This window comes from Rathayibacter tritici, assembly GCF_001641005.1.
In the GTDB taxonomy this organism is placed as follows: domain Bacteria; phylum Actinomycetota; class Actinomycetes; order Actinomycetales; family Microbacteriaceae; genus Rathayibacter; species Rathayibacter tritici.
Genome location: NZ_CP015515.1, coordinates 2971561 through 3026009, shown reverse-complemented (window position 1 = coordinate 3026009; position 54449 = coordinate 2971561). Strand labels below are relative to the sequence as shown.

Below are 54449 nucleotides of genomic sequence, written 5' to 3'. Positions count from 1 at the left end.
GCGCCGCCGACGATCCACTGCACGACGACATCGTCGGAGTCGCCGATACCGCCGGCGAGGCGACCGGACATCCGCGAGGTGCGCAGGGTCATCCCGCCGTCGCCGATGGCGGCGTAGCGGTAGCTGAAATCGGAGTCGGTGGTGGCGGCGCGCCACTCGTCTCCGTTGTAGAGCCGGGCGAGACTGTGGCGGGCCTCGTCCGGATCCTGGCCGCCGGCTTCGAGCCGCACGGGACGGGGGTGATCCTCCACAGGTCTCGGTGCCTCAGCGCGTCAGGCGCTCGATGAGTTCGCGATAGCGCGCGGCCGTGCGCTCGACGATCTCGGACGGAAGGGTCGGCGCAAGGCCCTGGCCGTTCCACTGGTCGGCGAGCCAGTCGCGCACGATCTGCTTATCGAACGAGCGCCCGCGGATTCCGGCGTCATAGTCGTCGGCGTCCCAGTAGCGGGAGGAGTCGCTGGTGAGTACCTCGTCGCCGAGGGTGACCACTCCGCTCTCGCGGTCGATCCCGAACTCGAACTTGGTGTCGGCCAGCAGCACACCGCGGGCCAGGGCGATGGCGGAGGCCTCGCGGAACACCGCGAGCGAGAGGGTGCGCAGCGCCTCCGCCGCCTCCTCCCCGACGATCTCGACCGTGCGCTCGAAGGTGATGTTCTCGTCGTGCTCGCCCTGCGGGGCCTTCCAGGCGGGGGTGTAGATGGGCTCGGGGAGCGGATCGCCGTCCTGCAGGCCCTCGGGGAGCGGGATGCCGCAGACGGAGCCGCTCGCCTGGTACTCCTTCCAACCGCTTCCCGAGAGGTAGCCGCGGACGACGCACTCGATCGGGACCATGTCGAGGGTCTTCACCAGCATCGACCGGCCGCGCACCTCCTCCGGGACCTCGCCCGGGATCAGATGGTTCGGGACGTCGGCGAGCTGCGCGAACCACCAGAGGGAGAGCGTGGTCAGCAGCTCGCCCTTGCCCGGGATGCCGGGCTCGAGGACGGCGTCGTAGGCGCTGACCCGGTCGCTGGCGACCACGAGCATCCGGTCGGCGCCGAGCACGGGGTCGGCGTTGTCGGGGGTGTAGAGGTCGCGGACCTTGCCGGAGTAGGCGTGCTGCCAGCCGGGCAGCGGCGTCGTGGTGTCGAAGGACAGGGAGTCGTCGCGGGTCACCGCACCATTCTCGCCGATCCCGCGGCGCCTGACGGCCCGCTGTGTCCTTCGGGATCGGGGCTGTCAAGCACGCGCGGCGTCCGATCGCCCGCGCCTAGCGTCGACGACATGACCTCGCAGAACGACCAGACCTCGCAGAACGACCAGTACACGTTCCAGGACCCCACCGCGATGTTCGCCGACATCGACACGGAGGCCCAGTATCAGGAGGGCTCCGGCCTCGACTCGAAGATGGACGACCCCGCCGACCGCGGCGAGTCGACCTACCGCGGCTCCGGCCGCCTCACCGGCCGCAAGGCGCTCGTCACCGGAGGCGACTCGGGCATCGGCGCGGCCGTCGCCATCGCCTACGCCCGCGAGGGTGCTGACGTCGCGATCGTCTACCTCCCCGAGGAGGAGTCGGACGCGAAGAAGGTCGTCGCGCTGATCGAGGAGGCCGGCCGCACCGCCGTCGCCATCCCCGGGGACATCACCGACCACGACTTTGCCGTCGGCGCGGTCGCGACGGCCGTCGAGGGCCTGGGCGGGCTCGACATCCTCGTGAACAACGCGGGTAAGCAGCAGCACGTCGAGGACTTCCTCGAGCTCTCGGACGAGCAGTTCGACGAGACCTTCAAGACCAACGTCTACGCGATGTTCTGGATGACGAAGGCGGCCGTGCCGCACCTGGCCCCCGGCTCCGCGATCATCAGCACCTCGTCGATCCAGGCCTACCAGCCCTCGCCGATGCTGGTCGACTACGCCAGCACGAAGGCCACGATCAACACGTTCTCGAAGGCGCTCGCGCAGCAGCTCGCGCCGAAGGGCATCCGCGTGAACGTGGTCGCCCCCGGCCCGATCTGGACGCCGTTGCAGACCGCGGGTGGCCAGCCCTCGGACAAGCTGCCCGAGGTCGGCTCGCAGACACCGCTCGGACGCTGGGGCCAGCCGGCGGAACTCGCTCCCGCCTACGTGTTTCTCGCCTCCCCCGAGTCGAGCTACGTCGTCGGCGAGACGCTGCACGTCAACGGCGGCATGCCCACGCCGTAACACTCGGCGCTCACGGCGGGCCCGGTCACGGCGCGGAGGAGTCTTTTCCGCGCGGTAACGGGGCCCGCCATTTTAGTTGTCGTAACAATCGACTGCTCCGCCGGTTCGTTTGCCAGGCTCAGTACATGACCGCTTCCCTGCCGATCCTCGACCTGTCCCGCCTCGACCAGGGGGAGGCGGCGGCCGCCGCGTTCCGCCGCGACCTCCGAGAGACCACCCACGACGTGGGCTTCTTCTCCCTCGTCGGCCACGGTGTACCCCAGGACCTCCTCGACGACGTCGTCGCCGTTTCCCGCCGCTTCTTCGAGCTGCCGGAGGAGGAGAAGCTCGCGATCGAGAACACCCTCAGCCCGCAATTCCGCGGCTACACCCGCTTCGGCGCCGAGCTGACCAACGGCGATGTGGACTACCGCGAGCAGGTCGACATCGGCATCGACCGCCCGGCTGTCGAGCGCGGAGCCGGCGTCGCCGACTACGAGCGCCTCGAGGGGCCGAATCTCTGGCCCGAGGCGCTGCCGGAGTTCCGGGAGGTTTTTGAACGCTGGCATGCCGAGCTGGCCGCGGTCGCGATTCGGCTGCTGCGTACCTGGGCGCTCGCCCTCGATGCTCCGGAGGACGTCTTCGACGAGGCGTTCGCCGAGCGTCCGTTCTCGCTGGTGAAGGTCGTGCGCTACCCCGGCACCTCCGACCAGGAGCCGAAGCAGGGCGTCGGCGCGCACCGGGACGGCGGCGTGCTGACACTGCTGCTGGTCGAGCCCGGCAAGGGCGGCCTGCAGGTCGAGCACGGCGGCTCGTGGATCGAGGCGCCCGCACTGGAGGGAGCGTTCATCGTCAACATCGGCGAGATGCTGGAGCTCGCCACGGGCGGATACCTCAAGGCAACGCTGCACCGGGTGATCTCGCCGCTGATCGGGACGGACCGGATCTCGATCCCGTTCTTCTTCAATCCCGCGCTGTCGGCGACGATGCCGTCCCTCCCGCTGCCCGAGGAGCTGAAGTCCGGCCTCTCGGTGGACCCGACGAACGCGCCGATCCTCGAGACCTACGGCGAGAACGCGCTGCGCTACCGCCTCCGCGCTCACCCGAACGTGGCCGCCATCCACCACGCCGACCTGCTCGCCCCCACCGCCTGACCCTTTCCGCGAGATGCCACTTGGGTAGGCCGCCGTCGGCGTGTCGTGTACCCAAGTGGCATCTCGCGGAGGGGAGGACTGCGTCAGCAGCGCGCGGCGGACACGGGGACTGTCGCGGTGAAGGGCGGTTGGCCGGTTGCGGATCCGGTCACCGTCACTGTGCCGATGGGCATCGAGGCCTGGCGGGTAGTGAAGGCGGCGGAGGCGGACGAGCCGGGAGCGACCGCGGTGAACGACTTCGAGCCGTAGGCCGAGCCGATCGTGATGTCTGCGGCCGCCGTGTCGGCGTTCGCGACGGCTACCGTCAGCACGATCTTCCCGGCGACGCAACGCGTCGTGACGGCGGGAGCGAGCTCGAGGGTGTCGAGCGTGACCGCGGCCGAGGTCGAGGTGCGCACGAGCTTGTCGGAGTAGCCGGTGTAGGACGCGGTGACGCTGGTCACGTCCGCGGGGACGGAGACGCTCGCCGAGCCACCCGAGAGCGGGACGGTCGAGGTCCACGAGCCACCCCTGAAGGTCACCGAGCCGACGACGTCACCCGTGTCGGCCGCCGCGACCGTCGCCCTGACCGTGCGGCCGTCGGTGGCGAGGGTCGTGGTGGAGTCGACAGCGGTGACGCCCGTCCAGTTCTTCATGGCAGTGAGAACCGTCTGCGGGACACTCACGAACGCTCCGTGCCGTGGGCTGGCGGGGAGGCCGGCGCGGCTCTGAGGCGAGACGGTCCAGTCGGCCGACTGCGAGAGGCGTGCCGCCTGCGAGCTGCCGGCAATCGCCGCTCCCGAGGTGAGGAAGGCCTTGTAGCCGCCGTCGCCGTAGTTGTCGACGAGGAAGGCATAGCCGTCGCCCGTGCCGGTGGTGTCGTTCGGGTCGCCCGCGTTCAGCTTGATGATCTCGGGTCCCTCACCGGCCTGGCCGGTCTCGAGCGAGGTCATCCGGGTGTCGGTCAGCTGCCAGGTGGTGCTCGGATCGGCGTTCCAGTTCGAGGCGGTCGTCCCGGCGGTCAGGACCTTCGACTTCTCGAGGAAGATATCCTTTCCCGCCTCGAGGGTGCCGGCGGCGCCGCTCTCCTCGTTCTTGGTGAAGCGGTAGTAGTAGTCGCCGATCTTGGTGATCGTCGAGTCGATCCGCGCGTAGCCCGTGTCCTGCCAAGGAGCAGGAGGGGCGGTGAAGGTGCGGAAGTCGCGGGTGATCACCGAGAAGACACGGGAGTAGAGCTTGTCACTGTTGGTCTTCGTCGCGTCCGAGTACAGGCGCGAGGAGAAGAACACGACGTAGGACTCCAGCGCGTCGTCCCAGTACGCCTCGGGCGCCCAGGTCATGCCGGCGGCGGGCTGGTTGACCGTGATGCCGGTGTCGATGCCGTTGGTCCGCGTCCACTGCACCAGGTCGGTCGACTCCCAGACCTCGATCTTCAGGCTGCCCTTGGACTGGGCGTCGCCCCAGCTCGTGCCGCAGGAGATGCAGAGGTCGGTAGCGACCAGGTAGTACGTGTCGCCGTTGTGCGAGCGGAGGATGAACGGGTCGCGCAGGCCCTTCGTGTCGGTCGTCGAGGTGATGACCGCCTTGCCGCCGTTGACCGGCTGGAAGGAGAAGAAGTCGTTGCCCTGCGTGGCCGCCTGGTAGATCTTCTCGTCGCCATCGGACCTGAAGTACGCCGAGGCGTAGCCCGCGTCGGGGGCGGTGCGGCCGAGTTCAGCGACCGTCAGCGTGAAGGCGCGCTTCTCGGTGACTCCGTTCAGTGTCGCCGTCGCGGTGAGGGTGACCGGCTTGTCACCCGAACCGTAGGCCGGCCGGGTGACGATGCCGCCGCCGCGGTACGGGTCGGCCGCGCCGACCGCCGGAGCGGCGGAGGAGGTGTTCGTCGGAGTGACGAGAGCCGGGTCGGAGGAGGTCCAGGTGATCTCGGTGCCGTTCGTGGCGCCCTTCACCGCGAGGGGGAGGTTCTCGGTGGTGCGCAGGGCGAGCGTCAGCGCGTCGAGGTCGTCGTTGATTCTCGGTGCGAGCACGACGATGTCGAACGCGATCGTCGCGCCCTGGGCCGTCGTGGCCGTCAGCGTGACGGGGGTGTTCTGCACGAGGGAGCGCGAGACGGCGCCGGTGGTCGAGACGACCGCGCTGTTCGAGGACGTCCAGGTGAGCGGCACGCCGCTGGTGGAGGCGGGCAGCGTCAGAGTCGAGGTGACCTGGGTCAGCGAGGGGTTGCCGGCCAGGAGGACGGGCTGGATGTCCGAGCGCAGCAGGGCCGACGTCGCGGACGCCTTCGCGGTGGCCGTCGGCATGGCCGCCGACACCTGCTCGGCGGTGAGGGAGGTGTCCCAGAACTTCACGTCAGTGACGTCGGCGGTCACCAGCGCGTCGCCGGTGTAGAGCGAGCGGCCGAGGTAGCCGAGCGTGGCGCCGGTCGGCACGATGCTCGCCATCGACGTGGCCGCGGTCGCCGTCGAGATCTGCGTGCCGTCGCGGTAGAGGGTGAGCGTCGTGCTTGAGGCCGTGCCGGTGCCGACGAGGGTGAGCGTCGTGAATCCGGGGTTCAGGGTGCCACCGAACGGCAGGCGGGTCTCGCCGTTGCCGCTGTCCTTGACGCGGATGCCCGCGAGGACCTGCCCGCTGGGCGAGCCGTCCGGGTTGCGCGGGTTCACGAAGACGTGGTTGCCGAGCTGCGTGGTGTTCCAGGGTCCGACGCCGTCGCCGATGACCCAGCCGAACTGGTTGGCGGTGGTCTGCGTCTTCACCGTGTACTCGACGGCGAACGCGTTGTCGGAGCCGGTGACGAGGCCCTGGGGCAGACTCGCGTAGCCGTTGTTCCGGAATCGCGCGACGTGGTCGCCGCCGGCATCCGCGAAGGAGGCGTCGGTGAGGCCGGTCAGCGTTGCGTTGCGCCCATTGCCCGAGAGGTCGAGCAGAGCGCTCCCCGCGTGCGACATGTCGTAGTGCGCGGTGGGAGCCGGGACATCGACGGCCTGGGCCGAGACGGGAATGAGCGCGCCGGTGAGGGCGACGCTCGTGCAGGCGAGAGCAGAGAGGAGGAGGGATCGCGCGCGGCGTCGAGGCGCGGCGGCAGGGGGCTCCGGGGAGCGTCGTCTCATCGTCGAGACCTTTCCTTCAGGGGAGGGATGCGTCGGGCCAGGGGGACCGGCAGCTCTGTTCACGCTAACATGCGGGCCGGTTCAGGGCTACGACGGAAACCTCCCAGTGAGAGGAGGCGAACCATGCGCCCGAAGCGCGTTCCAGGGCAAGACCTGCACCGCAGGGCCCCCAGGGCTTAGCGTGACACCACCGCATCCTGGCCCCCGGTGACGGAACCACGCCTATCCGCCTGCCCACGCGAGGACCTGATCATGAAGACCCTTCTCCACACCGGTGGCTCCCTGTCCCTCGACGACGCGACCGCCGACGCCGTCGTCCGCTACTCGCTCGCCCTTGCGCAGCAGTGGCGGATGAGCGCGGTCAGTGTCGCGGACGACGCCACCCCCTCCTCCGTCATCACCCTCACCGTCGGCTTCGGCGTGCCCCTCGTCGTGACGGGCGGCGGAGGTGAAGCCGCGGAGTCGAGCGAGGACATCCTCGGCCGCCTCGGCGAGCTCACCGGCGCCGTGGGCGCGGTGCCCACCTCGGACATCGACCCCCGCGCGACCTGGGAGTTCGAGAACGAGTACTGAGCCCCGGTGCTGAGCCCGGTGAGCGCACGGAGCCCGGTAAGCGCACAGCCCCGGCGCGCGCTCTCCCCGGCCCCGTCACTCCGACAGCGGAGCGTCAGCGCCGAGAGTCGTTGATGATCTCCTGCGCGAGCGTCGTGATCGGAGTCGACGTGGCGCGGGAGCGGACTCGCAGCACCTCGAAGGCCTGCTCGACCGTGGTGCGATGCGCGTACGCGAGGATCCCCTTGGCCTGCTCGATCAACACCCTGCTGTCGAGAGCCCGCTGGAGCTGCTCCTGCGTGACCGTGCTCTGCTGGAGCGCGCGCTGGTGCAGGATCCCGATCGTCGCGACGTCGGCGAAGGCCTGCACGACGGCGATATCGTCCCGATCGAGGCGGCCCGGCCTGGACTGGAAAAGGCTGAGCGAACCGATCGTCGTGCCGCCCGAGCGCATCGGGACGCAGTGCGCCGCAAGCACGTCGAGCTCGATCGCCCGCTCGCGGAACTCGGCCCACTCGGCGCCGACGGCGCGGACGTCCTCGACGATCACCGGTTGCCCGGTCTCGAAGCACTGGATGCACGGGCCTGACCCCCTGTCGAGCTGGAGCAGCTCGATCAGCCGCGCGTCCTCGTCGGTGGAGGCGAGCACCTCAAGGGAGCCGGCGGGGTCGGCGAGGACGAGTCCCGCGGAGACCGCGTCGAACAGTGTCGCGCTGCTCTCGACCAGGGTCTGGGTGAAGTCGACGACGTCGTAGTCGTCGACCAGCGTGTCGGAGAGAGCGACGAACGTCTTGATGACGCTGTGCTCGCGGGAGTTCGTCACCATGTGTCGTCCTGGGCGGTGGAGGGGCGGCCGGGGAACCCATCTTGCCGGGACACGATGTCCATCGCGACATCGAGGACGGGACGCCGCTGGGCGAAAGCGTGCGCGCGCAGCAGCAGCAGTGCCTCGTCGGCCGTGCTGCCGTAGCGCGCAATGATCATGCCGGTCGCCTGGTGCACCACTCGGCGCGAGCGCGGATTCATGGTCTCTTCGGCCTCGTTGTCGCGCAAGACGGAGGCGAGCACCAGGAGAGCCGTCGCCGTGGTCGAGGCGTTGATCTCGCCCATCAGGGAGTCACTGAGTGACGCGGGATGGCGGGAGTAGAGGTCGATGGCGCCGATGGAGAGTCCGGCGATCGAGAGCGGGAAGGCGAAGATCGCGCGTGCTGCGGTGGAGCCGATCGCCTCGGTGAACAGTGGCCAGCGCTCCTCCTCGCGGGTGTCCGGCACCGACACCGGGCCGGCCGCGCGGATCGCCTCCCAGCAGGGGCCTTCGCCGAGGTCGATCTGGATCTCGTCGAGCCGACTCGCAGTGCCATCGCTCGCCGCGACGGTCTCGCCGCCGAACGTCCCGCCGAGGGTCGAGATGGCGACGCCGTCGATCGGGTACCCCCGAAGATACGGGTCGCAGAGTGCGTCGGGGTTGCTCACCGCCCCCATTCTAGCCGCCGGTTCCGCTCGGGGCGGCGCTCCACGAGGCCCGCCCGGACGAGGATGCGGTGCCGGGCGAGAGCTGGTCGCGCGGCGTCGCCGGGGCGCACCAGGCGGCGGCCGGGGAAGCGACTCGAGAGGAGCGGACGGTCCGCGGCGCGCGCGGGCCGGAGCCGGAGTGCGGCGGCCTGCGCGACTACGGCGCGGCTGAGGCCGGGGTCGATCGCCCCGGGGCGGTTGAGGGCAGCGATCAGGTCGTCGAGGACGGCGAGGGCGGGATCTGTCATCACGGCTCCTGGCCGGAGGTGCGCGGCCGTACTCGTGCGCCGAGGCGCGGGCGGTGCCGATCAGGAATCGTCGAGCGGAAGGAGCACTCGATATCGGCGACGTTCCCTTGGACGGTACGGGTCGCAGATCGACAGGACGACGTGGTTGACGTCTGGGGCGTTCTCCGCTAATCCGTCTCGGTGTTCGCGTCGTCGACGTCGTTCGTGATGATCGACAGCGGGGTGTACGGCGTGATCAGGATCAGCGCCGTATTCGCGCGGCCCTCGCCAGCGTTGACGATGACCCACTGCGGCGTCGCGGCGGCGAGCGCAGCGTCGACCTCCGCGCGGAACTCGGCGAGGCTGCGGTTGGTGACCGTGTAGGCGGTCCCGTCGTAGATCACGTCGATGCGCTTCATGGCTGCTCCCCCTTGACGGGGGGACGTACGGGCTCGGTGGGCTCCGAGATGACGTAGAGCCCGCCGGCCGAATTGGCGAGGTCGGTGAGCGCGGCGATCCAGGCGGGATTGATCCGGGGCATGCGCCCGCCGAAGTACTTGTAGCGGAGCGCGTGCGAGGGGTGCAGCCAGATCGCGCTGCGACCGTCGCCCATACTGTGGTCGTCGCGCCAGCTGAGCAGGAACGACTCGTTGCGACGCAGCTTCGCGGTGATGACGATCTGGAGGTGAGCGAGCACTCGATCCTCGAAATCGATCTCGACCGTTCCGTCGTAGTGCAGCTTCCCCATCGGCGTCTCCAGCCCCTGATCACCGGCCGGCAGGCACCCGCCGTCGCTCCACTGTTCCGCAACGGGGTCGATCCGACAACTCGGGGACCGACGTCCCCTGCTCGATCCGTCCGCCTCCTCCGCGACCGGCGCGTCCGTGTCAACCTCCTCCCTCCGCCCGGCGAGCGCTGCCGAGCATGGACGGCATGAAGCACATCCTCTTCGCAGACAAGACGATCCTGGTGGGCGACGAGGCGGCCGATGCGCTCGTCGAGTACGCCGTCGCCCTCGCCGTGAAGGGTGCAGCCGACTCCGTGGAGTACAGCGGCATCGGAGCGGACGGGGCGAGCGTGGAAGCCACCTTCCTCGTGAACGCCGCAGCCGCCCTGGTCGTTGAGACGACACCCTCCGACCTGCCCGAGCCGGACAATGCGCGCGAGGTGGCGCGACTGCGCCAGCGCATTGACGCCCTCACGGGGGAGCACCCGGTGCAGCCCGGAGACCGCGAGTTCACCGCTGAGTACGACGACCTGCACGAGCACTGAGCGCTGCCCCGAGGGGAGACGCAGCTGGTGCTACCACTGCGGAGTTGCGCCGTGAACCCCCTGACCGGCCGCGGGTGGGCAGACGTACGGTAGGCCCCGCGGTCCGCCGCCGACACCATCAGCGCGGGCCGCTACGGGTACGGCCGCAGGTTGGCCGGGGGAGGACGGGCACGATGGCCGCAGACCATCCCTTCTGGATTCGCCTCGCGCGCAAGGAGCCGCAGTGCGCGACCGTGCGCGGCAGGGTTTTCGAGATCGGCGCCCCCGATGAGCGCGACGGCGCCTTCCTGCTCACGGTTTGGGAGAAGGGCCGGCCCGTCGGCCACGTCCTGAACGTCGATCCGCCCGCCTACAAGCCGTGCGCCCCCCACCACCCCGCCGAGCCGCACCCCGTGAACGGAGTCGAGGCACTCCTCGACCTGCTCGTCCCCCAGCGCACCCCTCTCCTTCCTCCCTCCTCGCCGTCGCGTTGAAGTGCCCGAGAAGGCTCGTTCTCGGGGGAGAGAACGAGCCTTCTCGGGCGATTCAGTGGCGCGGGCAGGAGGATGGAGGAGTGCGCGTGCGAAGGTTGGCGACTCCGGCCCTGCTCGCGCACGCCGTGCTCATCCAGGCCGTGGCGTTCCTGCTCCGGCCCGCCGCCGTCTACCAGGCGATCCAGCTCGGCGTCCCGGCCTGGGCGCTCGGGGCGCTCGGCGCCTCCTTCGCCCTGGTTCCGCTGCTGATCGCACTGCCGACGGGAGGGCTGGTCGACCGAGTCGGGGCGCGCGCGGTGATGGCCGTCGGCTCGCTCGTCGCGGTGGGCGCTGCGGCTGTTCTGCTGCTCGCCGGCGGGAGCGTCGCGGGGCTGCTCGTCGGCATCGCGCTGCTCGGGGCGGGGCATGTGGGCTGCGTCGTGGGGCAGCAGACGGTCGTCGCCGGCGGCAGCGGAGGCACGCGGCTCGACAGCCGCTTCGGCTACTACACGTTCGCCGCGTCGCTCGGGCAGGCGATCGGGCCCGCCTTCATCCCGGTGTTCGCGGGCGGATCGGTGCGGCCGGACCCGGCGCCCCTGTTCCTCGTCGGCGGGGTCCTCGCGGTGCTGCTGCTCGCCGTCACCGCGGGGATCCGCGGCCCGGCCCCGCACGGCCGCACGCCGGAGGAGGCGTCGCCCGGATCGACGCTCGGGCTCCTGCGGGTGCCGGGTCTGGCGCGGGCGCTGCTGACCAGTGCCACGGTCGTCGCCGCCGTCGACCTGACCGTCGTGTACCTCCCGGCCCTCGGCGCCGAGCGCGGGCTGCCGGCCGGTGTCGTCGGCGCGCTGCTCACCGTGCGGGCGCTCGCCTCGATGGCCTCGCGCCTGCTCCTCGGCGCCGCCACTGCGCGGCTCGGACGCACCCGCGTCATGGTCGGCGGCATCGTGATCTCGGCGCTCTGTCTGGTGCTGGTCGCGCTACCCGCGCCGCCCGTGCTCCTCTTCGTCGCGGTCGCCGCGCTCGGCCTGGGCCTCGGGATCGGTCAGCCCATCACCATGTCGTGGCTGATCGAGCGCACCCCCGCCGACCGCCACGGCCGCGCCCTCGCGCTGCGCCTCGCCGGCAACCGCCTCGGACTGATCGCCCTGCCCAGCCTCCTCGGCGCCCTCGCCGCCGCGGCCGGAGCGGGCGGCGTGCTCATCGGCACCGGCGCGGCAGTCGGCGCGACCCTCCTCCTGCTGCGCGGGGTGCGGCTCGACTGAGGCACCCGGGAACGCAGCCGTGAGCGAGCCACTCGTCGCCCGTCAGGCACCCTCCCGGTCCGCTCCGATCCGGAGCATCCGCAGTGGCGGCACGACGATAGCCCTCAGCCCTCCGGCTCCTCCACGCGCACCTCCGCCGCGGCCTTGTCGGCGCGCCAGCCGCGCCAGACCGGCTGCCGCAGCGTCCCGGAGGCGGTGCGCTCGCGGTAGCGGACCTCGCCGACCAGCACGGGCGACACCCAGTGCACGCCGCGCGACTCGAGCGGAGGGACGGAGACGGCAGGCTCGTCGGTGGCGTGCTCGGCCAGCCGGTCGATGAGGCCGCGGCGCTCGCGGTCGCTGAAGCCGGTGCCGACGCGGCCGGAGTAAGCGAGGCCGTCGTCGCCGGGGATCGCGGTGAGCAGCGCGCCGACCGAGCCCTGCAGGCCGCCCTCGCCCTCGCGCCAGCCCACGATCACGACCTCCTGCAGCCGGTGGTGGGTGAGCTTGATCCAGTCGCGCGAGCGCCTGCCCTCCTGGTAGCGCGAGTCGCGGCGCTTGGCGACCACCCCCTCCAGGCCCAGGGTGCGGCTGGTCGCCATCGCCTCCGCCAGGTCGCCGTCGAAGACGGACGGCACGTGCACGCGCTCGTTCTCGGCGACGAGGTCGACCAGGGTCGCGCGGCGGGTGTCGTAGTCGCGGCCGGTCAGGTCCACGCTGTCGCGTTCCAGGAGATCGAACAGCATCAGGTGCACCGGAGTGTCCCTGGCGGCGGCCTCGATCTCGCGCGGCTTCGTCAGCCCGCCGCGGGTCTGCAGGGCACCGAAGTCGGGGCGCCCGCGGGAGTCGAGGGCGACGATTTCGCCGTCGAGCACGGCGTCGGCAGCGGCGTCGGCGAGCGGTCCGAGCAGATCCGGGAACGCGGCGGTGAGGTCGTTGCCGTTGCGGCTGGTCAGGATCGCCGTGCCGCCCTGCACCCGCACGAGGGCGCGATAGCCGTCCCACTTCATCTCGATCGCGGCCCCGGGATCCACGTCGCTCCTGCGTCCGGCGGTGGCGAGCATGGGGCGGTGGTGGCGCGCAGGTGCGGCCTCGCTTGGGCGGTTCGCGGAGGGTGCGGGGCGGGGTGCGGGCGACGCGGCGGGCGCGCCCGGCCGGCCCCGTCGCTGCGCCCCGTGGGCAGCGCCCGGCGCCATCAGGTGCAGCAGCCAGTTCTTCTCAGCGCCCGCCGTCGACCCGGTGTGCAGCAGCGCGTAGCGGCGGGGCTCGCCGCCGAGACCGCCGTCGGGGCGGCCGGTCAGCACCGCGATCACCTCCTTCCCCTCGCGCCACTTCTCCAGGGCGTAGCTGCCCTCGTCCCAGATGCGCACGTCCCCGCCGCCGTACTCGCCGGCCGGGATGGTGCCCTCGAAGGTCGCGTACTCCAGCGGATGGTCCTCGGTCTGCACCGCGAGCCGATTCGCATCGCCCTCCAGCGGCGGACCCTTCGGCACGGCCCAGCTGACCAGAACGCCGTCGTGCTCCAGCCGGAAGTCGTAGTGCAGGCGCCGCGCGTGGTGCTCCTGGATGACGAACGTGTCGCCGGAGGAGGAGCCCACCACTCCCGCCTCGGGCACCGGCTCCGGCGTCTTCGACGCGTCGCGCATGCTGCGGTAGGTCGCGAGCCGGTCCGAGGAGGCGTCCGTCGCGGCGAAGCCCGCCATCCGCTCCGGGGTGGGCTCGAGCCCGGCACCGCGGGCGGCGAGCAGCGGCCGGAGGAGGTCGCCGTCACTCCGCAGGCGCTCCACCACCTCGTCGGGCGCGAGGTGGCGCAGGCCCTCGGCGCCCAGCTCCTCCCAGGTGCGGGGCGCGGCGGCGGCGGGACGGACGCGGCCGCGGAGGGAGTACGGCGCGATGGTCGTCTTCGCCGCGCTGTTCTGGCTCCAGTCGACGAGGACCTTGCCCTCGCGCAGGGTCTTCTTCATGTCCGAGACCACGAGATCGCGGTGGTCCGATTCGAGCACCCGCGCCAGCTCGTGCGCGACTGCCGAGATCTGGTCGCTGGAGGCGGAGGCGTCGAGCGGGCAGTAGAGGTGGATCCCCTTGCTCCCGCTGGTCACCGGCAGCGGCGCCAGGCCCATCCCCTCCAGCAGGTCACGGGCGAGGAACGCGACCTCGGCGCACTCGGCCAGGCCTGCGCCCTCGCCCGGGTCGAGGTCGAGCACGAGGCGGTCGGGCGGGCGGCGCTCGCCGTCGGATCCCACCCGCCACTGGGGGACGTGCAGCTCGATCGCGGCCTGCTGCGCGAGCCAGGTGAGCCCGGCGACGTCGTCGACCAGCGGGTACTCGACGTCGCGCGACGAGTGCGCGAGCCGGGTCCGGCTCAGCCAGTAGGGGGCGGAGGAGGGCAGGTTCTTCTCGAAGAAGACCTCGCCCGGGTGCTCGGTGGTGCCCACTCCGTCCACCCAGCGCTTGCGGGTGATGGGGCGGCGCGCCAGATGCGGCAGCATCGCTCGGGCAACCGCCGCGTAGTAGGCGAGCACATCGGCCTTGGTGAGGCCCGCCTCCGGGTAGACGACCTTCTCGAGGTTCGTCAGCCGCAGCCTCCGCCCGCCCACCACCACGACCTGCTGCGCCCCCATCCCCCCATCGTGGAGGGCCGCGTCCGCCGAGGGAACCCCGAACGGTCGAGGGAGCCCGCTGTGAAGTCTCGGGACATGGGTGACGGTTCTGTCTCAGGACATCGGTGACGGTTTGGCGGATTTGGTGGTGACGGTTCTTTCGGTCGTGATCGTGGGATGGCTGCTGTCACCCCGATCTCCTCGTCCGTTCGTCTCGCTATCGTTCAGTGGCCACAGGACGCTCCGCGGGGCGCGGTGACAGCGTTCTGCGCGGAGTGCGGGATCAGCCGGAAATCGTTTTACGCGATCCGCGCGCATGCTCGGGACGAGGGCCCGGTCCAGGCGCTCGCCCCGCGCTCGCGTCGACCCCGGACATCGCCCACGAGAACAGGGGAAGCTGTGATCGAGCAAGCGATTCGCGTGCGGGCATCGCTGGAGCAGTCAGGGCTGGACCACGGTCCGATCAGCGTCCACGACCGGATGGTGCAGCTGGGTCTTGCAGCGCCGTCGCGGGCAGCCCTCGCGCGAGCGTTCCAGGCGGCCGGAGTGATCGTGCCCGAGCCGAAGAAGAAGCCCCGATCCGCGTATCGCCGATTCGTGTATCCGGCGCCGAACTGCCTCTGGCAACTCGACGCCACCCAATACGCGCTCACGGGCGGCCGGACGTGTGTGATCTTCCAACTCATCGATGACCACTCTCGCGTCGCTGTCGCCTCCCACGTCGCGTCCGGTGAAACCACGGAAGGCGCGCTGGCCGTGGTCCGCAAAGGGATCGCTGCGCGCGGAGTACCCCGGAAACTCCTCTCCGATAACGGTGCCGCGCTGAACCCGACCCGGCGCGGCGTCCGCGGCCAACTCGTCGACTACGTCACCGCGCTGGGCGTCGAAGCGATCACCGGGAAACCCGGGAAACCAACCACGCAGGGCAAGAACGAACGCTTCCACCAGACCCTGTTCCGTTGGCTCGACAAACAGCCCCTCGCCGCAACCCTCGACCAGCTACAGACGCAGGTCGATGAGTTCGATGACATCTACAACACCCAGCGCGGACACCAAGCCCTTCCCGGCCGGATCACCCCGCAACAGGCATGGAACGCGACCGACCCCATCGAACCGCCCCGACCCGCTCCCGCCCCCGACCTTCCCCAGCCGCTCACGAACACTGAGCTGCCCAACGTTTCCTGGACCAGTTGAATAGTTGTCTACGCGGCGAGGTTCTCGGTGATCCATGCCTGCTCGGCTTCGTTCGGGGTCCGATAGTCAAGCCCCGAGTGAAGTCGTTGTTGATTGTAACGCAGTTCGATGTACCGTGTCACGTCGCGGATCGCTTTCTCTCTTGTCGGATATTGAGTGCGATTGCAGCGCTCGTTCTTCAGTGTTCCGTTGAATGATTCGGCCCACGCGTTGTCCCAGCAGACTCCCGTCCGGCCCATCGATTGTCTGATGTCGAGCTTCTTCGCGAGTTTCCCGAAGTCGGCGGAGGTGTAAACGGAGCCGCGGTCGCTGTGGAAGATCGTTTTCGCGGCCCGGTTCGGCTGGTTCCTTGCCGCCATTTCGAGAGCTTCGCTGACGAGTTCGGTACGCATGTGGTCGGCGAGGGCGTACCCGACGACCTTCTTTGAATAGCAGTCGAGGACGGTCGCGAGGTAGACCCATCCTTCCCAGGTGCGGATATAGGTGATATCACCGACCCATTTGCAGCCGGGTCGGTTTGCGGTGAAGTCCCGCTTGACGAGGTCGGGGATGTCAGTCGGATCGCCTGGGGTCGTGGTCACCGGCCGCCAGGGCTTGGGCTGGCAGGGTTCCAGTCCTGCTGCGCGCATGAGCCGGCGGACGGTCTCGTGGGCGACTGGACGGCCCCACCGCGCCAGCTGCGCGGTGATGCGGCGGTAGCCGTAGGTGCCACCGGAGGCCTGAAAGGCTGTTCGGATGAGTTCGGTGATACCTATACGCCATTCAGCGGTTGCGGAGGTCTTGCGATCGCGCCATTCGTAATAGCTAGATCGATTGACGCCGACCGCCTGGCACAGTCCGCGGATTGATAGCGTGCGGCTGGGGTCGCGTTCTTCGCGGCGAATGAGTTCGAGCTTGGCGGCTAGCGGAACTTCTTCGCGAAGAACGCGGATGCTTTTCCCAAAAACAGGTTTTCCTCTTCGAGTTCGCGGACCCGCCGTTCGAGTTCCTTTATTCGCGCCCTGTCCTGAACGGTCAGTTCTTCTTCGCCGCCGGCACTGCTTCGGCGATGCGCAGCCACCCAATTAGTGAGGGTCTGCGGAACCAGTCCGAGCTCTCGAGCGACGTCCGCGACGGATCGCGACCTATCAATCACCTCGCGCACTGCCTCCGCGCGGAACTCCGGAGAATACTTCCCACGGGAACTGGACATCCCGGGCCTTCCTTTCGGTCATCGCGGTAATCCTACCAATTCCGCGGTGGTCCAGAAAGAATGGGGCACCTCACACCTCGGGAACCGCGACCAGAACCGTCACCGCGAACGGCGTCATCGGAGTGGCCAGCACCCACGTCAAAATCGGCAAAGCCCACGCCAGAACGACCGTCCACGTCACCTGGAACCTCGACGCCATCACCGTCACCGACGCCCACGGCACCCACCTCGGGACCTTCCCCCGACCCCCCAAAGGCACCCGCTACATCGGCAACGGCAAACCCCGCGGCTTCATGGCCACCCACACACCGTCACCGATGTCCCGAGACACCAACCGTCACCCATGTCCCGAGACACAACCGTCACCCATGTCCTGAGACATCACAGTCGAGGGAGCCCGCTGCTGCGGGTTCCCTCGACGGTCCGGGGTTCCCTCGGCGGCGGGGAGTACCGTCGAGCCACCACCTGCGAAGGAGCTCCCATGCCCATTGCCGACATCCCCCTCACCACGATCGACGGCAGTACGTCGACGCTCGCCGACTACCCGCCCGTGCGGCTGATCGTGAACGTCGCCTCGCGCTGTGGCCTCGCTCCGCAGTACGAAAAGCTCGAGGCCCTGCAGAAGAGCTACGGGGAGCGCGGATTCACGGTTCTCGGCTTTCCGAGCAATCAGTTCCTGCAGGAGCTGAGCGACGAGGACAAGATCAAGGAGTACTGCTCGATGACCTGGGGAGTCACCTTCCCGATGTTCGAGAAGGTTCGCGTCAACGGCCGCTCGGCGCACCCGCTCTACGCGGAGCTCACCAAGACCGAGGACGAGAACGGCAAGGCCGGTCGGGTGAAGTGGAACTTCGAAAAGTTCCTGATCACCGCGGACGGCACCGTGCATCGGTTCCGCCCGACGGTGGAGCCGGATGACCCGCGGATCGTCGAGCTGATCGAGGCGTCGCTCCCCGCCTGATTCCTCCTCAGCGGTGGGCGCGCCTGCGCACCAGCACGAGGGCGACCGCCGCCCCGGCAACCGCCACGGCCAGCACCACCACGTCCGGGACGGCGCTCGCCGCGTCGAGCGTCCGGCCCTCCAGCTCGACGGCAGCGGAGGCGCCCAGCCCGCCGCCGAGGCTCGCCGTCCCGTGGGTGACCAGCAGCAGCACTCCGAGCCCCACCGTGACCGCTCCGCCGATGAGCGCCGAGAGCGTGGTGCGCCAGCGCCCGAGCCGGATCTCGCGGGGCCGCACCAGGACCCGAACCGCCGGGAGGCGCGCCCAGAGCAGGCTCAGCACGAGCAGCGGGAACGCCATCCCGGCCGCAAAGACCAGCAGCGCGACTCCGCCCGCGAGCGCGTTGCCGCTCACCGCGGAGAACGTCAGTACCGTGCCCAGCGCCGGGCCGGCGCACACCCCCGCCAGCCCGTAGACGGTGCCGAGGGTGTAGACGCTGGCCGTCGACGTTCCGCCCGCAACGTGATGCGAGAAGAACGGCAGCGGGAGGCCGCTGAGCATCAGCAGGCCGAGGGCGATCACCACGAGCGCCGCGACGGTGATCACGACCTCCCGGTACTCCGCGACGAACGCACCGACCGTCCCTGCGAGCACGCCGAGCGGCACGAGCGTGGTGATCAGCCCGAGGTAGAACACCGCCGTCCTGCCCAGCACCGTCGAGGGAGCGGCGAAGGCGTAGGAGAAGAACGCCGGCAGCACCATCACCGAGCACGGGCTGAGCAGGGTGAGCAGCCCGCCGGCGAAGGCGCCGAGGAGTCCGAGGCCCACCGCTCAGGCGCCGGCGAGAGCGGCGTCGAGGAAGGCGCGGAAGCGCTCGATCGGCTGCGAACCCGAGAACGCGGTACCGGAGGCGGCGAAGAAGGGGACGCTCGTCGCACCGAGCCGCTGCGCCTCCACCGTGTCCTGCTGCACTGCGGCGAGGAGTGCGGGGTCGTCGAGGTCGGCCTCGAACCGGGCGAGATCGGGGACCTGCGCGTCGCGGGCGAACTCGAGCAGCTTCTCGCGCGGCAGATCCGGGTGGCCCGACTCCGGCGCGGCACGGAACACGGCATCGAGGTAGGCGGCGAACAGGCCCTGCCGTCCCGCGGCGCGCGCGGCGACGGAGGCCTGATCGGACTGCTCACCGAAGAACGCGACGTCGCGGAACTCGATCCGCACCTTGCCGGTGTCGACGTACTCCTGCACCAGCGTCGGCAGCGTCTCGCGGCCGAACTGGGCGCAGAAGGGGCAGCGCAGGTCGGTCCACTCGGTCAGGACGACCGGTGCGTCGAGCGCGCCGATCGCAGCCGGATCCGCGGCATCGCGACGCTCGATGCTCGGCCGCTGCGCGGCTGCTGCGGTGGGAGAGGGCGCGGCGAGCGGACCGGAGGTGGGGCCCGCCTGACCGAGCGCGACCACACCGAGGAACAGGGCCACGGCGATGAGCGCGACGAGGAGGATCCGGGTGCGACGCAACGTGGCCTGAAGGGCAATGACGGAGGGATGAGGTCTGCTCATCTCACTAGGCTAGCCAGCGACCGCCCCTACGCGCCTCCCGACGGTCGATCCACGCCACGGCGGTCAGCGGCGCAGTCCGAGGGTGGCTCGCGCGTCAGCGGGCTCGACGCCGTCGGGGCAGACGATGTCCGAGACGTCGAACGGGGTGGCCCGCGAGAAGGGAATCATCTCGATCCCCTCGACGTGGCGCAACAGCACGAGCCCGCCCTCGCCCTCTCGCAGGCTCCGGCGCACCTGGCGCAGGAAGATACGGGCCATGTCGAACTCGACGATGAAGGAGTGGCCGCTGACGTCGATCCGGCAGCCGATGACGGGCGGGGAGCCGACGGACGCGGAGTCGGGCGCGCGGCGCGCCTCGATCGGCTGGTCCTTGCGAGGCATCCGCGCCGGGGTGAGGGCGGGCAGGCCGGTCGCTCGCGCGGTGTCCGTCATGATCGTCTCCGTCCGTCGACGTCCGCCGATGGCTCCGTGGACGCCCTATTGACGGTACTTCGTACCCCCCGCGGAGGGGACGGGGTTGACGACTGCGCGACCGCGGAACTCAGGAGCCCTGGCGCTGCTCCTCGGGCTCCGGCAGAACCGAGAGCTCGCCGTGCATGCTGGCGAGGCTGAGCATCTGCTCGATCCACGCGCGATTGAGCTTGGGCTGGTGCGCCTCGGCGAAGCGGAAATGCAGCGGCACCGACGGGTGCAGCCAGACCGAGCTGCGGCCGTGGCCGGTGGAAGCATCCTCCATCCACGAGAGCGAGAAGGCTTCGTTGCGGCGCAGCTTCGAGAGGACGGCGACCTTCAGGTGCGCGAGGACGCGCTCCTCGAATTCGATCTCGAGGTTCTGCGGTCCGTAGATGAGCGTGGCCACGGGCCCCCTTCGTTCATCGGGCCGCCCCTGGCGGACGGCTCCTCGGCGACGGTATCCGCTCGATCCCTGCTGGGCGGAATCGGGCGAGGGACACGCCGGACCCCCAGTGACACTCCTGGAGAGGCCTATCCCTCCCGAGGGCACTGCGAGCCACTGTAGTCGAGGCGCATCGGCTGCGTCGACGCTCCGCGGATCTCCGGCTCGCGGAAATACGTTGGGCACGCCGGATCGGGGTGATTCCGCGAGCCGGGCGCTGTTCTGCGAGCCGAGGCCTCGGCGAGCCGCGGGCGCCTCGGTGAGCCAGCCCCGTCGCTCCCCGTCGCTCCCCGTCGCTCCCCGTCACGGCCCGGTCGGCGCATCCCACCCCTCCTGCGGGGTCGCGCAGGTGCCGCGGAACACGTACTGCGACGGCAGCTTCCGCTGGTGCGAGGACCAGTCGATCGCGGGCCGCCGCTGCTCGGGAGGCAGATAGCCGAGCCGATACACCGCCATCAGCTCCAGCTGGTCGGGTACGGCGAGCAGAGACTCGATCCGCGCCCACGCCCCCGGCACCTCCATCGGGAACGAGACGAACTGGATCCCCATCCCCAGCTCGACCGAGCTGAGCCAGACGTTCTCCATCGCGGCGCCCATGCTGAACACCGAGTAGAAGGAGGAGAGTTCGCCCGGCCGGTACTCCGAGCGGTCGAGCATCACCCCGAGCAGAAGCGGCGAGCCCGCGACGAGCCGGCGGTTCTCCTCGCCGAGGGTCTGCGGGACGCGGAGGGAGTTCATCAGAAACTGGCCGCGCTTGGTGAAGACCTGCTTGGTGAAGGGCCGCAGCGGCGCGGGCAGCTTGTCGAACAGCATCCCGTCGCGCCGCTGCTCCATCTCCTCGCTGCTGAAGCGGAAGTAGGGCTTGTAGCGCTCGAAGAACGTGCCGTTGGACATCGCGGTGGTCATGCTCTCGCCGCTGATCGCCGCGATCCGGTCGATGGTCTCGCGCTCCTCGACGAGCACGAAACGCCACGGCTGGCTGTTCAGCTGCGAGGGTGCCCGTCCGGCCACCTCCATCAGGAGCTGCTGGTGCTCCTCGGAGACGGGTTCTGGCAGGAACGCGCCGTTGGTGGTCTTCCGGCGCCGGACGACATCGAGGAACTCCATGCCTCGATCCTGCCCCGGGTCGGCTGTGCGCGGGGGGAGGGGCGCCGTCCGGCATGCTCGTCGCCCACCTGCGAAGTTGCTCGTCCGACGATCTGGGCGTAGACCATCATCCCGACTCAGGAGAAGGGATCGATGATGAAGGAGGGGAAGAATGACCGGATTACCGGAGTCGTGGGTCTTATGGCGTGCCTTGAGGCTTATGCAAAATACGATTGATCGAGATGGATTTGCGCGTGTCGGTCACGAATAACACCGGCTAATCCGCTTTGATTGAAGAGCAGCCTTTAACAGAAACTCTTCGCAAAGGAACCAGCCGGTGCGCACACAGTCTACTACGGGAATGACGGCCGAGCACTACGCGATCCTCGCCGAACGGATCGAGAACGAGTTCATGTGGCGTCGGCGGCGAGGACGTCCGCGCAGACTTTCCCTCGAGGGAGCATTGCGGGTCACTCTTCTCTATTATCGCCAGAATGTGACCGAGCAGTTGATCGCTGATGTGGTCGGTGTCAGTCAGTCGACCGTGTCGCGAACGATCGCGTCGGTTGAGGCGATGCTCAATGTCGTGATAGACGACGAGCAACCGGACGTCGAGGCCGCGCTCCGCGGGACAACGGCCGTCATCGACGGCACGCTCCTGCCGTGCTGGTCCTGGTCGGACGCGCCAGAGCTGTACTCCGGGAAACACATGACCACGGGGCACAACTGCCAGGTCCTCGCCGATCTCTCCGGTCGGTTGATCCACATTTCGGATCCGATCGCGGGCAAGCATCACGATGCCCACGCGTTTCGAGAAACCGGGTTGGCCGACACCGTTAACCTCTCGAACACGCTGGCCGACAAAGGCTATCAAGGCACCGGAATGGTCACACCAATAAAGAAGAGGCCAAGCGAAGAACATCTGCCAAATTACGCCAAACACCACAATCGCTTCGTGAACACCCACCGCTACGTGATCGAGAGAACAATTGCTAGCATCAAGACCTGGCGGATATTCCACACCGACTACCGGCGGCCACTGCGCACCTTCCGAGATGCCTTCAACGCCGTCCGCGGACTCATCTTTTTCACTCGGCAAAAAACCAATTTTGCATAAGCCTCCTTGTCGCAGCCGTGTCCGCCGCTGCATGTCGAAGAGGGGGACAGGAGGAGCAAGCATGACTCATGGTGGCAAAGCGGTCCTTCTGCTGATCGGCGGACCGTTGCTCGCGCGCTCGTCCCGGGCGCAGGCGGTAGCATCGAGCGTCCTGTGCAGGCTCGAAGGAAGTGGTGGAACGGTGAAGACGAGGGTCATCTTCTACCTTCTCGGCGGTGTGTTCGTGCTCGGCGCGGGCATCAACTCAGTCGCGAGCACCGGCTTCTCGCTGCCGAACCTGCTGACCATGCTCTGCGGCGCCCTCATCCTCGCGATCGCCGGCTGGCAGGCGCTGCGCTCCTGGCGCGCCGACTCTGATCGCGAACCTCCGCGCTAGGGGCGGCCGAGCCCGACACAACGTCGGCTGTGAGTGGGTGTCATCCACGATGGTGGATGAGGAGGCGTCTCAGCCGACGTTGTGCTGCGGCCGGGTGCTGCCGCGCCGCTCCCGAGGCGTCCGAGCCCCACGCGAGCCGGCTCCCGCATCCGCAGCAGCGCGGCAACGAGAAACGGAGCCGCGGCTAGCGCAATCGCCGGGTGCCGCCGCCCGTGCGTCCCCGCGAAAGGGATCACGGCCAGAGGGACGGCCGCAGGCGCCAGCGCCGCCGCGGCGGATGGATCCGTTCGCCGCAGCGTCACCCAGGCGAGGGCCGTGAGCGTCGACGTGCAGACGTAGAGTGCGTGGTGGATCCAGTGCCATCGGCCCGTGCGCAACGCACCGGTGGCGACGGCGGTGCCGAGGGCGCAATTGACGGAGTAGCTGACGGCCGCCGCGCGCAACAGCCGGGGACCCCCTGCGCTCACACTTCGCCCCGCGCAAGCAGCAGCCGGTAGGGCGCCGCGCGCTCGACCCGCCACCCCTCGGGCGCAACCGCGCGCAGCTCGGCAGTGGTGAAGCTGCGACGCACCGACAGCGAGCCGTCGTAATGCAGGAACGAGCCCGCCGCGATCGGCCGCGTCGCGAGGAGGTAGGCCGTGTAGGCGAGCCGTGAGCGTTCGATGTCGTTGTGCAGAGCCCGCGGAGCCAGCCGCTCGCTGTCGGCGAGGAGTGCGGCAAGTGCCTCCCGGGACAGGTGGTGCAGAACGTGGTTGGAGGTCACCAGGTCGAAGCGCTCGCCCTCGGCGACCAGGTCGGCACTGCTCGCGCGGCGGAACTCGACGCCGGGCGGCGCGGGCGTCGATGTGGCGAAGGCGTAGGCGCGCCCGTCCGGATCGACGGCGGTGATCGCCAGGCGCAGGCCGTCGTTGCGAGCCCAGCCCGCGAGGGAGCGGGCGACGTCGCCGCCTCCTGAGCCGACGTCGAGCAGCCGGAACGGCTCGTCGCGCCGCAGCAGCGGACGCAGGCGCGAGCGGTAGAGACCTCGCCAGCCCGAGACGAGCCGGTTCACCGTTCCGAAGCGGGCGTAGGTGGCGTCGAGGAGGGTCCGGTCGCAGTCCGGGTTGTCCATCAGCTCCTGCTCGGCGACCTCGCGCTGGCGAAGGTCCGGCGCGAGAGGCGCGCGCGGAGTCACTCCCCACCCCGCTTGGTCAGCAGCGCGAGCTCGACGGTGAGGCCGGGACCGAACGCCACAGCTCCGATCCGCTCGCCGTCCGCAGCTTCGCCGTGCAGGAGGCGCCGCAGGATGAAGAGGACCGTCGCGCTCGACATGTTGCCGTTCGCCCGCAACACCTCGCGCGACGGCGCCAGTTGCTCGTCGCTCAGGGCGAGCGAGGCCTGCACCTTGTCGAGGATGCTGCGCCCGCCGGGGTGGATCGCCCAGCGCTGCACGTCACTCCGCTCGATCTCGGCGCCGGTGAGCAGCGGGGCGACGGCCGCCTCGATGTTCGCGCCGATGATCGAGGGTACGTAGGTGCTCAGCCGCATCGTGAAGCCGTGGTCGCCGATCGTCCAGGCCATCTCGGTTTCGCCCTCATCGGTGAGCGTTGTGGCGAGCGCGTCGAGCTCGAGCACCGGAGTGCCGGGCGCGGCTTCGCGGGCGGTGACGACAACCGCCGCTCCGCCGTCGGCGAAGACGGAGGTGGCGACGATCTGCTCCGGGTCGTTCGAGCTGGTGAGGTGGATGGTGCAGAGCTCGACCGCGACGACGAGGACGACCGCCTCCGGATCGGCCTCGCAGAACTGACGGGCGGCGCGGAGCCCGGGGAAGGCTCCGTAGCAGCCCATGAAGCCGAGGTGGAAACGCTGGGTCGAGGGTGCGAGACCGAGCCGGCGGACCAGCTGGTAGTCGGGCCCCGGAGCATAGAAGCCGGTGCAGGAGACGGTCACCACGTGGGTGATGTCCTCGGCGGTCATCGACGCGGATTCGAGCGCGCGGCGGGCAGCCTCCGTGAAGAGTTCGGGAGCACGCTCGGTGTAGACGGCGTTGCGCGCCGCCGTCCCCGGGTCGAGCACCAGGCCGGCCGCGGCATCGTAGAACAGGCTCTCGCCCTCCCGCGGGACACGGTCGAGCTCGTCGATCACCGTGCTGCGGGTGTCGATCTCGGACGCGTCGAAGGCCGCGCCGATGAGGCGGGACCCGAGACGGGTCATCGCGGGCTGGGACGCGAAGAGGTCGCGCACCTCGGACTGGCGCAGGACCGTCGCCGGCACCGCCGTCTCGATGCTGCGGATGTGGACGCTCACCCTCTGGAACCTATCGCGGAATCCTGCGGGCGGGTGGTGCCCGGGAACGAGATCAGAGGATCGGCTTCCCGCCGGTGACGGCGATCGTCGACCCGCTGATGTAGCTCGCTTCGTCGGAGGCGAGGAGGACGTAGGCGGGAGCGACCTCGGCCGGCTGGCCGGGGCGGCCCAGCGGGACCTGCTCGCCGAACTCGGCGACCGCCTCCTGCGGCATCGTCGAGGGGATCAGCGGCGTCCAGATCGGGCCGGGCGCGACGGAATTGGCGCGGATGCCCTTCTCGCCGAGCGCCTGCGCGAACGAGGAGGTGAGGCTGAGGATCGCCGACTTCGTGGCGGCGTAGGGCAGCAGCTGGTAGGACGGCTGATCGGCCTGCACGGAGCTGGTCGCGATGATCGACGCGCCCTCCTTCAGGTGCGGGAGCGCCGCCTTCACCAGGTGGAAGTACGCGCTGATGTTGGTCGCGAGGGTGCGGTCCCACTCCTGGTCCGGGATCTCGGTGATGCTCTCGCGGCTCATCTGGAAGGCGGCATTGCTGACGAGCACCTCGAGGTGGCCGAAGCGCTCGACAGTCTCGGCGACGACAGAGCGGCAGTGCGCTGGGTCCTGCAGGTCGCCGGGGAGTAGCAGCGCCTTGCGGCCCGCCTCCCGGACCCAGGTCGCGGTGTCCTCGGCGTCGTCGTGCTCGTCGAGGTACGAGAGTGCGACGTCGGCGCCCTCGCGGGCGAACGCGATCGCGACGGCCTTGCCGATGCCGCTGTCGGCGCCCGTGATGAGGGCGACCTTGCCGCTGAGGCGGCCGGTGCCGGTGTAGCTCGTCTCGCCGTGGTCGGCCTTCGGCGTCAGCTCGGCCTCGGTGCCGGGCGGTGTCTGCTCGGGGGACTCCGGAGTCATAACTCTCCCTCTCGTGTCGTCGGTGACTGCATACAAGCGGCTGGGAGAGCGAGGGCGCAGGGGGTTGACGGGCCGAGGCGCCGCCCAGCCGTCAAGCCCGCGACACCGAACGATGCCCGGGTCTTGACTGATCGTGTCGCCCCGCTCCGGGGCGCTCGGCCAGGAGGTTCGACATGAGCACGACAGACAGGGATCCGGCTGACGGCGGTCTGCCGCGGCGAGCAGAGGGCTCGGCGGCGGGCGGCGCGGCGCGCGTCGACTCGGCGGGGAGCGCGGAGGGGGTCGCCGGAGCCGACCGCTCCGGGACTCCGGACCGCGGCGGCTCCGACTCCGCCCACTCGCCCGAGCACCGCGCGCCCGTCGACCCCGACTCCGCCGAGGCGAAGCACGCCCGCGCCGCCGCCCGCAAGGACATCCACCAGCGCGAGCGCGACCGCTTCGGCGGCTTCAAGATCGGCTGCGCCTTCTTCGGCTGGCTCGCCGCTACTGGGCTCGCGGTCCTCCTGACCGCTCTCGTCACCGCGATCGGCGCCGCCGTTGTCGGGACGCAGGACGTCACCGCAGATCTCGCGGCCGACCCCGCCGCGTTCGGCTGGGCCGGCGCGATCGCGCTACTGGTGATCCTCCTCGTGGCCTACTACTGCGGCGGTTATGTCGCCGGTCGGATGGCCCGCTTCAGTGGAGCGAAGCAGGGCGTCGGAGTGTGGGCGTGGGCGGTCGTCGTCGCGATTGTGGTCGGCATCGTCTCGGCGATCACTGGTGGGAGCCAGGCGCTCTCCGCAATCAGCGGTTTCCCGACCATCCCGCTCGACGCGGGCGATGCCACCGTCGCGGCCGTCGTCACAGCACTCGCCGCCCTGATCGTCGCCCTCGTCGGCGCCGTGCTCGGAGGCCTCGCCGGGATGCGCTTCCACCGCCGCGTCGACCGCGAGGGCCTCTCCGGCCTCGCCGTCTGACCCGCCTCCCTTCCCTCCGCGAGAGGCCACTCGGGTACGCTCCGCCCGGCGTGTCGCCTACCTCAGTGGCATCTCGCGGAAGGGGAGGGGGTGAGCTTCCTCGCCCGCCAGTTGTGACGTTGTTCTGTGCGCGTGCGGCACGATGGGGCGATGAGCAGCACCGACCGGCCCGTCGTCGTCCTCGCTGGAGCGAGCGGATTCCTCGGGACCGACCTCGCGCGCCGATTCACGGCCGACGGCTGGACGGTGCAGCGGATCGGCCGCTCCGGTCCTGATGCGCGCTGGGGCGACACCGTCGGCATCACCCATGTCCTCGACGGCGCTCGGCTTCTGATCAATCTCGCCGGCAAGAGCGTCGACTGCCGTTACACAGCGGCGAACCGCGCCGAGATCCTCCGCTCTCGGGTAGCGACCACCGCCGAGCTGCACCGCGCGGTCGCCGCCGCGCCGACGCCTCCGCCGGTCTGGATGAACGCGAGCACCGCCACGATCTACCGGCACGAGGAGGAACGGGCGAACACCGAGGGCGAGGGCGTGCTCGGCGAGGGCTTCTCGGTCGACGTCGCACGCGCCTGGGAGTCGGAGTTCTTCGCGGGCGAGACACCCGGCGTCCGGCGCCTCGCGCTGCGGATGACCATTGTGCTCGGCGACGGACCGGCGACGGCGATTCTGCTGCGGCTGGCGCGGCTCGGGCTCGGCGGTCCGCAGTTCGACGGGCCGTGGCCCTCGACGCGTGCCCGCCGCGAGGCCGGAGTGCACCACGAGTACCGGCGCACCCTCGGACGTCAGCGCTTCAGCTGGATCCATGTCGAGGACGTGTACCGGGCGGTCCGCTTCCTCGAGGCCTCCGATGTGGAGGGGCCAGTGAATCTCGCGTCTCCGAACCCGAGCGACAACACCGAGCTTTCGCGACTGCTCCGGTCCGCGGTCGGCCGCCGGATCGGCGTGCCCGCGCCCCGCTTCGTCCTCGAGCCCGCGACCTTCTTCCTCCGCACCGAGCCTGAGCTACTGCTGAAGAGCCGCTGGGTCGTCCCCGCCCGCTTGGAAGACGCAGGCTTCCGTTTCGCTCACCCCCACCTCGCCGAGGCCCTCCGTGCCCTGGTTCGACCGTCATAACGAAGGCTCACGCCTCTGAATCCCACGTTTGTGACCCGTCGGCCCGTCTCCGCCTTCGTTATGCAGGCCCTCCGCCCGCAATCGAGGCCGGCACCGCTCTGTGGTCGCGCTACTGCGCGACCCTCAGAGCGATGTCGCTCCGGTAGATCCCGCCGTCGAGGTGGATCAGGTCCAGCGCGCGGTAGGCCCGCTCCCGGGCCTGCGCGAAGTCAGCGCCCCGAGCCACCACGTTCAGCACCCGGCCGCCGGTCGCAACGAAGCGGCCGTCGACCAGCTGGGTCGCCGCGTGGGCGATGGTGACGCCGGGGACCTCCGCTGCCGCGCCCAGCCCGGTGATGGCGCGCCCGGTGACCGCGTTCTCGGGGTAGCCCTCGCTCGCGAGTACAACGGTGACGGCGACCTCGTCGGTGAACGCGGGCCACGGGACGGAGGCGAGGGCGCCGGTGGCGGCCGCGTGCAGGAGCGCCGACAGCGGCGAGGCGAGACGGGGGAGGACGACCTGGGTCTCGGGGTCGCCGAACCGGGCGTTGAACTCGATCACGCGCAGGCCCGCGTCAGTGACGATGAGGCCGCAGTAGAGGAGTCCCACGAAGGGGGTGCGCTCGCGCTGGAGCTGGCGGATGGTCGGGATGGCGACCGTGTTGATCACCTCGTCGACGAAGGCGCGCTCGCTCTCCCAGCGATCGGCGAGCCAGGGCAGCGGCGAATAGGCGCCCATGCCGCCGGTGTTCGGGCCTTCGTCGCCGTCGCCGAGTCGCTTGAAGTCCTGGGCGGGCGACAGGGGGACGACGTCGTGACCGTCGGAGAGGAGGAAGAGCGAGACCTCCTGGCCGACGAGGAACTCCTCGATCAGGACGTCGCCGGACTGCAGCCAGAACTCGGCGTGCGCGATCGCCGCGCTGCGCGACTGCGTCACCAGGACGCCCTTGCCCGCGGCGAGACCGTCGGCCTTCACGACCGAGGGGAGTCCGTACTCGTCGATCACGCGGACGGCGTCGACCAGGGTCGAGACGCGGGTGGCGCGGCCGGTGGGGACGCGGGCCATGTCCATCACGCGCTTAGCGAAGGTCTTCGAGCCTTCGAGGGCGGCGGCGGCCCGGTCGGGTCCGAAGGTCGGGATGCGGCGGCGGCGGAGGGCGTCGGCGACCCCCGCGACCAGGGGTGCCTCCGGGCCGATCACGACGAGTTCGACCCCTTGCTCGACGGCGAAGTCGGTGACGAGGCGGGGGCTGTTCGTATCGAAGTGGATGACCTCGACATCCCGCGCGATGCCGGCATTGCCGGGCGCGGCGATGATCTCGTGGCTCTCCTCCTCCGCGAGGAGGGCCGTGATGATGGCGTGCTCGCGGGCACCGGAACCGAGGACGAGGATCTTCACCCTGACAGGATAGAGCGCCCCGCCCCGCCGCCGGCCCCAGCCTCATCCCCCTCCGCGAGATGCCACTTGTGACGACGACACGCCGAGGAGCGGCGTCACAAGTGGCATCTCGCGGGGAGCAGCGGGCGGGGAGCGGGGGCGGGAGGATGAGTGCATGGCCAAGGGCAGGATCGACGAGGCGAGCGGGCAGTCCGCGGTGCGGGCGGCGCTCGCGGGCGCAGCGGATCGGACCACGACGGCGACCGCGGTGCGCTTCCTTCTGCAGATCATCGAGACGAACGTCCCCGGGCGCAGCGTCGAGGTGCGGGTGCCGCCGTTCGGCGCCGCGCAGTGCGTGGAGGGCCCGGGTCACAGCCGCGGTACTCCGCCGAATGTGATCGAGATGGATGCCGCGACCTGGCTGCCGCTCGCGACCGGCTCCCTCCCGTGGGGTGAGGGCCTGGCGAGCGGACGGATCCACGCGTCCGGTGTGCGCGCGGACCTCGCCCCGTTCCTCCCGATCCTGAGGGTGGACGACACGGCTGCGCCTTAACTTCTCGTAAACGCACCGGCGATCCCTCTTCGGGGAGTTTGACCTGAGGTCCGGCGTCAGGTTGTCTGGGAATAACCCCCTCACGCGGCACGAATCCGCCCCGGATCCACCGCTCGATGCTTGGAGCCCTCTTTACGATGCGCAGTACTTCCCCGGGCCGACGCGGCCTCTTCCGACTCCTCTCCGCGACCGCCGTCGGCGCCGTCGCCGGAGCGGCCCTGCTCGGCGCCACGCCCGCCCTGGCCGCCGAGGGCGATGTCGCCATCGACATCCTCTCGATCAACGACTTTCACGGGCGGCTCGCCGCCGACCGTTCCGTTGCGGGAGCCGCGGTGCTCGCCGGCGCCGTCGACTCGTACCGCGCCAGCAACCCGAACACGCTGTTCGTCTCGGCCGGCGACAACATCGGCGCGTCGACGTTCCTCTCGAAGGTGCAAAACGACATCCCCACCCTCGACTCGCTCAACGCGATGGGCCTGGACGTCAGCACGCTGGGCAACCACGAGTTCGACCAGGGCCGCGACGACGTCGACGGTCGCGTTGTCGACGCCTCGGCGTTCCCCTACGTGAACGCGAACCTCTACGACACGGCGACCGGCGAGCGCGCCTACTCCCCGTACGTGATCACCGAGCAGGAGGGCGTGTCCGTCGCCTTTATCGGCGCCATCACCGAGGACCTCGGCAAGCTGGTCAGCCCGGCCGAGATCTCGACGCTCTCGGTCGAGCCGATCGCCGAGAACGTCAACGAGGTCGCCGCGCAGCTTCAGGACGGCGACGCCGCGAACGACGAGGCCGACGTGGTCGTCCTGCTCCTGCACGAGGGAGCCGACGCCGACGCTGCTGACCTGAACACGCCGGAGGCGGACCCGAAGTTCGGTGCGATCGTCACCGCCGTCGCCCCGAACGTGGATGCGATCGTCTCAGGCCACAGCCACCAGGAGTACAACGCGGCCATCGACGCAGGCCGGGCCTTCCCGACGGTGGTGTCGCAGACCGGCAGCTACGCCGAGAACATCGGTCACATGTCCCTCACCGTCGACCCCGCGACGAAGCAGCTCACCTCGCTCACCAGCGAGGTCGTGCCGCTCACGAAGGTCGTCGACGATCCGACCTCGGATGACCCGGCTAAGACGATCACCGTCGGCGCCTTCACGACCGACCCCGCGATCGAAGCGATCGTCGCCGACGCTCAGGCCGTCGCCGTCCGCGAGGGCAGCGTGAAGGTCGGCAGCATCAGCGAGGACATCTCGCGCGCCTACCGCCCGGACGGAACCACGACCAACCGCGGCTCGGAGTCGACCCTGGGCAACCTGGTCTCGGACGCGCAGCTCTGGGCGACCCGCGAGCTCGGCACGCAGATCGCCTTCTCGAACGCTGGCGGGCTGCGCGACGACCTTTCCTACACGGCGACCCCGGGCCAGCCCGGCGACGCGGACGGAGTGGTCACCTACGCCGAGGCCTCCGACGCGCAGCCCTTCGCCAACACCCTGGTGACGCTGCAGCTGACCGGCGCGCAGATCGCGGAGCTCCTCGAGGAGCAGTGGGTCGGCAGCTCCAGCCACCCGCAGCTGAACCTCTCCACCTCGAAGGATCTCACCTACGTCTTCGACGCAGCGGCGCCCGAGGGCTCGCGCATCTCGCAGGTGTTCTTCCAGAAGGAGCCGATCGACCCGGCCGCGACGTTCACGATCGTGACCAGCAGCTTCCTCGCGAGCGGCGGCGACGGCTTCAGCACCTTCACCGAGGGCACCGGCACGGCCGACTCCGGCCGCATCGACCTGGACGCCTTCGTCGGCTACATCCAGAACCTCGGCACCGTCAGCCCTGACCCCGTGCAGCGCACGATCGGCCTCGCGGACACCGTGCCGGACTCGGGCGAGTACGCGGTCGGCGACACCATGACCGTCGACCTCTCATCGCTCCTGTTCAGCACCGGAGCCGCGGCCGACACCACCGTGACCGCGAGCGTCGACGGCATCGTCGTCGGCACCGCGACGATCGACCCGACCCGGGCCGTCACCGACGACTCGACCGGTCGCGCCTCGTTCTCCGTCCCGATCGAGGAGAGCCTGGCGGGCGGCGCGCACACCGCGACGTTCGCGCTCGACAGCACGGGAACCGAGGTCAGCCTCGGCTTCGCCGTCGCGGCCGGAGCCGGCACCCCGACTCCCGGACCGACCACGGAGCCGACGACCGCGCCGCCCGGCACGGGCACCCTGCCGGCCCCTGCTCCCGTCGCTGGTTCGCACCACCTCGCCGAGACCGGAGTGGACGCGACTCCTGCGTTCGTCGCCGGGATCGCCGCGCTGCTGCTCGGGCTGGGCATGACGGTCGCGCGCCTGCGCCGCCGCACCGCCTCGAAGTAGTCGCACGACCCGGACGACGGGCCCTCGACGTCGGTCGGGGGCCCGTCGTCGTGTGCGGGAGCCCGGCACGGCCGCGCCTCCGCATACACGAGAACGCCGCCTCCCTCAGGGGAGACGGCGTTCGAACGCGATGAGGTGCTGTCGCAGCGGCGGGGCTCAGCGTTGCGAGGGGACCTGACGGTAGCCGTCGCGGCTGGCGACGAGCACCGTCGACACCGTGCCCCATGCGGCGAGGCCACTGAGGACGACGAGGAGTGCGATGCTCATGAGTGTTCTGCCTTTCGTTGCGGCGGCTTCTGATCCATCCGCCGGGTTGCTGGGTATAGCGTCCATTCTCCGGCGACGTGTTCCGTAGAACAATCGACGAGTTCTTGCCCTGACGTGTAGTTTTTCTACCGTGTAGTGTCTCCTCATGGACGTGCGACGGATGGAACTGCTCCGCGAGCTCTCGATGCGCCGCTCGATCACCGCGGTAGCGGAGGCGACGCACCGCACCCCCTCCGCGGTCTCGCAGCAGCTCAAAGTGCTTGAGCGCGAGGCCGGTGTGCCGCTGATCGAGCGCTCCGGCCGGGGCGTCGTGCTCACGGCGGCGGGACGGGAGCTCGCGCGCAGCGCCACCGAGATTGCGATCGCGCTCGAGCGGGCCGACGCGGTCTGGCAGACATTCACGAACAACCCGATCGGCGAGGTCACGATCGCGACGTTCCCGACGGCGGGCCAGATGCTCCTCCCGAACGCGCTGGTCGCGCTGCGCAGCGTCGAGGGGCTGGTCGTGCAGTGCGAGGACGCCGACCCCGGCACCGACGAGTTCGCCGACCTGACCGCCGACGTCGACATCGTGCTCGCGCACTCGCCCACTGGACGCAGCGCCTGGGCCGGCCGCGGTCTCGCGATGGCCGAGCTCATGATCGAGCCGCTCGATATCGGGCTCCCCGCGGGCCACCGCCTCGCCGACCGCGCGACGGTCACCGCGGCCGACCTCGTCGGCGAGACCTGGATCGGCGTCCCCGACGGGTTCCCGTTCGAGCGGGTGATGCAGGACATCGAGACCGCGTCGGGTGAGGCGGTGCGGGTGGAGCAGCGCTTCGCGTCGACCCGAGTGACGGAGGCATTCGTCGCGGCGGGCCTGGGTATCGCGGTGCTGCCGCGGTACACGGCGGGCGGCGCCGGAGTGGTGGTGAAGCCCCTCCGCGGGGTGAACTCGGTGCGACACATCGTGGCGCTGATGCGGCCGGACCGGGCGGAGCGGCTCTCGGTCCGCACTGTCGTCCGCGAGCTGCGCGCGCAGGCCGGCCGGCTCGTGCACGCGCTCTGAGCGATCACGGTGCCGTGCCGTCTCCGACGCGGGAGAGAATGGACGCATGAGCGATCCCGCCGGCCCCGAGGTCACCCGCGAAGAGGTCGACGTCCGCCGCTCCCCGCGCGTCTGGCGCATCCTGGCCCTCGGCGTCGGTCTCGGAGCGATTGCGGCCTTCGTGCTGAGCTTCGCGCTGCCCGAGACGCAGGGCTTCTCGCGCGGGCAGGTCTTCGGATTCAGTCTGTTGCTCTTCGTGACGGTGTTCGGGGCCCTGGCCGGGCTCGTCGTGGTGCTGCTCGACCGGGTCGTCGGCCGCACGGTCGTCCGGAGGACCGCCGAACGAATCATCGAGCGCGAGGAGCGCGAAGCGGATCAGGTCGAGGTCGAGCCCCCCGTCGATGAGGGCGACGAGCCGACCGCCATCGAGCGGACCTAGCCCGCAGTCGCCCGACCTGTGTCGCCTCGGTTCACTCTCGCGAACGGGATCGGAGCGTCAGCGTCGCCGACGCGACGAGGAGCGGCGGCTGCCGGCGCTGGTCGTCGGGCGCTTGGCCGCGGCGCGCTTGGCTTTCTGCGCCGTCGAGATCCGCTTGGCGATGAAAGTGAGCAGGAACGGCAGGATTCGGTAGATCACGGGGTCTCCTCGGGTGAGTGCGCGCGGGGCCGCGCACGTTCCGATCATGGAGCGGCCAGTCGATCCGTGGGACCCGTTGCGCCGCGGAGTGCGCTGTGCAGAGCTTCCGCAGGAAGCGCCTCAGCTCAGCTGCGTGCGCTCCACCCAGTCGAGGTACTCCGGTGTGACGGTGCCGGTGATGTACTCGCCCGTGAAGCAGCTGGTCTCGAGGTCGGTGACGTCCGAGCCCTCGAGAATCGCGGCCTTCATGTCGGCGACCTCCTGATAGATCAGCTGGTCGGCGCCGATCGCCTCGGAGATTTCCGGGATGCGGCGGTTGTGCGCGACCAGCTCCTGGCGCGAGGGCATGTTGATCCCGTAGACGTGCGGGTAGCGCACGGGGGGAGCGGCGGAGGCGAAGGTGACCGTGTTCGCGCCGGCCGCGCGCGCCATCTCGACGATCTCCTTCGACGTGGTGCCGCGCACAATCGAGTCGTCGACGATCAGCACGTTCTTGCCCTGGAACTCGCTCGACATCGCGTTGAGCTTCTGCCGCACCGACTTCTTGCGGACCGCCTGCCCCGGCATGATGAACGTCCGGCCGACGTAGCGATTCTTGTAGAAGCCCTCCCGGTACGCGATCCCGAGCTTCTGCGCGACCTGCATCGCGGCGGGGCGGGAGGAGTCGGGGATCGGCATGACAACGTCGATCGCTCCGCCCGGGGTGTACTGAGCGATGGTGTCGGCGAGGCGGTCGCCCAGGCGCAGGCGCGCCTCGTAGACCGAGATTCCTGACATCACGGAGTCGGGGCGGGCGAGGTAGACGTACTCGAACGAGCACGGAATAAGGCGCGGGTCCTTCGCGCACTGACGGCTGGCCATCTGGCCGTCGGGCGTGATGAAGACCGCCTCACCCGGAGCGACATCGCGGACGATCTCGAAGCCCTGCGCCTCGAGCACCAGCGACTCGGAGGCGACGATCCAGTCGTCCGGAGCGCCCGTGTTGCTGCGGCGGCCGACGATGAGCGGGCGGATCCCGAACGGGTCGCGGAACGCGAGCAGACCGACTCCGGCGATCAGCGCGATGGTCGCGTAGGAACCCTCGACGCGCTCGTGCACCCGGGCGACCGCGTCGAAGACCTCGTCGGCGTCGAGGTCGCGGCCCGACATCGAGGCCTGGAGCTCGTTGGCGAGCACGTTCACCAGCAGCTCCGTGTCGGAGGTGGTGTTGAGGTGGCGACGGTCGACCCGGAAGAGTTCCTCGGTGAGTTCACGGGTATTCGTGAGGTTGCCGTTGTGGACGAGGATGATGCCGTACGGCGCGTTCACATAGAACGGCTGCGCCTCCTCCTCGCGCTCGGCGTTGCCCTTCGTCGCGTAGCGGACGTGCCCGAGGCCCATCGTGCCGAGCAGCGAGCGCATGTCGCGGGTGCGGAACGCCTCGCGGACCTGCCCCGCTGCCTTCTTGATGTGCAGGGTGCTGCCGTCGGCGGTCGCGATGCCGGTCGAGTCCTGGCCGCGGTGCTGCAGGAGGGAGAGGCTGTCGTAGATGGACTGGTTGACCGGTCCGGAGGACACGATCCCAACGATTCCGCACATGCCGGAGGGGCTCCCAAGGGGATAGCAGGGGGGTTTGACGGTCCATCCTGGCACGCGGGGCACGCATCCCCTAATGGTTCGCCGTGGGCGGATCCGTGGCTGAGCGGGGCCGCGGCGGGGTGCGGACCGGCGGATCGGCCGAGTAGTCGCGGCATGGCCCGAGCCGGAGCGACCAGGCGATTTCACGGGCGAGCTGCCCCGACTCCGTGAAGAGCCGCACCTGGTGCGTGTCGGCGAGAGCGGCCGCGAGCTCGTCGCGGTCGGCGGGCGCGAATCCGAGCGACCGCCAGAACGGGCCGGAGCGGCGCGAGAAGAGCCAGGCGCGGCGGGCTCCGCTCCAGGCGGCATCGGCGAGCGCATGCCGGGCAAGGCGTCTCCCCGCCCCGCTGCCGCGACGGTCGACGGCCACGGCGACGCTCCGGATCAACGCGTGACGGCCGTCGGCGCTCGGCTCCCAGCCGGTGCTGCCGACGGTGCGGCCGCGCGCGTCGCGCTCGAGCCAGAGGCGCACCGAGGGCGAATCGAGCCCGGCCAGGGTGAGGTCGGCCTCGGCCAGGAAAGCACGCACCTCGTCGACGTCCGCCGGTCCCACGCGCTGCAGCTGCATGCCTCCGATCCTGGCGCAGGCGGTGACGGATCGCCCCGAGGCGGCGCGTGACGGCCGGTGCCGAAGCGGAGCACCCGTCGGAGGAGGGGACTGCGTGCCGTGGCGGGCGAGGGCAGTCGGTAGGGTCGTCGCGTGAGTGATGAGACGAGCAGCTACGCCCGCGCCGGAGTCGACACGGCGGCGGGGGATCTCGCCGTCGAGCTGATGAAGTCGGCGGTGTCGGCGACCCACGACAACCGGGTTCTCGGCGGGGTGGGCGGATTCGCGGGCCTGTACGACGTTTCCTTCCTCCGCGACTTCCGTGCGCCGCTCTTGGCGACCTCGACCGACGGCGTCGGCACCAAGGTCGCGCTGGCGCAGGCGATCGACAAGCACGACACCATCGGGCAGGACCTCGTGGGCATGGTCGTCGACGACATCGTCGTGGTCGGCGCGCGCCCCTTCTTCATGACCGACTACATCGCCTGCGGCAGGGTCGTCCCGACCCGGATCTCGGACATCGTCGCGGGGATCGCGCGCGCCTGCTCCGAGACCGGCACCGCCCTCGTCGGCGGCGAGACGGCCGAGCACCCGGGTCTGCTCGGGCCAGACGACTACGACGTTGCGGGCGCCGCGGTCGGCGCGGTTGAGGCGGATCAGGTGCGCGGCGCCGATCGCGTGCGCGACGGCGACGTCGTGGTGGCGATGGCCTCCTCCGGACTGCACTCGAACGGCTACTCGCTCGTGCGCCACATCCTCGCCGAGCGCGGCATCGGCTTCACCGACCGCTCGGAAGAGCTCGGCGGTGTGGTCGGCGAGGTGCTGCTCGAGCCGACTCGGCTCTACACCCGCCCCCTGCTGGACCTCCTCGACGACGCCGAACTCGGCCCGGCGGTCCACGCGATCAGCCACGTCACCGGAGGCGGGATCGCCGCGAACCTCGCCCGCGTGCTGCCGCGCGGCTCCTGGGTCGAGGTGGAGCGCGCGAGCTGGAGCCCGTCCGAGGTGTTCCGGGCGCTCGCCGGGATGTCGGGCGCGACACTCGAGAGCACCGAGGGCACCTGGAATCTGGGCATCGGAATGGTCGCGGTGGTCGCGGCCGACGCTGCCGAGGGCGTGATCGCGAGCCTCGAGCGCTCGGGCGTGCCGTCCTGGACGGCCGGCCGCGTCTCGACGGCGGCGCGCGGATTTGACGGTTTCGAGCAGGGCGCGAAGGGCGTCGACGGCGGCGCGGTCCGGCTGGTCGGGTCGTACGCGGGCTGATCGCCGGAGCCCGGGCTCGCGGAACCGCGTCCGGCTCGCAGGATCCAGCCCCTCTGGCGAGCCGGAGGCGATCCGACGAGCCGGAGGGTCGGTGCGCTCAGCGGCGCAGGGTCTCGCTCGGGAGCTCGCCGAACCGGACCGCGTAGTGCTGGGCGAAGCGCCCGCCGCTGATGAATCCCCAGCGGGCGGCCACCTCGCCGACCACGAGCTCACCCGCCGAACCGGCCGCGAGCTCCTCGTGCGCCCGATCGAGGCGGACACAGCGCAGGTAGTGCCGTGGGGTCTGGGAGAAGGCGCGCTGGAACGCCAGCTGCACGCCGCGCACGGTGAGCCCGGCGGCGTCGGCGATGTCGGCCACTCCGAGCGGCAGGTCCGCATTGGCCTGCACGAACTCGACGGCCTGACGCAGGCGCCGGGCGCTCACCGAGGGCGGGGCGGCGGGCAGCGGGGCGATGCGGTGGGTGAAGGTCTGCAGCGCGGCCAGTGCGGCGACGCGGGCGACCTCGTCGCGTTGCAGCACGGTCGGTGCGTGGGCGGTGGCGAGAGTGTCGCGGAGGAGACGGATCGCCGCCCACCAGGTGGTGGTGTCGTGAGCCACGGGCGCGAACCGGAGCGGTCCGGGCTCGGTGCCGTGCAGCTCGGCGGCGATCGTCTCGAGATGGGCGGCCTCGAAGTGCACGAGTGCGTCGCGGTACTCAAGAGCCTCGAAGCCGAACGGCCGGCCGCTCGGAAACATCGCCGGGCGCCCGACGACGAGTCGGTGCTCGTCGCGCCCCAGATCGAGGGAGGCGCGCCCCGCGGTCAGCCAGAGGGCCACGTAGACCTCGCTCGGGGAGACTGTGCCGCGCACCCGACCCAGGAAGGATGCGGAGTGAAGGCTGACCGGCCCCGGCCCGGTCGTCGTGTAGCGGAAAGCGAACGGCGCGACCGTCCGCTCGGCCCGGAATCCGGAGCCGTTGTACGAGCCGGCGTAGAACTCCCGCGCCTCCTCGAGGTCGCTCCCACGACGCTCCGACTGCCACACGGGCAGCCGTACGGGCGGGGAGACACTCATTCGATCAGTCTCTCAGCGACCACCGACATTCGTTCCTTCCTGCAGGAAAGCGGGAGAACGTGCTCAGCGCAGCACGCCGCGCTCCAGGCGGAACAGAGGAAGCGCGGCCACCGTGGCGGTTTCCACGATCGCTCCGGAGGGAACTAACGCCTCGACCTCCGCCTCCGAGAACCACTGCTGCTGCGTGTCCTGCTCGCTCGCCGCGCGCTCGTGCTCGCCGTGCGTGAGTGCCTCAGCGAGGACCACGTCGACGGACTGCGCGACGAATCCGTACGCCTCCACGAGTCGGCCCAGGTGCGTGAGGCGTCCGGCCCGCAGGCCCGCCTCTGCGAGCGAAGCGGCACCGCCACGAGGGAGCGGCCCCTATTCACGGGAGGAGTCAGGCACGCTTCTGGTGCGGCTCCTCGAGGAGATCCGTGTCGTCGCCGTCGTCCTCGGCGTCGATCCACTTCGAGTAGTCCGGCTCGTCCGGGTGGCTGAGCTCGCGCTCGAGCGCGCTGTAATCGACCGCCGGGCTGAACGACTTCAGCTCACGGGCGATCTTGGTGTTCTTCGCCTTTTGACGGCCGCGCCCCATGGGTGACCCCCTCACGATGACAGGCCAGACGGGCAGGGAGCCGGCTGGGAAAAGAGCAGACAGGGAAAGTTGAAATCTACGCGGTAGTTTAGCAGACAGGGGACCCGCCACCCCGGGCGCCGATCCGTCGGACGGCCGCCCATCCTCGACCGGGTCAGGAGCACCGTGGACAGTGTCGCCCCACCGCGCCTCGTCGTGGTGATCGGCGCGGGCCAGGCGGGCCTGTCGGTGGCATATTACCTGCGCCGGCTGGGCCTGGTTCCCGGCCGCGACCTGGTCGTCCTGGATCGCGGGCCCGAGCCGGGAGGTGCGTGGCAGTTCCGCTGGAAGGCGCTGCGACTCGGCTCCGCACACCGCGTGCACGACCTCCCCGGCATGGAGCGGATGGGCCTGTCGTTCCAGACGGCTGACCGTCGGCGCCCGGCGCGCGACGTGGTCCGCGAGTACTACGGACGCTACGAGCATGAACTCGGGCTTGAGGTCCGCCGTCCCGAAGTTGTGCGGCGCGTCACCAGCGCCACATCGCGCGACACGCGGTCGCCACTGCTCGTCGAGACCGACCGCACGATCGAGCGCGCGCACCTCCTCGTCAACGCCACGGGCACCTGGGGCTCGCCCTTCATCCCGCACTACCCCGGGCGCGAGCGCTTCCGCGGTGTGCAGATCGATCCGACCGAGTACGTCCGCGCGGAGGACTTCGCCGGGCAGCAGGTGCTCGTGGTCGGCGGCGGCACCTCGGCGATCGGGTTCTTGCTGGAGTTGGAACGGGTGGCGCGTTCGCTGACCTGGGCGACGCGGCGCCCGGTCGTCTACGGCGACGGCGAGCAGCTCGCGATGGAGTCGGCGGTGGACGCGGTGGCCGAGCAGGACCGTGCGGCGCGCGCTGGCCTGCCCCTCCCGAGCATCGTCGGTGGTACCGGGGTGCAGCGCACCCGACGGGTGGTCGCGGGTCTTGAGCGCGGGGTACTGCGCGAGCGCGGCATGTTCTCGGCGATCGAGGCGGACGGCGTCCGCTGGCCGGACGGCTCCTTCACGCGCGCCGACGTCATCATCTGGGCGACCGGCTTCCGGCCGGAGCTGCGCCACCTCGCTCCGCTCGGGCTGCGGGAGCGCGAGGGTGGCATCGCGGTCGCCGACGGCGCCTCGCTGACCGACCCGCGCGTCTTTTTCGCCGGCTACGGCCCGACGGCTTCGACCATCGGAGCGAGCCGCTCGGGCCGGCGCATCGCGCGCGCGGTCGTGGCGCGCTTGCCCTGAGGGGCCGCTCGTTCGCAACCGAGGCTCAGAAACGCCGCGAACGGGCATTGTGAGCGTTCCTGACCTCGGTTGCGAACCCCGGGTGGCGACTACTTCGCGAGGAACGCCAGGACCACGCGGTTCCACTCCTCGGGGTGGCTCACCGTCACCCCGTGCGGCGCTCCGTTCACCACGTGCAGCTCGGATCCAGGGATCGCCGCGTGTGTCCGCGCGCCGGAGCCCTCGAACGGGACAGTGGCGTCACCGTCGCCGTGGATGACGAGCGTCGGGACCGACACGTTCGGCAGGTCCTCGCGGAAGTCCGTGGTCGCGAAGGCCGTCATGCAGGCCAGAGCCGCGTGCTTGGACGACTGCTTCGCGAGCGCGAGCGCCTCCTGGCGCTGCTCCTGCGTCACCTTCAGCACGCCGTCGACCGAGAAGAAGTCGGTGGTGAACTGGTCGTAGAAGTCGTCCTCGCTCTTGGTGAGGCCCGCGGTCATCTGCGCGGCCTGCGCCTTCTCGAGTGGGCCGTCGGGGTTGTCGTCGGTCTTCATCAGGTACGGCGGGACGGCCGAGGCGAAGACCACGCTGTGCAGGCGCTCGGCGCCGTACGTCGTGAAGTAGCGGGCGACCTCGCCGCCGCCCATCGAGAAACCGACCAGAGTGACGTCCTGCAGGTCGAGTTCGGTGAGCAGGGTGTGCAGGTCCTCGGTGAGCGTGTCGTAGTCGTAGCCGGTGAGCGGCTTGTCGCTGCGTCCGAAGCCGCGGCGGTCGTAGGTGACGACGCGGTAGCCGGCCTCGACGAACGCGGGCACCTGCTCCTTCCACGACTCGCCCGACAGGGGCCAGCCGTGGATGAGGACGACGGGGCGCCCCGATCCGCCGGTGTCATCGACATGCAGGTCGGTGTCCTTGAAGAGTCCGTGATGGGCGGTGATGTCGGTCATGGCCAGTGCTCCTTCCGGCGCCGTCGGTCGGCGTCACTCGATGTTCGAGGACGCCTGCCGCGGTGGATGGTCGCGCCGGGGAGGGTTGACAGCCGGACTCAGCCCGCGAGTACCGCGGCCGCGAGGCCCTGCAGAGCGGTCCGCACTCCGTCGTCGACGGGGAGGCCGGCGTCGAGCAGAGCGTTCGCTGCCGCCAGCAGCACGGGCACCGCGGGGGAACAGGAGACGCTGAGCCCGGCGGTGCAGCCGGCGGCGCCCGCGGGCCGCACCACGAGGACGAGCCGCGAGCTGGGCGCGCTCGTACTGATCGTCCCTGCCGATGCCGCTGACAGGGCTGCGACGCTCCCGCGCCGGACGGTGGCCCGCTCCTGGCCGCACGCCACGGTGAACGCCCCCTCGAGCGGGAGCAGGAGCACGCGCGACGACGACTCGGTGTCGGCGGTCGGCTGGAAGCGGATCGTCCCCGCCGTGTGCCAGAGGCGTCGGAGGAGCACTCCGTCGGCCGAGGTCTCGTGCCCGACGAGGGTGAAGGCCGGGTCGGCGTCGGCCTCGCCGCCGCGTTCCTTCAGCCAGTGCTGTGCGGCGGCGCCGTGGAGCGGCATGGAACGGGTCAGCGGATCGGTCACTGCGGCGGCTCCCAGGGTACGGCGGCGGAAAGAATCGACCGCGACGTGAGGAAGAATCATCCTAGGAGTCGGAAGTGTCGACGTCGTGAGATGGCGCGTCCTCGCGCACAAATGCCGCCCCGGCCGCGCTGAGCGCGGCGCCGAGGCGGCATCCGAGGGATCGTGCGGCTACTGGAATCCGCCGCCGCGGTCCTCCGGGTCCTCGATCGGATCGGAGTCGGAAGCGTCGATGGCGTACGTCACGTGGACCGCCTCGCCGACCTCCTTCGCGGTGACGGCGGTGTAGACGAGGTGCGTCTCCTGGCCGTCGACGGCGGCGTAGACGTCGACCTCCTTTTCGTAGCCCCCCTCGGTGCTGACACGGTTCTCGGTCTGGCCGTCGAACGGCCCGCCCTGGAAGAAGGCGAGGTAGCTCTCGCCCTCGGCGAGTGCGCGGATGTCGTTGCTCATGTCCCCAGGTCTACCATCCGGCGAGCGCTGCCCGCGCGGCCTTGCCTTCGGCGGGCGGAGCAGGGCAGGGCGGTGCGCGGGGCGGCAGCACGACGGGAGCGGCCGGCGCGCCTTCGTGGAATGCCGAGAACATAGGATGGCCGGGATGACGATCGGACGCCGCCTCTTCCTCACGGGAACCGTCACCGGAGTCGGGTTCCTGGCCCTCGCGGGCTGCACGCCGTCACGTCCGAGGCCGACCCGCTCCGTTACGAAGGCGCCCGTGCCGACGCCCAGCGCGACCACCGTCCCCGCGCCGGCCGCCTTCGTGCGCTCAGCCTGGGGGAGCGACCCGTACGCACTCGGCTCCGTCTCCTACCTGCCGGTCGGCGCAACTGCGCAGCACCGCGCCGACCTCGCCGGCTCCGTCCTCGACCGGCTGTTCCTCGCGGGCGAGGCCACCGATACCCAGGCGCCGGGCACGCTCCAGGGCGCCTGGAACTCCGGGGTTCGCGCGGCCGCCGAGATCAGCACCGTCGCCGACGAGGGTGAGCGCATCGCGATCGTCGGGGCGGGACTCGCCGGGGCTGTCGCCGCACGGCGACTGACCGACTCGGGCTTCGATGTGACCGTGGTGGAGGCGCGCGACCGCACCGGCGGGCGTATCGCGACCTCGACTCCCGACGGCTGGCCGATCGCCGTCGAGGCCGGCGCCTGGGCCCTCACCGACGCGGGCGCCGCCCTGCTCGAGGGCGTCGCGGACGCCGGAATCGCCACCACGGCGGTCGATCTGATCGGCATCCGCTCGACCGGCATCGACGGCTCGACCCTGAACACCGGCACGACCGGTGCGGACGCGCTGACCCGTGCACTCGAGTGGGGAGCGGAGCAGCCGGAGGACCTGTCGCTCGCCGAGGCGTTCGCCGGCTCCGGAGCGCCCGACCCGGCCGAGCCGGGCTCCGGCGACGGCGATGACGCCCGCGTGGCCGCGCACCTCGCCGGCACAACCGCGCTGCGCACCGGTGCGGCTCCCGAAGAGCTGTCGTCCTGGTTCGGGCTGGGCGACGCGTCCGCCGTCTCCACAGCCTCGAGTGCGGAGGAGCTGACCGGCCTCGGCGACGCGCTCCTGACCGACGGGCTCGCGCCCCTGGTCGAGACGCTGCTCGCGGGCGTCGAGGTCTCGCTGCGCGCCGCGGTGAGCGGGATCGGCTACACGGAGACGGGCGTCAGCGTCCGCCTCGGCACCGGCGAATCGTTCACGGCCGACCGGGTGCTGGTGACGGTGCCGATCGGGGTGCTGAAGACCGACGCGATCGCCTTCGATCCGCCGCTCCCCTTCGCGCAGCGCGCGGCCGTCGCCGCCCTCGGCTCGGGCATCGTCGAGACGCTCTGGCTGCGCTTCGACGACGCGTTCTGGGATACGGACGCGGCGGCGCGGTGGTCGCTCGTCGGCTCCGAGGCGGGGATCACCGAATGGTTGAACCTCCAGCCGTCGACCGGCGAGGCGGTGCTCGTCGGCCTGGTCGGAGCGGATCAGGCTCGGTCGCTGCAGGAACTCAGCGACGACGAGCTGGTCACCGTCGCGCAGTCGGCGCTCGAGCCGTTCGCCGTCGTGCCCGGCTGAGGTGTTCCCGGCCGACGTGCTCCCGGCCGAGGTGGCCCCGGCCCGCCTGCCGCCGGAGCCTCGCGAACGGCCCCCGCCGCTCCGACTCGCGCGCGGCCCCGGGCGGGCGCACCCGGCTGAGGGCGAGGACGACCGCGGCGATGCCCGAGATCAGGCCCAGCACGACCACGTCGTAGAGCACGAACATCACGGGCCCGTCGACCTGCGCGGGGTCGAGGAAGAAGTAGGGATACCAGCCGACCAGCGCGCCCCGGACCAGCGTGATGACGCCCCAGACGATCGGGAAGCCGAGGACGGTCAGTGCTCCCCGCCACGCGATCGGGCGGCGGACGGGGTCGAGGATCCAGTCGAGGATCGCGAGCGTCGGGATCACGAAGTGCAGCAGGGCACTCGACCAGGGCACATCGACGCGGACGCCGCGGTTGTTCGCCTCGACCGCGATCAGGCCGAAGACGATCCCCGACACGACCATGTACGTGAGCACGAGGGCCCGCACCGTGCTGAGCCAGCCCGGCTCTCGCTCCTGCGCGAGGGCCACCAGGCCGGACAGGGTCAGCACGACGACTGCAGCCATAGTCGACTGCGTCGTGAAGTAGGCGAAGAAGTTGTCGATCTGGAACGCGCGGAAGCCCAGCGTGTAGAAGAAGTCGCCGATGAGCGCGCTCGCACCCAGCGCGGCGAGGGCCAGACGGAAGATCGCGAACGCCTTCCGCACTTCCGCTCCGATCCGCCGCTGAGCCCGGACGGCCGGACCACCGTGCAATTCTACGGTTGTCGTTCTTCGGGCTCCTCGATCGCGCCGCTCCGACGGGCGCGGGAGGCGGGCTTCCTTGACACTCGGGCGAGCAGTGAGCTCCCACACGAGGATCTTCTCTGCCGCACTCGGAATCGGCACAGCAGTCAGGTAGGCAGGGGAAAGATCCTGTCACCGAGCACGTGCCGATCGCGTCTTACCGATCGATGATGGCGACCGGTGCAGGTCGGACGTCAGTGGTCTCGATCACCGTCTCGTCGTTCCCCAGGATGATGTCCACCTGCGACGTCGTCCCCAGCGGGCCAGCGAAACTGAAGATCGCCTCCTCCGGGACGATCTGACCCCCGTGAAGGGTCAGTTCGAACGGATAGTCGCCGCCCTTTTTATCTCGAAGGGCCACCGACCTTCCCGAGAGTACCGACGTGCCGGACGAAGCAGGCCGGCGTCGAGAGCGTAGGGAGGGGCGTACGAGCAAGCGGATGTCTCGCCTGCGGCGACCGCCCCCGAGCGGGGGCTGCGGCGGTCGGAATCGCAGGGGCCCGGCTCGGACCGGTGACGCACTCTTCGCGGCCGCGGACCGCGCCGGTCGTGCTGCCGCCGGGATAGCGTGCGCGTCATACCTTTCACGCTGAGCCATGCCGTCGTCGCGCTCGCGGTCTCGAACGGTCGGATCCCCGCCGCCGCGGTGGCGGTCGGCGCGATGATGCCGGACATTGGGATGTATTTTCCGATCGGTGTCGCACGCGAGTCGAGCCACTCCCTCCTGGGCGTTGTCACGGTCGACCTGCTGCTCGGCCGCCGGAGTCGTCATCGGAGCGGGCAGCCACGTGGTGTGGGACGGCGTCACCCATCGAGGCGGCCTCCTCGTCTCGGCGATTCCGGTGCTGCAGCAGCAGCTCGGGCCCTTCCGCGGCTACGGGTGGTCGCAGTACGCGAGCGGCGTGCTCGGCTGCTCGGCCTCCGGATCGGCGCGTGGTCTGGTACGTCGGCAGGCGTCCGCGGTCGCTGGACCCGGACGGCCGACAGTCCGTGCGGATCGCGGCGGCGGCGATCGTGCTCGCGGCCGCGGTGCTGCAGGCAGGGATCGTGCTCGCTGGGGCGGGTGTTGACCCGCTCGACGCCGCTTCCGGTGCGCAGGTGGTGCGGGCGTCGATCCTGCTCGTGGCCGGAGGCGGAGGGGCGGTGGTCGCGGTCGCCGCGGTCTGGTGGCTGACCGGCCTCGGCGCCGTCGGTTGAGGCGGAAGCGGTCCCCTGAAGGGAGCACGGGCATCCGCCGTGAGGAGGATGCGCGAGTGCATAGCCTGCCGATAGCGTCGGACACGGCCCGTTGGGGCGGGCCGCCTTCGGGGGAAGGCAGCAAGGGGAAATCGGGGGCCCGCGGCTGACGCCGCGGGCCCTCTACCCTTTTGGTGGGGGGCGCGGCCTCAGCGCTGCTTCGAGCGCGGACGATTCGCCGCGGCCGGACGCTGCGGGATGCGCGGGGCTCCCTCGCCGGCGGCGCCCTGCGGGAGCGATGACGCGGGCGGGATCGGCCGACGGGTTACCGGTCGCACCGGCTCGCCTCGACGCGACTGCCCGGGGATCGGCCGAGAGCGGCGCCCGTAGATCAGCTCGGAGGAGTCGAGCAGCCACGGGACCAGCGCCACCGTCACTCCGTGCACGAGCAGCAGCTTCTGGCGGATCCGCCTCGACTTGTGGTTGTGCAGGAACGCCTCCCACCAGTGCCCGACGATGTACTGCGGCATGTAGACCGTGGTGATTTCGGAGCCGTGCTCGAGGCGGTGCGCCTTGATGTACTTGATGAGCGGATAGGAGATGTCGCGATAGGGCGAAGCGACGCAGCGCAGCGGCACCTCGATGTCCATTCGCGCCCAGTCGGCCTTGAGCTGCGCGGTCTGCGCGTCGTCGATGGAGGAGTGCACCGCTTCCAGCGTCTCGTGCCGCGCCGCGATGGCGTAGTCGAGCGCCTTCAGGGTGGGCTTGTTCATCCGGCCTACGAGGACGATCGCGTGGTCGCCGTTCGCACCGAAGGTCGTGGTCGGGTCGACCTCGATCTCCTTCTCGACGTCGCGGTAGTAGCGGTAGACGCCGGCCATCAGGAAGCCGAGGATCGGCATCACCAGGTAGACGAGCCAGGCCCCGTGGGTGAACTTCGTGATCGTGACGACCACAAGCACCGCGAAGGTCAGAGTCGCGCCGAACAGGTTGATACCCAGGCTCGTGTAGACGGTGCGCGAGCCTTCGCCGTTGCGGATCATCCGCATCCAGTGCTTGACCATGCCCGACTGCCCGAGCGTGAACGACACGAAGACGCCGATGATGTAGAGCTGCACGAGGCTCGTGAGCGAGGCCTGGTAGACGAGCAGGATGATCGCGGCCACGAGCGCCAGGATGATCACTCCGTTGGAGTAGATCAGGCGGTCGCCGCGCGTGTTCAGCGACTTGGGCGCGTAGCCGTCGCGGGCCAGGACCGAACCCAGCAGCGGGAAGCCGTTGAAGGCAGTGTTCGCGGCCAGGAGCAGGACGGCGGCGGTCGCCGCCTGGATGATGAAGAACAGGATCGTGTTATTGCCGAAGGTGGCCGCGGCCACCTGCGCGATCACCGAGCGCTGCGGAGTGGTGGCGCAGTCGGCGAAGCCTACGAGGTGGCAGGCGTTCTCGGCGTAGTGCACGTTGGAGAGCAGTGCGAGCGCGGTGAGGCCGACGAAGAGCACGATCGCGATCGTCCCCATCGCGACGAGCGTGCGCTGCGCGTTCTTGACTTTCGGCGCCCGGAACGCGGGCACCCCGTTCGAGATCGCCTCGACGCCGGTGAGCGCCGCGCAGCCGCTGGCGAAGGAGCGCAGCAGCAGGAGCACTACGGCCGCCTGCGTGAGCTGCTCGCCCTGCACGGTGAAGCCCGCCGACTCCGCCACCGGGGTGTCGCCGACGACAGTGCGGATCAGGCCGACCACGACCATCGCGAAGACGCTCGCGACGAACAAGTAGGTCGGGATCGCGAAGGCGCGGCTCGACTCCGAGACGCCGCGAAGGTTCACAGCCGCGAGCAGCACCACGAAGAGGATGGCCAGCTCGACCCGCAACGGCGCCAGCTCGGGGACCGCCGAGATGATGTTGTCGACTCCGGAGGCGACCGACACGGCCACGGTAAGCACGTAGTCCACGAGCAGTGCGGACGCGACCGTGAGGCCCGCCGTTTCGCCCAGATTGGTGCGGGCGACCTCGTAGTCGCCGCCTCCGGACGGGTAGGCCCGAATCAGCTGGCGATAGCTCAGCACCACCACGACGAGCAGCACGACCACGCAGGCGGCGACCCAGGGCGCGAAGGTGAGGAAGGAGAGCCCGCCGAGCAGCAGGATCATCAGCAGCTCCTGCGGCGCGTAGGCCACGGAGGAGAGCGGGTCGCTGGCGAAGATGGGAAGCGCGAGCCGCTTCTGCAGCAGCTGCCCCTCGAGCTTGTCGCTCGGGAGCGGCTCGCCGATGAAGAAGTGCTTCGCGGTGCGCAGCTCGGTCGCGTCGGTCGGTGATCCGTCCGCGGCGGACGGGGGACCCTCGTGTGTCACGAGCGACGACACTACTCCGTTGCACGGGGGCAGTCACGACGCCCGGGAGCGGGCCGAGCGGAGGCTGATCTCGCCCTGTGACCGGGAGTTTCCCTGTGCTGTGATGTGCGGCAGGTGAGGTGCTGGGCGCGGGTGCCCCGAGAGGGGGTTAGCGGCTGCCGCGGGTGGCAGCTCCGATCATGCGGGTGAGGCTGTCGCGGAGCCCGGTGAGCTCGTCGAGAGGGACGTCGAGGCGCTCGACGATCTGCGGGGGGACCTGCAGTGCCTGCTCGCGCAGCGCTCGTCCGGAGGGGGTCAGTGCGACGTCGAGGCGGCGCTCGTCATCGCTGCTGCGCGCGCGGGTGAGGTGGCCGCTCGCCTCCAGGCGCTTCACGAGCGGGCTGAGGGTGGCCGGTTCGAGGTGCAGGGCGGAGCCGAGGTCGGCGAGCGAGCGCGGGCTGCGCTCCCAGAGCGCGAGCATCACGAGGTACTGCGGATGCGTGAGTCCGAGCGGTTCGAGCACGGGTCGGTACAGGCCGATGACGGTGCGCGCCGCGACGGCGAGGGAGAAGCACACCTGGTTCTGGAGGGCGAGCGGGTCGGGTTCCACAACGACATCCTCTCATCGCGCACTGATGGTTAGTACACTAAGGATATGACGCGGAAAAAGACCGGCTCCCTCTACCAGCGCTTCAATGCGCGGCTGTTCCCCTGGCTTGGTCCGCCGCCGCTGGGCCCGTACAACCAGCCCGAGCAGGAGGCGTCGGCGGGCCGGGCCTGCCCGCTCTGCGGACGACCGATGTCCGAGCATGTGATCGACCGCTCGGGACCACGGACCCAGCTGTACTGCCCGAGCGACGCCTCCTGAGTCGCACGTCCCCGTTCGGGGGTCAGGAGCTTCGGGCGGTGGGGGCGGATGATGAGCGCATGTCCCGACTGAGCCCCACCGCCGCCCGCGTCGTCCAATACCGCCGATTCGGCGACGCGGATGTCCTCGAGATCGCCGAGGTCGAGCGGCCCAGGCCCGGAACGGGCGAGGTTCTCGTAGAGGTGCTCTCCGCCGGGGTGAACCACATGGAGGCGTTCATCCGACAGGGCCGGTTCGACTCCGCCCACTCCGCCGCCTTCCCGATGCGCCAGGGCACCGACTTCTCGGGGGTCGTCGTCGCCCTGGGCCAGGGCGTCACCGATCTCAAACTCCGCAGTAATGTGGTCGGCCACGCGCTCGTCGGCTCGCACGCCACCCACATCGTGGTGCCGCGCCGCAACCTCGTCGCCAAGCCCGCCTCCGTGAGCTGGGAGGTCGGCGGAGCACTGTTCCTCGCCGGAGTGACGGCCTGGCGCGCGCTCGAGGCCACGCACGTCGGACCCCACGACACCGTTGTCGTCTCCGCCGCGGCCGGAGGAGTGGGCAGCCTCGAGATCCAGCTCGCGAAGCTGCGCGGTGCGTCCGTGATCGGCACCTGCGGCGAGCGCAACTTCGACTACCTCCGCCAGATCGGCGTGAAGCCGGTGGTCTACGGCGACGGGATCGCCGAGCGCATCCGCGCCGCGGCGCGCGACGGAGTCACGGTGTTCCTCGATAACTTCGGCGGGGAGAACGACGCCCTGGCCGACGAGCTCGGCATCGCGGCGGGGCGCTTCCACTCCAGCGACGACCGCAAGGAGATCGAGCTGCGCGCCGTGTGGCCCGACGCCGAGACGGCCCAGCGCGACACCGAGATCCTGGGCGAGCTGGTCGGCCTCGTCGCCGAGCAGAAGCTGCGGGTGCTCGTGTCGGGCTTCTACCCCTTCGATCAGGTGCAGGACGCCTTCGACGACCTCGAGAAGCGGCACTCGCGGGGCAAGATCGTGCTCGGGATGAACCCAGTGGACCCGGCGAAGGTCACGAAGGCACGCGACATCCACGAGGCCGGGCGGTAACTGACGCTCGTCGCCGGGCCCGCCGGACGGCCACACTAGGGCCGTGGCGCCAGGACGCCCGGGAGGAGAGACGCGATGCAGGAGCCCGTCGTCGCGATCGTCTGGATCGTCTCGTTCGTGGTCGTGACCGTCCTGGTCACGGGACTGTCGGGGCGGGTGAACTGGTCCGCTCCCGTGGCGCTCGTCGCCGTCGGGGCTCTGGCCTCCTTCGTCCCCGGTATCCCGGAGGTGGTGGTCGAACCGGACGTGGTGCTGTTCGGGATCCTGCCGCCGCTGCTCTACGCGGCGGCGATCCGCACCTCCGTGCTCGATGTCCGCGCGCGTGGCGACAGCATCCTCCTGCTGTCGATCGGGCTTGTCGTCTTCACGGTCGCGGTCGTCGGCGCCGTTGCCTGGATGGTCGTCCCGGCGATCACGCTCGCCGCGGCCCTCGCGTTCGGCGCGATCGTGGCGCCCACGGACGCCGTGGCGGTCACGGCCATCGCGGGACGACTCCGCCTGCCGCGGCGCATGCTCACGGTGCTCGAGGGCGAGAGCCTCCTGAACGACGCGACTGCGCTGGTGGCGCTGAACGCCGCCCTTCTGGCGATCGTCAGCACGGTCACGCCGGGGCGCATCGCGCTCGACTTCGTGCTGGCAGTGGCTGTGGGCGGCGGGGTCGGCATCGGCATCGCCGTGCTGCTCGGCTTCGTGCGCAAGCAGGTGCAGTCGTCCGTCCTCGACACGAGCCTCTCGCTGGTGACGCCGTACGTCGCGTTCATCCCGGCGCAGCTGCTGCACGGTTCCGGGGTGCTCGCGGTCGTGGTCGCAGGCCTCTACCTGGGCTACCGGGCGCCGGTCATCCAGTCGGCGCAGGCGCGCATCGCGGAGTCGCTCAACTGGCGGACGATCCAGTTCCTGCTCGAGAACGCGGTGTTCCTCTTCATCGGGCTCAGCCTGTCGTCGGTGGTGCGGGCGACGGCCGACTCCGGGGTCGGGGTCTGGCAGACGGTCGGCATCGGCGCGGCCGTACTCGCGGCGCTGATCGGAAGCCGCGTGGCCTGGATGTGCCTGACCACGCTGCTCTTCCGTCACGGCCCGAACCGATTGCGGCAGCGAGGGTGGACCTGGCCGACCGCGATCGGTGTGTCCTTCGCGGGCATCCGCGGCGTGGTGACGCTCGCGGCCGCCTTCCTCCTGCCCGAGGAGACGCCGCAGCGCGCATTCCTGCAGTTCCTCGCCTTCGTCGTGGTGGCGGGGACGCTCGTCGAGGGTCTCGCGCTTCCGCGGCTCGTCCGAGCGCTGAAACTGCCGGCTCCGAACGAGATGCAGGAGCACGTGGAGAAGCAGATGCTGCTCGCGGAGGCGCAGGCGGCGGGTCTCTCGCGGCTCGACGAGGAGCCGCAGGACGGGGTCGAGGATCGGGTGCTCGACCGGCTGCGACGGAATGCGACGTTCCTCGCCGACGCGCTGCAGAATCCGCCGGAGGGCGAGGGCGTGGAGCCGCTGCCGCAGGCCTACAACCGGCTCCGGCGCGTGATGATTGCAGCCGAGAGGGAGGCGGTGCTGCGTGCGCGCGCGCAGGGGCGGTACCAGGAGCCGGCGGTGGTGAGTGCGCTGGCGTTCCTCGACGTGGAGGAGGAGGCGCTGGCGGTCGGGCGGCAGTAGGCGGGGACTTGGAGAGTTCCCCGCCTACCGCGCTGTCAGCCCAGGGTGGAGCGGACCGAGGCGCGCGCCTGCTCGAGCGCGGCGCGCAGAGCGTCGACGCTCGCGGTGGTCACAGAGCCGGTTGCGGAGGCGGTGCGCAGCTGCGCGCGCAGTTCGTCGCGGAACTCGGTGAGCAGCACTTCGGCGTCGCGCAGAGCGAGGCGCGAGGCGGTGCGCGCGTCGGGCTCAGGCTGCTCGGAGCCGCTCGGGCCGGAGGCGGTGTGCTCGGAGGCGGTGTGCTCGGAGCCGTTCGGGCCGGCCGCCGGGTCCTGCGGGCGCTGTTTCTCTGCGGAGTGCTCCGGACGGCGACCGGGTTCCCGAGCGTCGCGGGCGGCGCTGGCCAGGTCGGCGCGGAGGCTCTTCATCGCCTCCGCGACGCCGAGTCGTACCTCGTCGGCCAGCCGACGGACGGAGTCGGTGAGTTCCTCCTCGATGTCGCCCAGATCGGTCGCGCGGGCGGCGAGCTCGGCGCGGCCCGCATCGGTGATGGAGTAGACGGTCTTGCGGCCGTCCGCCTCCTTCGTGACGAGTCCCTCCTCCTCGAGCTTCGCCAGGCGCGGGTAAACGGTGCCGGCGCTGGGGGCGTAGGTGCCGCCGAAGCGCTCGCTGAGAGCCTGGATCAATTCGTAGCCGTGGCGCGGCGATTCGGCGAGGAGGTTGAGCAGGTAGAGGCGCAGGCGGCCGTGCGCGAAGACGGGGCTCACAGCGAGCCTCCGTCCATCGGGCGCTGACCGTCGGCGGGACCGGACTCGGGGGAGCCCCAGCCCTCGCCGACCGTGGCGGAGGCGGTGGTCTTCGATCGGCGGACGACGCTCACATCGCCCGAGACCGAGTTGGCGGCGACGTCGACCCACGCCGAGTCCAGGGAGCCGGTGGTCGAGGTGTAGCCCCGGCCGAAGGTGCCCTTGATGACGGAGCCGTCGAGCTGGAGCGCGCCCGAGACCGTGTTGATGCGGTAGCGGGCGCCGAGGCCCTCGTCGATGCGGACGGTGAGGTCGCCGCTGACGGTGTTGGCCTGGATCCGGTCGGGGGTGCCCTCGGCGTCGACGAAGACGCTGCCCGAGAGGCCGTCGACGGTGAAACGAGTGAGGTCGCCGGTCGCAGTGACGTCGCCGGAGACGGTGCGGGCGGTCACCCGGCCGGTGTGGCTGCGGACCGAGAGCTCGCCGTGGACGGTGTTCACCTCGATGTCGCCGTGCAGGCCGTCGAGGACGATGTCGCCGCCGACCGTCGAGACGCGTGCGTCGCTGTGCAGGCCGGAGACCAGGCCGTCGGCCGACACAGTGTCGAACGCCAAGGCGATGCCGCGGGGGACGAGCAGGCTGATATCGGCGCGATCGCCGCGTCGGCCGAGGCCTTTCACGACGTCCACGATCGTGTCCCAGCGCAGCTGGATGTGGTCGACCTCGAGGCGGTCGCCCTCCATCGAGACCTTGAGCGGGCGGCCGTTGACGCTGTGGACCTCCACGCGCGCCGTCGGTTCGTCGTGGGCGATGACGTCGACCTGGCCGCCGACGAGGGCGACCTTGACCGAGCGGACGACGTCGAGGTCGATGACCTTCGTCTCGCCCGACTGCACGAGCCATTTCTCGAGGGACATGAGCTCCTCCTCCTGCACCTGCGGTGCCTTGCGGAAACGCGATACATCGCGAGTTGGTGGTGTCACGATATATCTCGATCGGGACGCCTCGCAACAGGCCTCGGGCGGTTCTCAGGCTGCGGTGTCGGGTGCCCTCGTGCGTCGTCGAGGGGATGAGTGCTGGGCCTGGCCGTGGTAGACCGAGGGCATGGATCCCATCGCGGTACTGGAGGAGATCGCGGCGCTGCTGGAGCGGGAGAGGGCCTCGCGCTATCGGGCGAAGGCGTTTCGGCGCGCGGCCGCGGTACTGGAAGGCATGACCCCCGAGGAGCGGGACGACCTCGCTCGGGTGCGGAGGGAGTCCGGGATTGGAGACACGACCTTCTCGGTGATCGAGCAGACGCGGGCGGGCCGCGTACCCGAGTACCTCGCTGAGCTGCGCGCCTCCGCGCCGCCGCCCACCAGTGCGCTGCGGGGGCGGCTCCGCGGCGACCTGCACAGTCACAGCGAGTGGTCCGACGGGGCGACCCCCATTGTTGCGATGGCGGAGGCGGCTCGCGCCCTCGGCCACGAGTATCTGGCGCTCACTGATCACTCTCCCCGGCTGCGGGTCGCGCACGGTCTCAGTGCGCAGCGGCTGGAGGAACAGCTCCAGCATCTCGCGATGCTCGACACTGCGCCGCTGCGGCTGCTCAGCGGTATCGAGGTCGACGTGCTGGAGGACGGGGCGCTGGATCAGAGCGACGACCTGCTGCGCCGGCTCGACGTGGTTGTCGCGAGCGCCCACTCGAAGCTGCGGCTGCCCTCCCGCGAGATGACGGCTCGGCTGGTGGCGGCGGCCTCGGACCCACGGACCGATGTCCTGGGGCACGTCACCGGACGGTTGGTGGCGGGTGAGCGCGGCACCCGCCCGCCGTCGACCTTCGATGCCCGCGCCGTGTTCCGGGCCTGCGCCGATCAGGGGACCGCGG

At 70.5% G+C, this 54449-nt stretch carries 58 protein-coding genes and 2 pseudogenes (2 of these 60 only partly in view); 26 read left to right on the top strand and 34 right to left on the bottom strand.

Annotated elements, in window-relative coordinates; all coding sequences use genetic code 11:
• Together A6122_RS13770 and A6122_RS13765 are read right to left on the bottom strand one after the other, a co-directional pair.
• Window positions 1-230 carry the 5' end (the start) of an AraC family transcriptional regulator gene (locus A6122_RS13770; protein WP_068256008.1) on the bottom strand. Its footprint begins 697 nt before the window's first position, so 230 of the gene's 927 nt are visible here — the first part of the coding sequence; its start codon is at window positions 228-230; its stop codon lies beyond the left edge, outside the window.
• Window positions 231-264: 34 nt separating this feature from the next.
• Window positions 265-1155 (bottom strand): phosphoribosylaminoimidazolesuccinocarboxamide synthase, encoded by an 891-nt coding sequence (locus A6122_RS13765; RefSeq protein ID WP_237358196.1) that lies wholly within the window; start codon window positions 1153-1155, stop codon window positions 265-267.
• Window positions 1156-1263: 108 nt separating this feature from the next.
• Here A6122_RS13765 and A6122_RS13760 point away from each other — a divergent pair, with 108 nt between their 5' ends.
• The gene (locus A6122_RS13760; protein ID WP_068256005.1) at window positions 1264-2184 is read left to right on the top strand and encodes a glucose 1-dehydrogenase; all 921 of its coding nucleotides are present in this window, start codon (window positions 1264-1266) and stop codon (window positions 2182-2184) included.
• A 125-nt stretch (window positions 2185-2309) separates the two neighbouring features.
• Window positions 2310-3317: an isopenicillin N synthase family dioxygenase gene (locus A6122_RS13755; protein ID WP_068256003.1), complete on the top strand. Its 1008-nt coding sequence runs from the start codon at window positions 2310-2312 to the stop codon at window positions 3315-3317.
• An 83-nt stretch (window positions 3318-3400) separates the two neighbouring features.
• On the opposite strand, the gene A6122_RS13750 is transcribed toward A6122_RS13755, so the two are convergent.
• Window positions 3401-6403: an immunoglobulin-like domain-containing protein gene (locus tag A6122_RS13750; RefSeq protein WP_068256000.1), complete on the bottom strand. Its 3003-nt coding sequence runs from the start codon at window positions 6401-6403 to the stop codon at window positions 3401-3403.
• Between the two features lie 252 nt (window positions 6404-6655).
• On the opposite strand from A6122_RS13750, the gene A6122_RS13745 reads away from it, so the two are divergent.
• On the top strand, window positions 6656-6976 hold the full coding sequence (locus A6122_RS13745; RefSeq protein WP_068255998.1) for a hypothetical protein: 321 nt from the start codon (window positions 6656-6658) through the stop codon (window positions 6974-6976).
• 94 nt (window positions 6977-7070) lie between these two features.
• Here A6122_RS13745 and A6122_RS13740 read toward each other — a convergent pair whose 3' ends face one another.
• The 5 genes from A6122_RS13740 to A6122_RS13720 form a co-directional block, all read right to left on the bottom strand.
• Window positions 7071-7781: a GAF and ANTAR domain-containing protein gene (locus tag A6122_RS13740; RefSeq protein ID WP_068255996.1), complete on the bottom strand. Its 711-nt coding sequence runs from the start codon at window positions 7779-7781 to the stop codon at window positions 7071-7073.
• The gene (locus A6122_RS13735) at window positions 7775-8428 is read right to left on the bottom strand and encodes a GAF and ANTAR domain-containing protein (protein WP_167542396.1); all 654 of its coding nucleotides are present in this window, start codon (window positions 8426-8428) and stop codon (window positions 7775-7777) included. The genes A6122_RS13740 and A6122_RS13735 overlap by 7 nt, the downstream gene beginning before the upstream one ends.
• Window positions 8425-8715 (bottom strand): hypothetical protein, encoded by a 291-nt coding sequence (locus tag A6122_RS13730; protein WP_068255991.1) that lies wholly within the window; start codon window positions 8713-8715, stop codon window positions 8425-8427. Before A6122_RS13730 ends, A6122_RS13735 begins: the two co-directional genes overlap by 4 nt.
• 167 nt (window positions 8716-8882) lie before the next feature.
• The gene (locus A6122_RS13725; RefSeq protein ID WP_068255989.1) at window positions 8883-9113 is read right to left on the bottom strand and encodes a hypothetical protein; all 231 of its coding nucleotides are present in this window, start codon (window positions 9111-9113) and stop codon (window positions 8883-8885) included.
• Window positions 9110-9442: a DUF7882 family protein gene (locus tag A6122_RS13720; protein ID WP_068255986.1), complete on the bottom strand. Its 333-nt coding sequence runs from the start codon at window positions 9440-9442 to the stop codon at window positions 9110-9112. The genes A6122_RS13725 and A6122_RS13720 overlap by 4 nt, the downstream gene beginning before the upstream one ends.
• Window positions 9443-9627: 185 nt before the next feature.
• Between A6122_RS13720 and A6122_RS13715 the strand changes: the two genes are divergently transcribed.
• The 3 genes from A6122_RS13715 (at window position 9628) to A6122_RS13705 (ending at window position 11680) form a co-directional block, all read left to right on the top strand.
• Complete coding sequence (locus A6122_RS13715) at window positions 9628-9966, top strand: hypothetical protein (protein WP_068257703.1); 339 nt, start codon at window positions 9628-9630, stop codon at window positions 9964-9966.
• A gap of 173 nt (window positions 9967-10139) precedes the next feature.
• Window positions 10140-10439 (top strand): hypothetical protein, encoded by a 300-nt coding sequence (locus A6122_RS13710; RefSeq protein WP_068255983.1) that lies wholly within the window; start codon window positions 10140-10142, stop codon window positions 10437-10439.
• Window positions 10440-10519: 80 nt separating this feature from the next.
• Window positions 10520-11680: an MFS transporter gene (locus A6122_RS13705; RefSeq protein WP_084416078.1), complete on the top strand. Its 1161-nt coding sequence runs from the start codon at window positions 10520-10522 to the stop codon at window positions 11678-11680.
• A 104-nt stretch (window positions 11681-11784) separates the two neighbouring features.
• On the opposite strand, the gene A6122_RS13700 is transcribed toward A6122_RS13705, so the two are convergent.
• Window positions 11785-14280: an ATP-dependent DNA ligase gene (locus tag A6122_RS13700; protein ID WP_068255980.1), complete on the bottom strand. Its 2496-nt coding sequence runs from the start codon at window positions 14278-14280 to the stop codon at window positions 11785-11787.
• Between the two features lie 156 nt (window positions 14281-14436).
• Between A6122_RS13700 and A6122_RS13695 the strand changes: the two are divergent.
• Window positions 14437-15375 (top strand): annotated as a pseudogene (locus A6122_RS13695) (integrase core domain-containing protein); the annotation flags it as partial.
• Window positions 15376-15461: 86 nt separating this feature from the next.
• On the opposite strand, the gene A6122_RS13690 reads toward A6122_RS13695, so the two are convergent.
• A protein-coding gene (locus A6122_RS13690) for an IS3 family transposase (RefSeq protein WP_157593823.1) occupies window positions 15462-16645 on the bottom strand; the annotation gives its coding sequence in 2 pieces (ribosomal slippage) (window positions 15462-16393 and window positions 16393-16645; 1185 coding nt in all).
• Window positions 16646-16767: 122 nt separating this feature from the next.
• Here A6122_RS13690 and A6122_RS16765 point away from each other — a divergent pair.
• Both A6122_RS16765 and A6122_RS13685 read left to right on the top strand, forming a co-directional pair.
• Window positions 16768-17022, top strand: a complete 255-nt coding sequence (locus A6122_RS16765) for a hypothetical protein (protein ID WP_157593811.1) — start codon at window positions 16768-16770, stop codon at window positions 17020-17022.
• A gap of 104 nt (window positions 17023-17126) precedes the next feature.
• Window positions 17127-17606, top strand: coding sequence for a glutathione peroxidase (locus tag A6122_RS13685; RefSeq protein ID WP_068255975.1), 480 nt, complete (start codon window positions 17127-17129; stop codon window positions 17604-17606).
• Between the two features lie 7 nt (window positions 17607-17613).
• On the opposite strand, the gene A6122_RS13680 is transcribed toward A6122_RS13685, so the two are convergent.
• The 5 genes from A6122_RS13680 to A6122_RS13660 all read right to left on the bottom strand — a co-directional run bounded on the left by A6122_RS13680 (window position 17614) and on the right by A6122_RS13660 (window position 21145).
• On the bottom strand, window positions 17614-18414 hold the full coding sequence (locus A6122_RS13680; protein WP_068255974.1) for a cytochrome c biogenesis CcdA family protein: 801 nt from the start codon (window positions 18412-18414) through the stop codon (window positions 17614-17616).
• Between the two features lie 3 nt (window positions 18415-18417).
• Window positions 18418-19143, bottom strand: a complete 726-nt coding sequence (locus tag A6122_RS13675) for a DsbA family protein (RefSeq protein WP_068255973.1) — start codon at window positions 19141-19143, stop codon at window positions 18418-18420.
• A gap of 63 nt (window positions 19144-19206) precedes the next feature.
• Window positions 19207-19575, bottom strand: a complete 369-nt coding sequence (locus A6122_RS13670) for a hypothetical protein (RefSeq protein ID WP_068255970.1) — start codon at window positions 19573-19575, stop codon at window positions 19207-19209.
• A gap of 109 nt (window positions 19576-19684) precedes the next feature.
• Window positions 19685-20002, bottom strand: a complete 318-nt coding sequence (locus A6122_RS13665; protein WP_068255967.1) for a DUF7882 family protein — start codon at window positions 20000-20002, stop codon at window positions 19685-19687.
• Between the two features lie 339 nt (window positions 20003-20341).
• Window positions 20342-21145: a nitroreductase family protein gene (locus A6122_RS13660; RefSeq protein WP_068255965.1), complete on the bottom strand. Its 804-nt coding sequence runs from the start codon at window positions 21143-21145 to the stop codon at window positions 20342-20344.
• A 340-nt stretch (window positions 21146-21485) separates the two neighbouring features.
• Between A6122_RS13660 and A6122_RS13655 the strand changes: the two genes are divergently transcribed.
• Both A6122_RS13655 and A6122_RS16760 read left to right on the top strand, forming a co-directional pair.
• A complete protein-coding gene (locus tag A6122_RS13655) occupies window positions 21486-22241 on the top strand; it encodes a transposase family protein (protein ID WP_084415693.1) in 756 nt (251 codons plus the stop codon).
• Between the two features lie 61 nt (window positions 22242-22302).
• Window positions 22303-22617, top strand: a complete 315-nt coding sequence (locus tag A6122_RS16760) for a hypothetical protein (protein WP_146085022.1) — start codon at window positions 22303-22305, stop codon at window positions 22615-22617.
• A 463-nt stretch (window positions 22618-23080) separates the two neighbouring features.
• Here the strand turns inward: A6122_RS16760 and A6122_RS13645 are convergent, their stop codons facing one another.
• The 3 genes from A6122_RS13645 to A6122_RS13635 are packed head-to-tail and all read right to left on the bottom strand — an operon-like array spanning window position 23081 to window position 25795.
• Window positions 23081-23791 (bottom strand): methyltransferase domain-containing protein, encoded by a 711-nt coding sequence (locus A6122_RS13645; protein WP_237358195.1) that lies wholly within the window; start codon window positions 23789-23791, stop codon window positions 23081-23083.
• Window positions 23788-24903, bottom strand: a complete 1116-nt coding sequence (locus A6122_RS13640) for a type III polyketide synthase (RefSeq protein ID WP_068255961.1) — start codon at window positions 24901-24903, stop codon at window positions 23788-23790. The genes A6122_RS13645 and A6122_RS13640 overlap by 4 nt, the downstream gene beginning before the upstream one ends.
• Before the next feature lie 52 nt (window positions 24904-24955).
• Window positions 24956-25795 carry an SDR family oxidoreductase gene (locus A6122_RS13635; protein WP_068255960.1) on the bottom strand — a complete coding sequence of 280 codons (840 nt, stop codon included), beginning with the start codon at window positions 25793-25795 and terminating at the stop codon, window positions 24956-24958.
• Window positions 25796-25968: 173 nt separating this feature from the next.
• Here A6122_RS13635 and A6122_RS13630 point away from each other — a divergent pair, with 173 nt between their 5' ends.
• Together A6122_RS13630 and A6122_RS13625 are read left to right on the top strand one after the other, a co-directional pair.
• A complete protein-coding gene (locus A6122_RS13630; protein ID WP_068255959.1) occupies window positions 25969-26751 on the top strand; it encodes a hypothetical protein in 783 nt (260 codons plus the stop codon).
• Between the two features lie 150 nt (window positions 26752-26901).
• Window positions 26902-27867, top strand: a complete 966-nt coding sequence (locus tag A6122_RS13625) for an epimerase (protein ID WP_068255958.1) — start codon at window positions 26902-26904, stop codon at window positions 27865-27867.
• A gap of 109 nt (window positions 27868-27976) precedes the next feature.
• Here A6122_RS13625 and purD read toward each other — a convergent pair whose 3' ends face one another.
• On the bottom strand, window positions 27977-29245 hold the full coding sequence (gene purD / locus A6122_RS13620; RefSeq protein ID WP_068255957.1) for a phosphoribosylamine--glycine ligase: 1269 nt from the start codon (window positions 29243-29245) through the stop codon (window positions 27977-27979).
• Between the two features lie 154 nt (window positions 29246-29399).
• Here purD and A6122_RS13615 point away from each other — a divergent pair, with 154 nt between their 5' ends.
• The 4 genes from A6122_RS13615 (at window position 29400) to A6122_RS13600 (ending at window position 33876) form a co-directional block, all read left to right on the top strand.
• Window positions 29400-29777: a sterol carrier family protein gene (locus A6122_RS13615; RefSeq protein ID WP_068255956.1), complete on the top strand. Its 378-nt coding sequence runs from the start codon at window positions 29400-29402 to the stop codon at window positions 29775-29777.
• Between the two features lie 137 nt (window positions 29778-29914).
• Window positions 29915-32143, top strand: a complete 2229-nt coding sequence (locus A6122_RS13610) for a bifunctional metallophosphatase/5'-nucleotidase (RefSeq protein ID WP_068255954.1) — start codon at window positions 29915-29917, stop codon at window positions 32141-32143.
• Between the two features lie 412 nt (window positions 32144-32555).
• Window positions 32556-33458 carry a LysR family transcriptional regulator gene (locus A6122_RS13605; protein ID WP_068255951.1) on the top strand — a complete coding sequence of 301 codons (903 nt, stop codon included), beginning with the start codon at window positions 32556-32558 and terminating at the stop codon, window positions 33456-33458.
• A gap of 46 nt (window positions 33459-33504) precedes the next feature.
• Window positions 33505-33876 (top strand): hypothetical protein, encoded by a 372-nt coding sequence (locus tag A6122_RS13600; protein WP_068255950.1) that lies wholly within the window; start codon window positions 33505-33507, stop codon window positions 33874-33876.
• Between the two features lie 57 nt (window positions 33877-33933).
• Here the strand turns inward: A6122_RS13600 and A6122_RS16755 are convergent, their stop codons facing one another.
• The 3 genes from A6122_RS16755 to A6122_RS13590 all read right to left on the bottom strand — a co-directional run bounded on the left by A6122_RS16755 (window position 33934) and on the right by A6122_RS13590 (window position 36259).
• Window positions 33934-34074, bottom strand: a complete 141-nt coding sequence (locus A6122_RS16755) for a hypothetical protein (protein ID WP_157593822.1) — start codon at window positions 34072-34074, stop codon at window positions 33934-33936.
• 120 nt (window positions 34075-34194) lie between these two features.
• Complete coding sequence (purF, locus tag A6122_RS13595; protein ID WP_068255949.1) at window positions 34195-35652, bottom strand: amidophosphoribosyltransferase; 1458 nt, start codon at window positions 35650-35652, stop codon at window positions 34195-34197.
• A 70-nt stretch (window positions 35653-35722) separates the two neighbouring features.
• The gene (locus A6122_RS13590; protein WP_068255948.1) at window positions 35723-36259 is read right to left on the bottom strand and encodes a GNAT family N-acetyltransferase; all 537 of its coding nucleotides are present in this window, start codon (window positions 36257-36259) and stop codon (window positions 35723-35725) included.
• Window positions 36260-36391: 132 nt separating this feature from the next.
• Between A6122_RS13590 and purM the strand changes: the two genes are divergently transcribed.
• The gene (gene purM / locus A6122_RS13585) at window positions 36392-37501 is read left to right on the top strand and encodes a phosphoribosylformylglycinamidine cyclo-ligase (RefSeq protein WP_068255945.1); all 1110 of its coding nucleotides are present in this window, start codon (window positions 36392-36394) and stop codon (window positions 37499-37501) included.
• Between the two features lie 97 nt (window positions 37502-37598).
• On the opposite strand, the gene A6122_RS13580 is transcribed toward purM, so the two are convergent.
• The 3 genes from A6122_RS13580 to A6122_RS13570 all read right to left on the bottom strand — a co-directional run bounded on the left by A6122_RS13580 (window position 37599) and on the right by A6122_RS13570 (window position 39132).
• Window positions 37599-38555 (bottom strand): AraC family transcriptional regulator, encoded by a 957-nt coding sequence (locus A6122_RS13580; protein ID WP_068255943.1) that lies wholly within the window; start codon window positions 38553-38555, stop codon window positions 37599-37601.
• Between the two features lie 63 nt (window positions 38556-38618).
• A complete protein-coding gene (locus tag A6122_RS13575) occupies window positions 38619-38837 on the bottom strand; it encodes an NUDIX hydrolase (RefSeq protein WP_068255940.1) in 219 nt (72 codons plus the stop codon).
• 97 nt (window positions 38838-38934) lie between these two features.
• A complete protein-coding gene (locus tag A6122_RS13570; RefSeq protein ID WP_068255939.1) occupies window positions 38935-39132 on the bottom strand; it encodes a DUF3073 domain-containing protein in 198 nt (65 codons plus the stop codon).
• Between the two features lie 165 nt (window positions 39133-39297).
• Here A6122_RS13570 and A6122_RS13565 point away from each other — a divergent pair, with 165 nt between their 5' ends.
• Window positions 39298-40389 carry an FAD-dependent oxidoreductase gene (locus tag A6122_RS13565; RefSeq protein WP_068255937.1) on the top strand — a complete coding sequence of 364 codons (1092 nt, stop codon included), beginning with the start codon at window positions 39298-39300 and terminating at the stop codon, window positions 40387-40389.
• Between the two features lie 89 nt (window positions 40390-40478).
• On the opposite strand, the gene A6122_RS13560 is transcribed toward A6122_RS13565, so the two are convergent.
• The 3 genes from A6122_RS13560 to A6122_RS13550 all read right to left on the bottom strand — a co-directional run bounded on the left by A6122_RS13560 (window position 40479) and on the right by A6122_RS13550 (window position 42391).
• The gene (locus tag A6122_RS13560) at window positions 40479-41315 is read right to left on the bottom strand and encodes an alpha/beta fold hydrolase (RefSeq protein WP_068255934.1); all 837 of its coding nucleotides are present in this window, start codon (window positions 41313-41315) and stop codon (window positions 40479-40481) included.
• 98 nt (window positions 41316-41413) lie between these two features.
• On the bottom strand, window positions 41414-42001 hold the full coding sequence (locus A6122_RS13555; protein WP_068255932.1) for a hypothetical protein: 588 nt from the start codon (window positions 41999-42001) through the stop codon (window positions 41414-41416).
• A gap of 108 nt (window positions 42002-42109) precedes the next feature.
• Window positions 42110-42391, bottom strand: a complete 282-nt coding sequence (locus A6122_RS13550) for a hypothetical protein (RefSeq protein WP_068255931.1) — start codon at window positions 42389-42391, stop codon at window positions 42110-42112.
• Window positions 42392-42536: 145 nt separating this feature from the next.
• Between A6122_RS13550 and A6122_RS13545 the strand changes: the two genes are divergently transcribed.
• Entirely contained in the window at window positions 42537-43994 is a 1458-nt protein-coding gene (locus A6122_RS13545) for a flavin monoamine oxidase family protein (protein WP_068255928.1), read from the top strand.
• Here A6122_RS13545 and A6122_RS13540 read toward each other — a convergent pair.
• Entirely contained in the window at window positions 43945-44709 is a 765-nt protein-coding gene (locus A6122_RS13540) for a Pr6Pr family membrane protein (RefSeq protein ID WP_068255926.1), read from the bottom strand. The two genes, A6122_RS13545 and A6122_RS13540, sit on opposite strands and share 50 nt — an antisense overlap.
• 235 nt (window positions 44710-44944) lie before the next feature.
• A complete protein-coding gene (locus tag A6122_RS13535) occupies window positions 44945-45148 on the bottom strand; it encodes a hypothetical protein (RefSeq protein ID WP_068255923.1) in 204 nt (67 codons plus the stop codon).
• Window positions 45149-45355: 207 nt separating this feature from the next.
• On the opposite strand from A6122_RS13535, the pseudogene A6122_RS17775 reads away from it, so the two are divergent.
• Together A6122_RS17775 and A6122_RS17405 are read left to right on the top strand one after the other, a co-directional pair.
• Window positions 45356-45695 (top strand): annotated as a pseudogene (locus tag A6122_RS17775) (DUF4184 family protein); the annotation flags it as partial.
• Window positions 45696-45720: 25 nt separating this feature from the next.
• Window positions 45721-45984, top strand: a complete 264-nt coding sequence (locus tag A6122_RS17405) for a hypothetical protein (RefSeq protein ID WP_068255919.1) — start codon at window positions 45721-45723, stop codon at window positions 45982-45984.
• Between the two features lie 188 nt (window positions 45985-46172).
• Here A6122_RS17405 and A6122_RS13525 read toward each other — a convergent pair whose 3' ends face one another.
• Together A6122_RS13525 and A6122_RS13520 are read right to left on the bottom strand one after the other, a co-directional pair.
• Window positions 46173-48311, bottom strand: a complete 2139-nt coding sequence (locus A6122_RS13525; protein ID WP_373408459.1) for an APC family permease — start codon at window positions 48309-48311, stop codon at window positions 46173-46175.
• Between the two features lie 148 nt (window positions 48312-48459).
• A complete protein-coding gene (locus A6122_RS13520; protein ID WP_068255918.1) occupies window positions 48460-48900 on the bottom strand; it encodes a MarR family winged helix-turn-helix transcriptional regulator in 441 nt (146 codons plus the stop codon).
• Window positions 48901-48945: 45 nt separating this feature from the next.
• Here A6122_RS13520 and A6122_RS13515 point away from each other — a divergent pair, with 45 nt between their 5' ends.
• From A6122_RS13515 to A6122_RS13505, 3 genes are all read left to right on the top strand, one after another.
• The gene (locus tag A6122_RS13515; protein ID WP_068255916.1) at window positions 48946-49158 is read left to right on the top strand and encodes a hypothetical protein; all 213 of its coding nucleotides are present in this window, start codon (window positions 48946-48948) and stop codon (window positions 49156-49158) included.
• A 59-nt stretch (window positions 49159-49217) separates the two neighbouring features.
• Complete coding sequence (locus tag A6122_RS13510) at window positions 49218-50213, top strand: NADP-dependent oxidoreductase (protein WP_068255915.1); 996 nt, start codon at window positions 49218-49220, stop codon at window positions 50211-50213.
• 75 nt (window positions 50214-50288) lie between these two features.
• The gene (locus A6122_RS13505; protein ID WP_068255913.1) at window positions 50289-51860 is read left to right on the top strand and encodes a cation:proton antiporter; all 1572 of its coding nucleotides are present in this window, start codon (window positions 50289-50291) and stop codon (window positions 51858-51860) included.
• A 35-nt stretch (window positions 51861-51895) separates the two neighbouring features.
• Here the strand turns inward: A6122_RS13505 and A6122_RS13500 are convergent, their stop codons facing one another.
• Together A6122_RS13500 and A6122_RS13495 are read right to left on the bottom strand one after the other, a co-directional pair.
• Window positions 51896-52603, bottom strand: coding sequence for a PadR family transcriptional regulator (locus tag A6122_RS13500; RefSeq protein ID WP_068255910.1), 708 nt, complete (start codon window positions 52601-52603; stop codon window positions 51896-51898).
• Window positions 52600-53499: a DUF4097 family beta strand repeat-containing protein gene (locus A6122_RS13495; RefSeq protein WP_068255909.1), complete on the bottom strand. Its 900-nt coding sequence runs from the start codon at window positions 53497-53499 to the stop codon at window positions 52600-52602. Before A6122_RS13495 ends, A6122_RS13500 begins: the two co-directional genes overlap by 4 nt.
• A gap of 187 nt (window positions 53500-53686) precedes the next feature.
• Between A6122_RS13495 and A6122_RS13490 the strand changes: the two genes are divergently transcribed.
• Window positions 53687-54449, top strand: partial view of a PHP domain-containing protein gene (locus A6122_RS13490; protein ID WP_068255907.1) — the 5' portion only. Its footprint extends 224 nt past the window's final position; 763 of the gene's 987 nt are visible here — the first part of the coding sequence; it begins with the start codon at window positions 53687-53689; its stop codon lies off the right edge, out of view.

Excerpts from the sequence above, each read along its gene's own strand:
- A6122_RS13730 (WP_068255991.1), bottom strand. The coding sequence starts at position 8,715 with ATGACAGATCCCGCCCTCGCCGTCCTCGACGACCTGATCGCTGCCCTC.
- A6122_RS13670 (WP_068255970.1), bottom strand. The coding sequence starts at position 19,575 with ATGACGGACACCGCGCGAGCGACCGGCCTGCCCGCCCTCACCCCGGCG.
- A6122_RS13725 (WP_068255989.1), bottom strand. The coding sequence starts at position 9,113 with ATGAAGCGCATCGACGTGATCTACGACGGGACCGCCTACACGGTCACC.
- A6122_RS13570 (WP_068255939.1), bottom strand. The coding sequence starts at position 39,132 with ATGGGGCGCGGCCGTCAAAAGGCGAAGAACACCAAGATCGCCCGTGAG.
- A6122_RS13755 (WP_068256003.1), top strand. The coding sequence starts at position 2,310 with ATGACCGCTTCCCTGCCGATCCTCGACCTGTCCCGCCTCGACCAGGGG.
- A6122_RS13510 (WP_068255915.1), top strand. The coding sequence starts at position 49,218 with ATGTCCCGACTGAGCCCCACCGCCGCCCGCGTCGTCCAATACCGCCGA.
- A6122_RS13515 (WP_068255916.1), top strand. The coding sequence starts at position 48,946 with ATGACGCGGAAAAAGACCGGCTCCCTCTACCAGCGCTTCAATGCGCGG.
- A6122_RS13715 (WP_068257703.1), top strand. The coding sequence starts at position 9,628 with ATGAAGCACATCCTCTTCGCAGACAAGACGATCCTGGTGGGCGACGAG.
- A6122_RS13550 (WP_068255931.1), bottom strand. The coding sequence starts at position 42,391 with ATGAGCAACGACATCCGCGCACTCGCCGAGGGCGAGAGCTACCTCGCC.
- A6122_RS13750 (WP_068256000.1), bottom strand. The coding sequence starts at position 6,403 with ATGAGACGACGCTCCCCGGAGCCCCCTGCCGCCGCGCCTCGACGCCGC.
- A6122_RS13745 (WP_068255998.1), top strand. The coding sequence starts at position 6,656 with ATGAAGACCCTTCTCCACACCGGTGGCTCCCTGTCCCTCGACGACGCG.
- A6122_RS13580 (WP_068255943.1), bottom strand. The coding sequence starts at position 38,555 with ATGAGTGTCTCCCCGCCCGTACGGCTGCCCGTGTGGCAGTCGGAGCGT.
- A6122_RS13635 (WP_068255960.1), bottom strand. The coding sequence starts at position 25,795 with ATGACTCCGGAGTCCCCCGAGCAGACACCGCCCGGCACCGAGGCCGAG.
- A6122_RS13590 (WP_068255948.1), bottom strand. The coding sequence starts at position 36,259 with ATGCAGCTGCAGCGCGTGGGACCGGCGGACGTCGACGAGGTGCGTGCT.
- A6122_RS13625 (WP_068255958.1), top strand. The coding sequence starts at position 26,902 with ATGAGCAGCACCGACCGGCCCGTCGTCGTCCTCGCTGGAGCGAGCGGA.
- A6122_RS13740 (WP_068255996.1), bottom strand. The coding sequence starts at position 7,781 with ATGGTGACGAACTCCCGCGAGCACAGCGTCATCAAGACGTTCGTCGCT.
- A6122_RS13655 (WP_084415693.1), top strand. The coding sequence starts at position 21,486 with ATGACGGCCGAGCACTACGCGATCCTCGCCGAACGGATCGAGAACGAG.
- A6122_RS13760 (WP_068256005.1), top strand. The coding sequence starts at position 1,264 with ATGACCTCGCAGAACGACCAGACCTCGCAGAACGACCAGTACACGTTC.
- A6122_RS13630 (WP_068255959.1), top strand. The coding sequence starts at position 25,969 with ATGAGCACGACAGACAGGGATCCGGCTGACGGCGGTCTGCCGCGGCGA.
- A6122_RS13555 (WP_068255932.1), bottom strand. The coding sequence starts at position 42,001 with ATGATTCTTCCTCACGTCGCGGTCGATTCTTTCCGCCGCCGTACCCTG.
- A6122_RS13605 (WP_068255951.1), top strand. The coding sequence starts at position 32,556 with ATGGACGTGCGACGGATGGAACTGCTCCGCGAGCTCTCGATGCGCCGC.
- A6122_RS13660 (WP_068255965.1), bottom strand. The coding sequence starts at position 21,145 with ATGGAGTTCCTCGATGTCGTCCGGCGCCGGAAGACCACCAACGGCGCG.
- A6122_RS16760 (WP_146085022.1), top strand. The coding sequence starts at position 22,303 with ATGACTCATGGTGGCAAAGCGGTCCTTCTGCTGATCGGCGGACCGTTG.
- A6122_RS13685 (WP_068255975.1), top strand. The coding sequence starts at position 17,127 with ATGCCCATTGCCGACATCCCCCTCACCACGATCGACGGCAGTACGTCG.
- A6122_RS13700 (WP_068255980.1), bottom strand. The coding sequence starts at position 14,280 with ATGGGGGCGCAGCAGGTCGTGGTGGTGGGCGGGCGGAGGCTGCGGCTG.
- A6122_RS13720 (WP_068255986.1), bottom strand. The coding sequence starts at position 9,442 with ATGGGGAAGCTGCACTACGACGGAACGGTCGAGATCGATTTCGAGGAT.
- A6122_RS13610 (WP_068255954.1), top strand. The coding sequence starts at position 29,915 with ATGCGCAGTACTTCCCCGGGCCGACGCGGCCTCTTCCGACTCCTCTCC.
- A6122_RS13710 (WP_068255983.1), top strand. The coding sequence starts at position 10,140 with ATGGCCGCAGACCATCCCTTCTGGATTCGCCTCGCGCGCAAGGAGCCG.
- purF (WP_068255949.1), bottom strand. The coding sequence starts at position 35,652 with ATGTGCGGAATCGTTGGGATCGTGTCCTCCGGACCGGTCAACCAGTCC.
- A6122_RS13615 (WP_068255956.1), top strand. The coding sequence starts at position 29,400 with ATGGCCAAGGGCAGGATCGACGAGGCGAGCGGGCAGTCCGCGGTGCGG.
- A6122_RS13675 (WP_068255973.1), bottom strand. The coding sequence starts at position 19,143 with ATGAGCAGACCTCATCCCTCCGTCATTGCCCTTCAGGCCACGTTGCGT.
- A6122_RS13560 (WP_068255934.1), bottom strand. The coding sequence starts at position 41,315 with ATGACCGACATCACCGCCCATCACGGACTCTTCAAGGACACCGACCTG.
- A6122_RS13495 (WP_068255909.1), bottom strand. The coding sequence starts at position 53,499 with ATGTCCCTCGAGAAATGGCTCGTGCAGTCGGGCGAGACGAAGGTCATC.
- A6122_RS13505 (WP_068255913.1), top strand. The coding sequence starts at position 50,289 with ATGCAGGAGCCCGTCGTCGCGATCGTCTGGATCGTCTCGTTCGTGGTC.
- A6122_RS13545 (WP_068255928.1), top strand. The coding sequence starts at position 42,537 with ATGACGATCGGACGCCGCCTCTTCCTCACGGGAACCGTCACCGGAGTC.
- A6122_RS13600 (WP_068255950.1), top strand. The coding sequence starts at position 33,505 with ATGAGCGATCCCGCCGGCCCCGAGGTCACCCGCGAAGAGGTCGACGTC.